54 protein-coding genes and 1 pseudogene (2 of these 55 cut by a window edge) are annotated in these 56,441 nt (G+C 66.5%); 14 read left to right on the top strand and 41 right to left on the bottom strand.

Annotation, left to right across the window (positions count from 1 at the left end):
- From CYU59_RS14910 to CYU59_RS14895, 4 genes are all read right to left on the bottom strand, one after another.
- Positions 1-81, bottom strand: partial view of a crosslink repair DNA glycosylase YcaQ family protein gene (locus tag CYU59_RS14910; RefSeq protein ID WP_292990903.1) — the 5' end (the start) only. It extends 1,149 nt beyond the left edge of the window; 81 of the gene's 1,230 nt are visible here — the first part of the coding sequence; its start codon is at positions 79-81; the stop codon falls past the left edge of the window.
- Complete coding sequence (locus CYU59_RS14905) at positions 62-754, bottom strand: cell division protein DivIVA (protein WP_292990901.1); 693 nt, start codon at positions 752-754, stop codon at positions 62-64. The genes CYU59_RS14910 and CYU59_RS14905 overlap by 20 nt, the downstream gene beginning before the upstream one ends.
- Positions 755-837: 83 nt before the next feature.
- Positions 838-1,323: a dihydrofolate reductase gene (locus tag CYU59_RS14900; protein ID WP_292990899.1), complete on the bottom strand. Its 486-nt coding sequence runs from the start codon at positions 1,321-1,323 to the stop codon at positions 838-840.
- A complete protein-coding gene (locus CYU59_RS14895) occupies positions 1,320-2,120 on the bottom strand; it encodes a thymidylate synthase (protein WP_292990897.1) in 801 nt (266 codons plus the stop codon). Before CYU59_RS14895 ends, CYU59_RS14900 begins: the two co-directional genes overlap by 4 nt.
- Positions 2,121-2,273: 153 nt before the next feature.
- Here CYU59_RS14895 and CYU59_RS14890 point away from each other — a divergent pair, with 153 nt between their 5' ends.
- Positions 2,274-3,011 carry a dienelactone hydrolase family protein gene (locus CYU59_RS14890; protein WP_292990895.1) on the top strand — a complete coding sequence of 246 codons (738 nt, stop codon included), beginning with the start codon at positions 2,274-2,276 and terminating at the stop codon, positions 3,009-3,011.
- A 17-nt stretch (positions 3,012-3,028) separates the two neighbouring features.
- On the opposite strand, the gene CYU59_RS14885 is transcribed toward CYU59_RS14890, so the two are convergent.
- Entirely contained in the window at positions 3,029-3,679 is a 651-nt protein-coding gene (locus tag CYU59_RS14885) for an HD domain-containing protein (protein WP_292990893.1), read from the bottom strand.
- A gap of 102 nt (positions 3,680-3,781) precedes the next feature.
- Between CYU59_RS14885 and CYU59_RS14880 the strand changes: the two genes are divergently transcribed.
- Positions 3,782-4,756: a GlxA family transcriptional regulator gene (locus CYU59_RS14880; RefSeq protein ID WP_292990891.1), complete on the top strand. Its 975-nt coding sequence runs from the start codon at positions 3,782-3,784 to the stop codon at positions 4,754-4,756.
- 25 nt (positions 4,757-4,781) lie between these two features.
- Positions 4,782-5,810: a TIGR03617 family F420-dependent LLM class oxidoreductase gene (locus CYU59_RS14875; protein WP_292990889.1), complete on the top strand. Its 1,029-nt coding sequence runs from the start codon at positions 4,782-4,784 to the stop codon at positions 5,808-5,810.
- On the opposite strand, the gene CYU59_RS14870 is transcribed toward CYU59_RS14875, so the two are convergent.
- From CYU59_RS14870 to CYU59_RS14845, 6 genes are read right to left on the bottom strand one after another with little or no spacing between them, the layout of a single operon-like run.
- On the bottom strand, positions 5,785-6,774 hold the full coding sequence (locus tag CYU59_RS14870) for an aldo/keto reductase (RefSeq protein ID WP_292990887.1): 990 nt from the start codon (positions 6,772-6,774) through the stop codon (positions 5,785-5,787). The genes CYU59_RS14875 and CYU59_RS14870 overlap by 26 nt on opposite strands.
- Positions 6,775-6,784: 10 nt before the next feature.
- Positions 6,785-7,873 carry an acyl-CoA dehydrogenase family protein gene (locus CYU59_RS14865; RefSeq protein WP_292990884.1) on the bottom strand — a complete coding sequence of 363 codons (1,089 nt, stop codon included), beginning with the start codon at positions 7,871-7,873 and terminating at the stop codon, positions 6,785-6,787.
- Positions 7,870-9,054, bottom strand: a complete 1,185-nt coding sequence (locus CYU59_RS14860) for an acyl-CoA dehydrogenase family protein (RefSeq protein WP_292990881.1) — start codon at positions 9,052-9,054, stop codon at positions 7,870-7,872. The genes CYU59_RS14865 and CYU59_RS14860 overlap by 4 nt, the downstream gene beginning before the upstream one ends.
- Positions 9,051-9,812, bottom strand: coding sequence for an SDR family oxidoreductase (locus CYU59_RS14855; RefSeq protein ID WP_292990878.1), 762 nt, complete (start codon positions 9,810-9,812; stop codon positions 9,051-9,053). Before CYU59_RS14855 ends, CYU59_RS14860 begins: the two co-directional genes overlap by 4 nt.
- Complete coding sequence (locus tag CYU59_RS14850; RefSeq protein WP_292990876.1) at positions 9,809-10,627, bottom strand: SDR family NAD(P)-dependent oxidoreductase; 819 nt, start codon at positions 10,625-10,627, stop codon at positions 9,809-9,811. Before CYU59_RS14850 ends, CYU59_RS14855 begins: the two co-directional genes overlap by 4 nt.
- A complete protein-coding gene (locus tag CYU59_RS14845) occupies positions 10,624-13,827 on the bottom strand; it encodes a carboxyl transferase domain-containing protein (protein ID WP_292991033.1) in 3,204 nt (1,067 codons plus the stop codon). The genes CYU59_RS14850 and CYU59_RS14845 overlap by 4 nt, the downstream gene beginning before the upstream one ends.
- A gap of 237 nt (positions 13,828-14,064) precedes the next feature.
- Here CYU59_RS14845 and CYU59_RS14840 point away from each other — a divergent pair, with 237 nt between their 5' ends.
- The gene (locus CYU59_RS14840; protein ID WP_292990874.1) at positions 14,065-14,742 is read left to right on the top strand and encodes a cupin domain-containing protein; all 678 of its coding nucleotides are present in this window, start codon (positions 14,065-14,067) and stop codon (positions 14,740-14,742) included.
- A 6-nt stretch (positions 14,743-14,748) separates the two neighbouring features.
- A pseudogene (locus CYU59_RS14835) lies at positions 14,749-15,312 on the top strand (cupin domain-containing protein); the annotation flags it as partial.
- A gap of 6 nt (positions 15,313-15,318) precedes the next feature.
- Here CYU59_RS14835 and CYU59_RS14830 read toward each other — a convergent pair.
- The 3 genes from CYU59_RS14830 to dapB are packed head-to-tail and all read right to left on the bottom strand — an operon-like array spanning position 15,319 to position 16,969.
- The gene (locus tag CYU59_RS14830) at positions 15,319-15,774 is read right to left on the bottom strand and encodes an NAD(P)H-dependent oxidoreductase (RefSeq protein WP_292990869.1); all 456 of its coding nucleotides are present in this window, start codon (positions 15,772-15,774) and stop codon (positions 15,319-15,321) included.
- Positions 15,771-16,235: a hypothetical protein gene (locus tag CYU59_RS14825; protein WP_292990867.1), complete on the bottom strand. Its 465-nt coding sequence runs from the start codon at positions 16,233-16,235 to the stop codon at positions 15,771-15,773. The genes CYU59_RS14830 and CYU59_RS14825 overlap by 4 nt, the downstream gene beginning before the upstream one ends.
- Positions 16,232-16,969, bottom strand: a complete 738-nt coding sequence (gene dapB / locus CYU59_RS14820; RefSeq protein WP_292990865.1) for a 4-hydroxy-tetrahydrodipicolinate reductase — start codon at positions 16,967-16,969, stop codon at positions 16,232-16,234. The genes CYU59_RS14825 and dapB overlap by 4 nt, the downstream gene beginning before the upstream one ends.
- A 200-nt stretch (positions 16,970-17,169) precedes the next feature.
- Between dapB and CYU59_RS14815 the strand changes: the two genes are divergently transcribed.
- Positions 17,170-17,586: a hypothetical protein gene (locus CYU59_RS14815; protein ID WP_292990862.1), complete on the top strand. Its 417-nt coding sequence runs from the start codon at positions 17,170-17,172 to the stop codon at positions 17,584-17,586.
- On the opposite strand, the gene CYU59_RS14810 is transcribed toward CYU59_RS14815, so the two are convergent.
- Genes CYU59_RS14810 through CYU59_RS14795 form a run of 4 tightly spaced genes read right to left on the bottom strand, consistent with a single transcriptional unit; the run spans position 17,583 to position 21,957 of the window.
- Positions 17,583-18,659 (bottom strand): PDR/VanB family oxidoreductase, encoded by a 1,077-nt coding sequence (locus CYU59_RS14810; RefSeq protein WP_292990860.1) that lies wholly within the window; start codon positions 18,657-18,659, stop codon positions 17,583-17,585. The two genes, CYU59_RS14815 and CYU59_RS14810, sit on opposite strands and share 4 nt — an antisense overlap.
- 7 nt (positions 18,660-18,666) lie before the next feature.
- Positions 18,667-20,460 carry an SDR family oxidoreductase gene (locus tag CYU59_RS14805; protein WP_292990857.1) on the bottom strand — a complete coding sequence of 598 codons (1,794 nt, stop codon included), beginning with the start codon at positions 20,458-20,460 and terminating at the stop codon, positions 18,667-18,669.
- A 14-nt stretch (positions 20,461-20,474) separates the two neighbouring features.
- Positions 20,475-21,395 carry a metal-dependent hydrolase gene (locus CYU59_RS14800; protein ID WP_292990854.1) on the bottom strand — a complete coding sequence of 307 codons (921 nt, stop codon included), beginning with the start codon at positions 21,393-21,395 and terminating at the stop codon, positions 20,475-20,477.
- Positions 21,396-21,441: 46 nt separating this feature from the next.
- The gene (locus CYU59_RS14795; protein WP_292990851.1) at positions 21,442-21,957 is read right to left on the bottom strand and encodes an Lrp/AsnC family transcriptional regulator; all 516 of its coding nucleotides are present in this window, start codon (positions 21,955-21,957) and stop codon (positions 21,442-21,444) included.
- A 68-nt stretch (positions 21,958-22,025) separates the two neighbouring features.
- Here CYU59_RS14795 and ald point away from each other — a divergent pair, with 68 nt between their 5' ends.
- Positions 22,026-23,141: an alanine dehydrogenase gene (ald, locus tag CYU59_RS14790; RefSeq protein ID WP_292990848.1), complete on the top strand. Its 1,116-nt coding sequence runs from the start codon at positions 22,026-22,028 to the stop codon at positions 23,139-23,141.
- Between the two features lie 8 nt (positions 23,142-23,149).
- On the opposite strand, the gene CYU59_RS14785 is transcribed toward ald, so the two are convergent.
- From CYU59_RS14785 to CYU59_RS14765, 5 genes are all read right to left on the bottom strand, one after another.
- The gene (locus CYU59_RS14785) at positions 23,150-24,172 is read right to left on the bottom strand and encodes a nitronate monooxygenase (protein WP_292990845.1); all 1,023 of its coding nucleotides are present in this window, start codon (positions 24,170-24,172) and stop codon (positions 23,150-23,152) included.
- A gap of 4 nt (positions 24,173-24,176) precedes the next feature.
- Positions 24,177-25,529, bottom strand: coding sequence for a pitrilysin family protein (locus tag CYU59_RS14780; RefSeq protein ID WP_292990843.1), 1,353 nt, complete (start codon positions 25,527-25,529; stop codon positions 24,177-24,179).
- A complete protein-coding gene (locus tag CYU59_RS14775) occupies positions 25,507-27,792 on the bottom strand; it encodes a polyribonucleotide nucleotidyltransferase (RefSeq protein ID WP_292990841.1) in 2,286 nt (761 codons plus the stop codon). The genes CYU59_RS14780 and CYU59_RS14775 overlap by 23 nt, the downstream gene beginning before the upstream one ends.
- Before the next feature lie 397 nt (positions 27,793-28,189).
- Positions 28,190-28,459, bottom strand: a complete 270-nt coding sequence (gene rpsO, locus CYU59_RS14770) for a 30S ribosomal protein S15 (protein WP_292990839.1) — start codon at positions 28,457-28,459, stop codon at positions 28,190-28,192.
- Between the two features lie 122 nt (positions 28,460-28,581).
- Complete coding sequence (locus CYU59_RS14765; protein ID WP_292990836.1) at positions 28,582-29,556, bottom strand: bifunctional riboflavin kinase/FAD synthetase; 975 nt, start codon at positions 29,554-29,556, stop codon at positions 28,582-28,584.
- A 79-nt stretch (positions 29,557-29,635) separates the two neighbouring features.
- Between CYU59_RS14765 and mntR the strand changes: the two genes are divergently transcribed.
- The gene (mntR, locus tag CYU59_RS14760; RefSeq protein ID WP_292990833.1) at positions 29,636-30,331 is read left to right on the top strand and encodes a manganese-binding transcriptional regulator MntR; all 696 of its coding nucleotides are present in this window, start codon (positions 29,636-29,638) and stop codon (positions 30,329-30,331) included.
- On the opposite strand, the gene hrpA is transcribed toward mntR, so the two are convergent.
- The gene (gene hrpA / locus CYU59_RS14755) at positions 30,328-34,227 is read right to left on the bottom strand and encodes an ATP-dependent RNA helicase HrpA (RefSeq protein ID WP_292990830.1); all 3,900 of its coding nucleotides are present in this window, start codon (positions 34,225-34,227) and stop codon (positions 30,328-30,330) included. The genes mntR and hrpA overlap by 4 nt on opposite strands.
- 48 nt (positions 34,228-34,275) lie before the next feature.
- The gene (locus CYU59_RS14750; protein WP_292990827.1) at positions 34,276-35,316 is read right to left on the bottom strand and encodes an AraC family transcriptional regulator; all 1,041 of its coding nucleotides are present in this window, start codon (positions 35,314-35,316) and stop codon (positions 34,276-34,278) included.
- A 72-nt stretch (positions 35,317-35,388) separates the two neighbouring features.
- Between CYU59_RS14750 and CYU59_RS14745 the strand changes: the two genes are divergently transcribed.
- On the top strand, positions 35,389-36,777 hold the full coding sequence (locus CYU59_RS14745; RefSeq protein WP_292990825.1) for a cytochrome P450: 1,389 nt from the start codon (positions 35,389-35,391) through the stop codon (positions 36,775-36,777).
- Positions 36,777-37,646, top strand: a complete 870-nt coding sequence (locus CYU59_RS14740) for an SDR family NAD(P)-dependent oxidoreductase (protein ID WP_292990823.1) — start codon at positions 36,777-36,779, stop codon at positions 37,644-37,646. The genes CYU59_RS14745 and CYU59_RS14740 overlap by 1 nt, the downstream gene beginning before the upstream one ends.
- On the opposite strand, the gene CYU59_RS14735 is transcribed toward CYU59_RS14740, so the two are convergent.
- The 14 genes from CYU59_RS14735 to CYU59_RS14670 all read right to left on the bottom strand — a co-directional run bounded on the left by CYU59_RS14735 (position 37,570) and on the right by CYU59_RS14670 (position 51,376).
- The gene (locus CYU59_RS14735; RefSeq protein WP_292990820.1) at positions 37,570-38,442 is read right to left on the bottom strand and encodes an SDR family oxidoreductase; all 873 of its coding nucleotides are present in this window, start codon (positions 38,440-38,442) and stop codon (positions 37,570-37,572) included. The genes CYU59_RS14740 and CYU59_RS14735 overlap by 77 nt on opposite strands.
- A complete protein-coding gene (locus CYU59_RS14730) occupies positions 38,439-39,905 on the bottom strand; it encodes an NAD(P)/FAD-dependent oxidoreductase (RefSeq protein ID WP_292990817.1) in 1,467 nt (488 codons plus the stop codon). The genes CYU59_RS14735 and CYU59_RS14730 overlap by 4 nt, the downstream gene beginning before the upstream one ends.
- Entirely contained in the window at positions 39,905-40,729 is an 825-nt protein-coding gene (locus CYU59_RS14725) for a short-chain dehydrogenase/reductase (protein ID WP_292990814.1), read from the bottom strand. Before CYU59_RS14725 ends, CYU59_RS14730 begins: the two co-directional genes overlap by 1 nt.
- 77 nt (positions 40,730-40,806) lie before the next feature.
- Entirely contained in the window at positions 40,807-42,387 is a 1,581-nt protein-coding gene (locus tag CYU59_RS14720) for an acyl-CoA synthetase (protein WP_292990811.1), read from the bottom strand.
- Positions 42,384-43,349: an alpha/beta hydrolase gene (locus CYU59_RS14715; protein WP_292990808.1), complete on the bottom strand. Its 966-nt coding sequence runs from the start codon at positions 43,347-43,349 to the stop codon at positions 42,384-42,386. Before CYU59_RS14715 ends, CYU59_RS14720 begins: the two co-directional genes overlap by 4 nt.
- Positions 43,349-44,599, bottom strand: a complete 1,251-nt coding sequence (locus CYU59_RS14710) for an acyl-CoA dehydrogenase family protein (RefSeq protein ID WP_292990805.1) — start codon at positions 44,597-44,599, stop codon at positions 43,349-43,351. The genes CYU59_RS14715 and CYU59_RS14710 overlap by 1 nt, the downstream gene beginning before the upstream one ends.
- A 14-nt stretch (positions 44,600-44,613) precedes the next feature.
- Entirely contained in the window at positions 44,614-45,483 is an 870-nt protein-coding gene (locus CYU59_RS14705; RefSeq protein ID WP_292990802.1) for an SDR family oxidoreductase, read from the bottom strand.
- Between the two features lie 20 nt (positions 45,484-45,503).
- Positions 45,504-46,364 carry a MaoC/PaaZ C-terminal domain-containing protein gene (locus CYU59_RS14700; RefSeq protein WP_292990800.1) on the bottom strand — a complete coding sequence of 287 codons (861 nt, stop codon included), beginning with the start codon at positions 46,362-46,364 and terminating at the stop codon, positions 45,504-45,506.
- Between the two features lie 3 nt (positions 46,365-46,367).
- The gene (locus tag CYU59_RS14695) at positions 46,368-46,808 is read right to left on the bottom strand and encodes an SRPBCC family protein (protein WP_292990797.1); all 441 of its coding nucleotides are present in this window, start codon (positions 46,806-46,808) and stop codon (positions 46,368-46,370) included.
- Positions 46,809-46,840: 32 nt separating this feature from the next.
- On the bottom strand, positions 46,841-48,052 hold the full coding sequence (locus tag CYU59_RS14690; protein WP_292991031.1) for a lipid-transfer protein: 1,212 nt from the start codon (positions 48,050-48,052) through the stop codon (positions 46,841-46,843).
- 88 nt (positions 48,053-48,140) lie between these two features.
- Positions 48,141-48,722: a TetR/AcrR family transcriptional regulator gene (locus CYU59_RS14685; protein WP_292991029.1), complete on the bottom strand. Its 582-nt coding sequence runs from the start codon at positions 48,720-48,722 to the stop codon at positions 48,141-48,143.
- A 130-nt stretch (positions 48,723-48,852) separates the two neighbouring features.
- On the bottom strand, positions 48,853-49,731 hold the full coding sequence (gene truB, locus CYU59_RS14680) for a tRNA pseudouridine(55) synthase TruB (protein ID WP_292990794.1): 879 nt from the start codon (positions 49,729-49,731) through the stop codon (positions 48,853-48,855).
- On the bottom strand, positions 49,728-50,402 hold the full coding sequence (locus CYU59_RS14675) for a 4'-phosphopantetheinyl transferase (RefSeq protein ID WP_292990791.1): 675 nt from the start codon (positions 50,400-50,402) through the stop codon (positions 49,728-49,730). Before CYU59_RS14675 ends, truB begins: the two co-directional genes overlap by 4 nt.
- A gap of 5 nt (positions 50,403-50,407) precedes the next feature.
- Entirely contained in the window at positions 50,408-51,376 is a 969-nt protein-coding gene (locus tag CYU59_RS14670; protein WP_292990788.1) for a metallophosphoesterase, read from the bottom strand.
- A gap of 199 nt (positions 51,377-51,575) precedes the next feature.
- On the opposite strand from CYU59_RS14670, the gene CYU59_RS14665 reads away from it, so the two are divergent.
- Genes CYU59_RS14665 through CYU59_RS14655 form a run of 3 tightly spaced genes read left to right on the top strand, consistent with a single transcriptional unit; the run spans position 51,576 to position 54,828 of the window.
- Positions 51,576-52,157 carry a DUF3558 domain-containing protein gene (locus CYU59_RS14665; RefSeq protein WP_292990786.1) on the top strand — a complete coding sequence of 194 codons (582 nt, stop codon included), beginning with the start codon at positions 51,576-51,578 and terminating at the stop codon, positions 52,155-52,157.
- A 35-nt stretch (positions 52,158-52,192) separates the two neighbouring features.
- A complete protein-coding gene (locus CYU59_RS14660; protein ID WP_292990784.1) occupies positions 52,193-53,842 on the top strand; it encodes a CocE/NonD family hydrolase in 1,650 nt (549 codons plus the stop codon).
- Entirely contained in the window at positions 53,842-54,828 is a 987-nt protein-coding gene (locus CYU59_RS14655; protein WP_292990782.1) for an alpha/beta hydrolase, read from the top strand. The genes CYU59_RS14660 and CYU59_RS14655 overlap by 1 nt, the downstream gene beginning before the upstream one ends.
- A 19-nt stretch (positions 54,829-54,847) precedes the next feature.
- On the opposite strand, the gene CYU59_RS14650 is transcribed toward CYU59_RS14655, so the two are convergent.
- The gene (locus CYU59_RS14650) at positions 54,848-55,405 is read right to left on the bottom strand and encodes a DUF1802 family protein (protein ID WP_292990779.1); all 558 of its coding nucleotides are present in this window, start codon (positions 55,403-55,405) and stop codon (positions 54,848-54,850) included.
- Positions 55,402-55,650, bottom strand: coding sequence for a DUF2277 family protein (locus CYU59_RS14645; protein WP_292990777.1), 249 nt, complete (start codon positions 55,648-55,650; stop codon positions 55,402-55,404). Before CYU59_RS14645 ends, CYU59_RS14650 begins: the two co-directional genes overlap by 4 nt.
- 95 nt (positions 55,651-55,745) lie before the next feature.
- Between CYU59_RS14645 and CYU59_RS14640 the strand changes: the two genes are divergently transcribed.
- A protein-coding gene (locus CYU59_RS14640; protein ID WP_292990775.1) for an enoyl-CoA hydratase crosses the window boundary here: on the top strand, positions 55,746-56,441 show its 5' portion. 54 nt of this gene lie beyond the right edge of the window; the window shows 696 of its 750 coding nt (coding positions 1-696); the start codon lies at positions 55,746-55,748; its stop codon lies off the right edge, out of view.

Raw genomic sequence — 56,441 nt, 5'->3', positions numbered from 1 at the left:
TTTGGGTTCGTGAAATCCTTGAGCCGCAACAGCTATCCGTCGAGCTTGTGCAGCGGATAACTCAACGGACCGAGTTGCCACTAGCCACGGCGCCTGACTCCGATGGATTCTTGATTTCCTGATACGCGGATTGCAATGCCGCTGGGACGGCTTCCAGGTCGCGGTAGACGCCCATCAATTGCTCCAAGACCTTCAGCCGTTGCCGACTGGCCTCGTCAACCTCCGCCTTCGCCTGCTCGCGGTAGTGGTCGGCTTCCAGCTTGGCGTCGGCCAGCAATTGCTCGCGTTCTTCTTCGGCATCGGCGCGCATGCTCGCCACTTCGGCCTCGAGCAATTCCTTGGCCTCGACGTACTCGGCTTCCAGCGCTTTCTTCTGCACGGCGAGTTCCGCCAACTCGTCCTTGTGCCTTTGCTGCGTGGCCTGGATCTCAGCTTCGGCGGCCGCGACCAGCGACGCGGCCTCGGATTCCGCCTCGGCCCTCATCTCGGAGACGTCGTCGACCGCCTGACGCAGCATCTTCGCCATCCGCTCCTGCAACGCATGCGGCGAGGATGAGGTGTCCGTCAAGACATCCACTTCCTTGCGCAACGCGTCCGCCTCGTCGCCGGAGTCCTTGAGCCTGGCTCGCAAGCTCTCGACGTCGTTGAGCAGGAACTGTTGTTTGGTGGTCAGCACCTCGATGTGAGCATCGACGGCGGACGGGTTGTAACCCCGGAATGTGCGGGTGAACATCTGCGTGGATTCGGTTGTCAATGCCAATACCCCCTTGTCGAGACGCCACGAAGACCGTTTGTGACTAACCCGACGAGTATGTCAGGCGGACCTTCCGGTGCAGGTCAGGAGCGGTGGTAGGTGTGAAACCGGTAACGCACGCCGGCGCGGCTGGTGTGCCACTCTCCGGCCGTTCCGATCCAGCGCTCGTCGAGCACCGGCGCGACGGCATCCCCGTCGTCCCGGGGCAGGTCGAGATCGATTTCGGTGACCTCGCACCGGGCGGCCTGCGGCAGCGCCAAAGTGTAGATCTGCGCCCCACCGATCACCCAGGTGTCCGGGTCGGCCAGCGCGTCGTCCAGGCGGTGCACAACCGTCGCGCCTTCGGCCACGAAGTCCTGCTGGCGGGTCAGAACGACGTTCTTGCGGCCCGGTAGCGGCCGAAATCTCGGCGGGAGCGAATCCCAGGTCAGGCGGCCCATCACCACGGTGTGGCCGAGGGTGACCTCTTTGAAGCGGATCAGGTCCTCCGGCACCTGCCACGGGATGTCGCCGTCCCGCCCGATGACCCCCGACGTCGACTGCGCCCAGATCAGACCCAGGTCACTCATACAGCGACCGGCGCTTTGATCGCCGGATGCGGGTTGTAGCCCTCGACCACGACGTCGTCGTAGCGGTAGTCGAAGATCGAGTCGCGTTGCGCGAGAAGCAGCTTCGGATAGGGCCGGGCCTCGCGACTGAGCTGCTCGGTGACCTGCTCGACGTGGTTGTCGTAGATGTGGCAGTCGCCGCCGGTCCAGACGAAGTCACCGACATCCAGACCGGCCTGTGCGGCCATCATGTGTGTCAGCAGCGCGTAGCTGGCGATGTTGAAGGGCACGCCGAGAAACAGGTCGGCGCTGCGCTGGTAGAGCTGGCAGCTGAGCCGACCGTCGGCGACGTAGAACTGGAACAGCGCGTGGCATGGGGCCAGCGCCATCTGAGGAATTTCACCGACGTTCCAGGCCGAGACGATGATGCGTCGGGAGTCCGGGTCGTTCTTGAGCAGATCCACAGCCGCGGTGATCTGGTCGACGTGCTCTCCGGACGGTGTCGGCCACGATCTCCACTGCACCCCGTACACCGGGCCGAGATCGCCTGTGTCGCTGGCCCATTCATCCCAGATGGAAACCCCGTGCTCGTGCAACCAGCTCACGTTGGATTCGCCGCGCAAGAACCACAGCAACTCGTAGACCACCGACTTGAGGTGCACCTTCTTGGTGGTGATCAGCGGGAAGCCCTCGGACAGGTCGAACCGCATCTGATGCCCGAACAGGCTGCGGGTGCCGGTGCCGGTGCGGTCGGATTTGGGTGTGCCCTGCTGGAGCACCAGCCGCAGGAGGTCTTCGTACGGGGTGGGAATCGGCACGCCGCTTAGCGTAGCGGCGATCGCAAGCGCTGCGAAGCAGGGCGCGGCGGGTCGACGCCATCAGACCCGCGGCGATCGCAAGCGCTGCGAAGCAGGGCGCGGCGGGTCGACGCCATGGGATGACCTCGAGACGCGGGGAGTAGAACGGAGGGCATGCCGAACACCACCGACACCGTCACCACCGCCGACGGCTCCGTGCCCGTGCGCCTGTTCACCCCCGAAGGCGAGTGCCCCTGGCCCGGCGTCGTCATGATCCCCGACGCCGGCGGCGTCCGGCAGACCTTCGTCGACATGGCCGCAACCCTGGCCGATTCCGGTTATGCGGTGCTGCTGCCCGACGTGTACTACCGGCAGGGCGACTGGGCCCCGTTCGACCTGAAGACCGCGTTCTCCGACGAGAACGAACGCAAGCGATTGTTTTCTTTCATCGGCAGCATCACCGCCGAGAAGTGGGCGTCCGACGCGACCGCCTACTTCGACTACCTCGCGGCCCGGCCCGAAGTCAGCGGCACGAAGTTCGGCATCACCGGCTACTGCATGGGCGGTCGCGCGGCATTGACCGTCGCCGGGCTGGTGCCGGACCGCGTCGCAGCCGCCGCGTCGTATCACGGCGGCGGACTGGTCACCGACGGCGCCGACAGCCCACACCTGCGGGCCGACAAGATCCAGGCGGCCATTTACGTCGGCGGAGCCGAGAACGACGCCTCGTTCACCGACGAGCAGGCCGAGCAGCTGGACAAAGCGCTGACCGCCGCGGGGGTCCAGCACACCATCGAGACCTATGCCGCGGGGCACGGTTACGCGGTACCCGACAACGCCGCTTACGACGCCGACGCCGCCGAGCGGCACTGGACGACGACCCGCGACTTCTTCGGGGCGAATCTCGGTTAGCACCCCGGCGGCTGCTGTTACTCCGGCCAGCTGTTGTGCAGAATCCGGTCGACGAAGTCGACCCGGTCGAACGCGGGATCGAAACGTGCCAGCACGTCGGCGTTCATGGTGCCGAAGGTGGTCAGCGGCCGGTGCTTCATACCGTCGTTGAACGCCGCCAGGATGCGCTGCTTGAACTGCGGGCGCGGGTGGGCGGCCGTCACCGCGGCCAGCGCTTCCGGATCCAACTGCTCGCGCCCCACCCCGATCACGTCGACCTCCACACCGGCCTGCAGTAAGGCGACTTCCGGCGCCAGGAATTCGGGCACGCCAGGAGTGGTGTGCAGCGCGATGCCGAGCCACACCGTCGCGGCGCCGGCTTCGTCAAAGCCGTGCGAGGTCAAGAAGTCTCGGGCCGCGTTCGCGCCGTCGACCTCGAAGCGGACACTGGACGAGCGATAGCGTTCGGTCAGGCCCAGGTCGTGGAACATCGCTGCGGTGTACAGCAATTCGAGATCGGGCCGCAGCCCGCGTCGCAGTCCTTGCAGAGCACCGAAGAAGTACACCCGCCGGGAATGGTTGAACAGCAACTCATCTTCGACGTCGCGAACGAGCTCGGTGACTTCGCGCGCCAACGCGCTGTCGGGCACGCGGATACCCGCGACGGTGTCGATGGACTCAACGGCCATGATCGTTCCTTTCGTCTGGTGGACTCATTGTGGGACGGCCTGTGGTCAGCGCGCCCTAGTCCTGACAGCCGTCTTTCCCACGAATTGCGACACAATGAGTCGGTGGCTGAATCCGAAGCGCAGTCGCGCGTGGTGGTCATCGTCGTGTTCGACGACGTGACGATGCTCGATGTGGCTGGAGCGGGTGAGGTCTTCGCCGAAGCCAATCGATTCGGCGCTGACTATCGGCTGGTGTTCGCATCGGTCGGTGGTCGTGACGTCACCACATCGATTGGGACGCGATTGGGCGTCACATCAGCAATCGGGTCGATCGAGGCGGCCGACACCGTGATGGTGACCGGCAGCGACAACCTGCCGCGACGGCCCATCGATCCGGAGCTCGTCGAGGCGGTCACAGCCATCGCCGGAAGAACTCGACGGCTTGCCTCGATCTGCACCGGATCGTTCATCCTGGCCCAGGCCGGGCTTCTCGATGGCCGGCGCGCCACCACCCACTGGCATGACGTCCCCTTGTTCGCGCGGGCGTTCCCCGACGTGACGGTCGAACCGGACGCGATCTTTGTCCGCGACGGTGACGTCTACACCTCGGCCGGGATCTCAGCGGGCATCGACCTGGCCCTGGCGATGGTCGAGATGGACTACGGCGTCGAACTGGTCCGCTCCGTCGCCCGGTGGTTGGTCGTCTATCTCAAGCGAGCGGGTGGCCAGTCGCAATTCTCGGTACTGGTCGAGTCCGCCGTCCCGCCGCAGTCCCCGCTGCGCAAAGTGACCGATGCCATCTCAGCCTCTCCCGCGGCCGACCACAGCGTGAACAGTCTTGCCGCACTGGCGTCACTGAGTACGCGGCAACTGACTCGGTTGTTTCAGTCCGAGCTCGGGACGACACCGGCCCGCTACGTCGAAACCGTGCGCATCGACGCCGCGCGTGCCGCGCTCGATGCCGGCCACAGCGTCGCCGACACCGCGCGGGTGGCGGGATTCGGCAGCACCGAGAGTCTTCGGCGGGTGTTCGTCGACCAACTCGGCGTCTCGCCAAAGGCTTATCGCGAAAGATTCCGCACCGCGGCACGCGGCTGAGCGAGAGCGCGCATACTGATCCGCCATGCACGTCGATGCGATGACGGTCCCGCAGCCGCTCGGTGAGATCGGTGACCTGGCCAGGCGAACCCAGGCCGTCGGCTTCTCCGGATTGCTGTTCACCGAGACGGGCCGCACCGCCTACCTGAATGCCGCGGTCGCCTCCCAGGCCGCACCGGGTCTCGAACTGTCGACCGGGGTCGCGGTGGCGTTTCCCCGAAGCCCCTTCGTCACCGCGGCCGCTGCGTGGGAAATCCAGGAGGCGACGGGCGGCAACTTCCGGCTCGGCCTGGGCACGCAGGTGCGCACCCACGTCGTTCGGCGCTACGGCGCGGAATTCGAGCGGCCGGGTCCGCGGCTACGTGACTACCTGCTGTCGGTCAAGGCGTGCTTCGCGGCATTTCGGTCCGGCAATCTCGACCACCACGGCGAGTTCTACGACCTGGACTTCATCACCCCGCAGTGGAGTGCGGGCCCGATCGATGCGCCCGACCCCAAAGTCGACATCGCCGCGGTGAACCCGTGGATGCTGCGGATGGCCGGCGAGGTAGCCGACGGGGTGCACGTCCATCCGATCGGAGAGCCCGGCTACATCGCCCGTCACGTGATGCCGAAAGTCGCGGAGGGAGCGCATAATCAGGGCCGGTCACCGTCGGACATCGCCGTCATCGTCCCGGTCATGACGATTGTCGGAGACACCGACGAGGAGCGCGACACGCAACGCGAATCGGTTCGCGCCAGCATGGCCTTCTACGGCAGCACCCCCAACTACGCATTCATCTGGGACGAAGCCGGGTTCGATGGCACCACCGCCCGGATCCGGGAAAAACAGAAAGCCGGCGATTTCGCCGGGATGGCCGCCCAGGTCAGCGATGATCACATCGCCGTATTCGCCACTGAGTCGACGTGGGATACATTGGCCGACAAGCTGATCGAGAAATACGCCGGGACGGCAACCCGGCTGGTGCTCTACAACGCCGTCGGCGATCCCGACCGCTTCGAGCGTTACGGCGAGATCGCCCGTCAGGTCAGCGCCCGATCAGTTTCTGCATGAACTCCGGATAGCGCGCACCCTGTACCTCGATGCCTGCCGAGGCAGCGTCGATCTCGCGGAGATCGTCGTCGCTCAGCTCGATATCGGCCGATCCGAGGTTCTCCTCCAGACGCTCCAGGCGCCGCGTGCCGGGGATCGGCGCGATCCAGGGTTGCTGAGCAAGCAGCCAGGCCAGCGCGATCTGCCCGGGCGTCGCGCCCTTGCGGTCGGCGATCGTCTGCAGCAGATCGACGACGGCGCGATTGGCTTCGCGGGCGTCACTGGCGAAACGCGGAATGCTGTTTCGGATGTCGGCGCTGTCGAATTGTGTGCTCTCGCTGATGCTTCCGGTGAGAAAGCCCCTGCCGAGCGGGCTGTAGGGAACGAAGCCGATGCCCAGTTCGGACAGCGTCGACAGCACGCCGGTCTCCGGGCTCTCCGGCTCACGCCACCACAACGAATACTCGCTCTGCAACGCCGTCACGGGCTGCACGGCGTGGGCCCGACGAATGTTCTGCGCGGACGCCTCCGACAACCCGAAGTGCTTCACCTTTCCGCTGTCGATCAACTCCCTGACCGTCCCGGCGACTTCCTCAATCGGGACATCGGGGTCGACTCGGTGCTGGTAGAGCAGGTCGATCGTCTCCACTCCCAGTCGACGCAAGGAGTTTTCGGTCACCTCTCTGATGTGCTCGGGCCGGCTGTTCAGCCCGGCGATATTGCCGTCGGCTCCGAAGGCGAAACCGAACTTGGTCGCGATCACCACCTGACCGACAAACGGAGCCAGCGCCTCGCCGACCAGTTCTTCGTTGTCTCCGTAGGCTTCTGCGGTGTCGAAGAACGTGACACCACGCTCCACCGCGCCGCGCAGCACCGCGATCATGTCGGCCCTGGATCCTGATGGGCCGAAGCCGCGACTCATTCCCATGCAGCCCAAGCCAATGGCCGAAACCTCGAGATTGCCGCCCAAAATACGCGTGTCCATGCCTTATCCCCTACGACGCCGGAAGATCCACCAACCCGGCCAACCGGGCGCGGTGGCGATACGCGGTGCCGAACGCCAACTGATCGCTCTTGGCCCGCTTCAGATACAGATGCGCGGGATACTCCCACGTCATGCCCAGGCCACCGTGCAATTGGACGCACTCCTCGGCGGCGTGCACGGCGGTGCCGCTGCAATAGGCCTGCGCGACCGCCGCAGCGATCGCCGCGTCGCCATCCTCACGAGCGCAGGTGTCGGCGGCGTAGCGGGCCGCCGCTGTGGCCGAGTTGACCTCGATCCACAGATCCGCGAGCCGATGCTTGATGGCCTGATACGAGCCGATCGCCCGGCCGAATTGCTTGCGCTGCTTGGCATAGGCCAACGTGGTCTCGAAGCACCACGTCGCGATGCCCAGTTGCTCCGAAGCAAGCAGCGCCGCACCAGTTTCCAACGCGGCGGAAATCGCCGCCTCAGCCGATCCCGCGCCGACACGTGTCGAGGCGGCGTCGGTGAACTCGACATCGGCGAGTGGTCTCGTCATGTCCAGGCTCAGGACCGGTGTCACCCTCACCCCTGCCGCATCGCGGGCGACGGTGTGCAACTCCACGCCGTCGGGTCCGGCGACCGGAACCAGCAGCAAGTCGGCCTCGAGGGCGCCGGCGACGCTGGCGACTCGGCCGGTGATGCCCGGGCTCACCCCGGTGATCGCGTCACCTGGCGTGGCGGACAGCGGCACCGCCAACGCGGCGGTGAGCGCGCCTGCTGCAAGGTCTTTGACCGTCGCGGTGTCCCCCGACTGAAGCAGCGCCACCGTGGCCACCACCGCGCTGGTCAGGTACGGCACCGGCGCGACGGCGCGGCCGATCTCCTCCATCACCACGGCGGCTTCGCGGGCCGTAGCGCCCGCTCCGCCCAGGTCCTCGGGAACCAGGAGCCCGGCCAGGCCGAGGTCGGCTGTCAGTGTCCGCCAGACGCCGGAAAAGTCCTGTGGTGCAGCGTCGTACAACGATGTGATGGCCTCGGATGGACACCGGTCGGCGAATAGCCGCCGAACGCTGTCCCGTAACGCCTCTTCGGTGTCGGAGTACAGCAGATCGCTCATCGTTCCAAATCCTTGTAAGCCACGTCCTTGTCGACCCGGTGTTCCGGCGGAAGACCGAGAATGCGCTCGGCGATCGTGTTGCGCAGGATCTCCGAGGTACCACCTTCGATCGAGTTGCCTTTAGCGCGTAGGTAGCGGTATCCGGGTTCGCGCCCGATGAAGTCGACCGCGTCGGGTTGCCGCATCGTCCAATCGTCGTACCGCAACCCCTCCTCCGGGTGCAGTTCGATCTCGAACCCCGAAACCGCCTGCGCCAGCCGGGCAAACGTCACCTTCATCCCGGCGCCCTCGGGACCGGGCTGTCCGACTGCCAGTCGCTGACGCAGCCGCAGCCCGGTCAGGCGAGTGACTTCGGCGTCCACCCACAGCCGCATCAGCTCGTCGTGCATCGCGGCGTTACGCAATTCCGGTTCAGCGCGCCAGGATTCGGTGACCTTGCCGATGATCCCGCTTTCCCGAGTTCCGCCGGCCATCGAGCCGATCGCCACCCGCTCGTTGTTCAGCGTCGTGGTGGCGACCTTCCAGCCGCCGCCCTCGGCACCCAGGCGATTGGCGTCAGGCACGCGCACATCGGTGAGGAACACCTCGTTGAACTCGGCCTCGCCGGTGATCTGTCGCAGCGGCCGCACATCCACACCCGGATCGGTCATGTCCAGCACGAAGTACGTCAGGCCTTGGTGTTTCGGAACGGTCGGATCGGTCCGCGCCACCAGGATCGCCCGCTGCGCGTTCTGCGCGCTCGACGTCCAGACCTTCTGCCCGTTGACAATCCAGCCGTCACCGTCGCGCACCGCACGAGTCGCCACCCCGGCCAGATCGGACCCGGCACCCGGCTCGCTGAACAGTTGACAGTAGATGTGTTCGCCGGTGAACAACGGCCGCAAGAAGTTTCGGCGCTGCTCTTCGGTGCCGAACGCGGCGATGGTCGGCGCGGCCATCCCCATCCCGATGCCGTTGCGCGCCCCGCCGCCACCAGGTGGCGCACCCGCGGTGGCCAGTTCTTCTTCGACCTCTGGCTGAAAATTGCGCGACAGGTCCAGGCCACCCGAGCCGACGGGAAAATGCACCCAGGCCAGTCCGGCGTCGAAGCGCGCGCCGAGGAATTCGTGCGGGTCGGTGCCTTGGGGGTCATGTTGCTCGAGCAGCGCCCGCACCCGGGCCCGCACATCCGCGGCGCTCATCGGAAGCCCGCCGGATCGCCGAGTAACCGGCCGCCGTCCAGCACCAGGGTCTCGCCGGTGATCCAGCTCGACTCATCGGAGACCAGGAATGCCACCGCCGCCGCCACGTCGGGTGGTTCACCGATGCGTCCCAGCGCCGTACCTTCCGACACCAGATCCTCGTGGTCTTTCCACAGCGCCTCGGCCAGCTTGGTCCGAACCACACCCGGGGCGATCGCGTTCACTCTCACCTTTGGTGAAAGTTCCAGTGCCAGTTGCTTTGTCACGTGGATCAATGCGGCCTTGGTCGCGTTGTACATGCCCATGTTCGGCGCCTGGTGCAGGCCTCCGATCGAGGCGGTGTTGACGATCGCGCCGCCGTGTTCACGCATCCAGGCCTTGGCGGCCAGCGAGGTCCACAGCAGCGGAGCCCACAGGTTCACGTCGAAGGTCTTCGAGAAGCGGGCATGGTCCTGGTCGATCAGTGGACCGTAAGCCGGGTTGGTGCCGGCGTTGTTGACCAGAATGTCGATGCTGCCGAACCGGTCGAGCGTCAGGTCGACGCAGTGCCGGGCGGCGTCCTCGTCGACCGCGTGAGCGGCCACGCCGATCGTGTTGCCACCGACCTGCTCGGCCGCGGCGTCGGCACTCTCCTGTTTGCGGGACGTCAGCACGACGTTCGCGCCGCTGAGCGCCAGCCGTTGCGCGACGGCCAGCCCTATCCCGCGCGAGCCGCCGGTGATGATCGCGGTGCGGCCGTTGAAGTTTGGTGTGGTCATGGCGCCTCCATCAGGCTGTGTTGGTAACGACGCATGCCGCGCAGCCAGCGGTCGTAGTCGGCTCCCTTGTGCCGGTACATCTCCAGCACGGCGGGGTGCGGCAGAATCAGGAAGTGCTCGTCGTCGACCGCGGCGAGCACGATCTCGGCGACGTCCGCCGGCTCGATCACCTCACCCGCGGAGGTGACGGCGCGAGTCGCGAGCCGGCCCAGTGGGTCGTCGGACTCCTCCGGTGAGTAGAGCAATTTGGTGTTGACGCCCATCGGGCACAGACAGCTGACCCGCACGCCCTGGTCGCCGAACGTGATGTTCAGCCACTCGGCGAAACCGACCGCAGCATGCTTGGTCACCGAGTAGGTGGCCGAGCCGAGTTGGGTGAGCAGCCCGGCGGCCGAGGCGGTGCTGATGAAATAGCCCCCACCGCGTTCGATCCACTCCGGTACCAACAGTTGAGCAGCGCGGATATGGGCGCGTAGGTTCACGTCCAGAGACTGATCCCACTGCGCCTCGGTCACCTCGAGGCCGGACACCCCGGTGATGCCGGCGTTCGCGAAATACAGATCGACGGGTCCGAAGGCTTTGTCCGCCAATGCGATCAGCTGCTGGATGTGTGCGCTGTCGGAGACGTCGCCACCGGAGGCGACGGCCACGCCGGGCCGCTCGGCGTTGATGCCGTCGACCACCGCCTGCGCCGCGGCGCCATCCAGGTCGGCGACAACCACCCGGGCATCCTGCTGCGCCAGCTTTGCCGCCAGCGCCGCACCGATACCGTTGCCGCCGCCGGTGACGATGGCGACCTTGTCGGCAACTTTCACGAGCGACTCCCTTCTTCTCTACACAGCAGTCTGACAATCCATCCCCGGGTATCGGCCGGGTCGATCACGTCGTCGAGTTCGAACGTCGTCGCCGAGGTCAGCGCCTTCCCATGTTGGTACGCGGCCTCGACCAGCTTGTCGAACAGTTCTTGTCGTTCGGTCGGATCCTCGACGGCGGCCAGTTCCTTGCTGAACCCCAGCCGGACCGCACCCTCGAGACCCATGCCGCCGATCTCGCCGGTCGGCCAGGCGACGGTAAACAGCGGGGCGTGAAAAGACCCCCCCGCCATCGCCATTGCGCCCAGCCCATAGCCTTTGCGCAGGATCACCATGCCGAACGGCACGGTCAATCGGGCGCCGACGACGAACAGCTTGCTGAAGCGCCGCACCGTGGCGTCGGCCTCGGCGTCCGGGCCGACCATGAAGCCGGGCGTGTCGCACAGCGAGATGACCGGCAGCCCAGCCGATTCGCACAGCGTCAGGAAATCGGCCAACTTGTCGGCGGCCTCGGCATCGATGGCACCACCGAGGTGGTGGCTGCTGTTGGCGACCAAACCGAACGGCACGCCTTCGACCCGTACCAGCGCGGTGACCATGCCGACGCCGTAGTCGGCGCTTAACTCCAGAATTGACCCGATGTCGGCCACCGCCTCGACGGCGTGGTGGACGTCGTAGGCCCGTAACCGGTTCTCCGGCACTACATGTCGGGCCCGCAACGGATCAGGCGCCTCCCAATCACCCTGTCGGCCTTGAAAATACGACAGGTACTGCTTGGCCAGCGCAACGGCATGTGCCTCGTCACTGGCGGCCAGCCCGACGACACCGTTGCGCCGCTGCACATCGATCGGCCCGATGTCTTCCGGCCGGTACCGTCCGAGCCCCCCACCTTCGATCATCGCGGGGCCGCCCATACCGATGTTCGCGTCCGGCGTTGCGATGATCACGTCGCACGTGCCGGCGAGCGCGGCGTTGCCCGCGAAGCAGCGACCGGAGACGATCGAGATTAGCGGCACCTGGCCGCTCAACCCGCCGAGCGCACGAAAGGTCGGCACGTCGAGGCCCGCGATGGTCGCGACGTCGGTGTCCCCGGGGCGCCCTCCGCCGCCCTCGGCGAACAGCACAACGGGCAGCCTCTTGCGCGCGGCCAGCTCGAAGACCCGATCGGTCTTGGCGTGATTGCGCATCCCCTGCGTACCGGCGAGGACGGTGTAGTCGTACGACAGCACGGCCACCTCAGCACCGCTGATCGTCGCGACCCCGGCGACCAGGCCGTCGGCCGGGGTGTTGGTGATCAGGTCTTCCTCCGAGCGTCGGCTGCGCTGTGCGGCTACTGCCAGCGCGCCGTATTCGACGAAGCTTCCCGGGTCGACGAGGTCGGCGATGTTCTCCCGGGCGCTGCGCCGATTCTGGTTGTGCCGCTTGGTGATCGCGGCCGACCGACCCTCGTCGAGGGTGAGCAGGTGGCGGCGACGCACCTCGTCGAGATCGGCACGCTCTCGGACCAGGTCCAACGCGGCGACGTGGTCGGCCCCGCCGCCGTCCCCGGTCCGGGTGAATACCACCAGCGGGTCACCGGTACCGACCACCTGACCGGGCGTAGCCAGAATCCGACCCGCCCGCAACGCGTCCGGAGCGACCAGCACATGGTGCATCTTCATGGCTTCCACAACCGCCAGCTGTCCACCCGCGGCCAGTTCGGTCCCTTCGGCCACGATTTCGATCACCGTGCCGGCCAGCTGCGCGCGCAGCACTTCCTCACCGGGATACAGCTCCGGTGTCGTAGGCCGGAGCTCGTGGTTCCAGGTCTGCACGCCACCCACGAGGGCGGAAAGGTTGTCGTCGACGAAGCCAGTGGTGACCGCGCCAGCGTGGATTTCACTGTGCGACAGAATCTCTCGGAGAAAGCTGATGTTGGTTCGGATGCCTTCGACACCGAATTCATCGAGGGCGGTCTGCGCCTTGCGCAGCGCGGCGGAGAACGAGGATCCGCGCACTCGGGTGATCACCTTGGCCAGCAACGAGTCATATCGCGGGCTGGGAGTCAGCCCGGTACGACCGAAAGTGTCCACCCGCACGCCGGGTCCGCTCGGCGGCGAGAACGCCCCGAGGGTGCCCGCCGCCGGCGTCACCGTCCCGTCGGCGTCCATCGTCTCCATGTTGACCCGGGTCTGAATCGCGATACCGCGCACCGCGGCCAGCGCGCCGACCACGTCGTCGCCGTCGGCCGTCACCCCGGCCGGCAACCTCAGCTGATGAAAAGGCGCACCCTGGGCGATCCGAAGCTGTGCGGCCACCAGGTCGACGCCGGTGACCTCTTCGGTCACCGTGTGCTCCACCTGGATCCTCGGGTTGACTTCGAGGAAGACGAAATGTTCACCGGTGACCAGGAATTCGACCGTGGCGATGCCGCGGTAGTGGGCCCGCGCGCACAGCCGGACCGCGGCTCGGTGCAGATCGCGCCGCAGAGTCGGTGAAAGGCCCTGTGCCGGTGCGATTTCGATCAGCTTCTGATGACGTCGCTGAATGCTGCAATCGCGGTCGCCCAGTGCCAGGGCGCGGCCAGGGGTGGCGACGACCTGGACCTCGACGTGACGGGCGTCGGCGAGATGCGCTTCGGCGAACAACCCCGGGTCGCCGAAACCGAGTTCGGCCTCTGCCGCGCACTGGCGGTAGGCGTCGTCGATCTGCTCGATGTTGTGGACGATCCGCATGCCGCGACCGCCGCCACCGGACAGCGCCTTGATCACGATCGGGCCGCCCTGTGTGGCCGCGAACGCATGGACATCGCCGACGCTGCTCGGCCCGTCGGTGGCGGCCAGCACCGGTACCCCGGCCGCGGCCGCCGCCTGCCGGGCCGAAGACTTGTTGCCGAACAACTCCAGCGCGGCGGCGTCCGGTCCGACGAAGGTCAACCCCGCGCTCTGGCAGGCCCGGGCAAACTCGGACTGCTCGCTGAGGAACCCGTAGCCGGGATGCACCAGTTCCGCGCCGGACGTCTTGGCGGCTGCCAGGATCGCAGCGTGGTCCAGGTAGGCGGCCGGTCCCGCGCCCGGCAGCGCGATGGCCTGGTCGGCCGCATGCACATGCGGACTGTCGGCGTCGTCCTCGGCGTAGACGGCAACCGTGCCGATTTCCATTTCGGTTGCGGTGCGGATGATTCGGAGCGCGATCTCACCGCGGTTGGCGATCAGCAGACGCATCGACTGCGGTCCCTGTTCGGATCGGCTCTGATCAAATTCGGCATCCATCCCGATCACATCATGCCGCTGCCGCTATTGCACCGGGATTGGCCCCCATGTACGGCAGGAACGAGCACTTCGTGGCCGGGTGCCGACCCCCGTCTTCGCGACACCGCCGTCCCACCTCGACCCGGAGTGGCGCAACCTGAACGAGGCTGACCGGTGGCCCGGGTCTGTTCGCTGGGGTAATTTCAGCGGATGTCGATCAACCGTCGCAAAGTCCTTGGCGGAGCCGGCCTGGCCGGCGCGGCCGCCGCGGCCGGCGTGGGTGTCGATCACCTGGTCGCCGGTCACCACACCGACAGTGACGTGTCGCTGGCCGACGATGCGGCACGCTTCGGCGACCCACGCTTGCCTGCCGAGACCATCACCTCGCATTCGCACCTGTTCCACCTCGGCGCCTCACCGGTCAGCAGCTTCGACGGCGGGCACTTCCAGCAGGCGGATGAAGAGAGCTTCCCGATCCTCAAAGGTCAAGCGGCCAGTATCGTCTCGCTGACCTTGCAGCCCGGCGGAATTCGTGAGCCGCACTGGCATCCCAGCGCCTGGGAGATCAACATCGTCACCAAAGGTGTTGCCAGCTGGTCCCTCGTCGACGGCAACGGCAATCACGAGCACTTCGACCAGCAGGTCGGCGACGTGGTCTTCGCGCCCCAGGGCTCCTTCCACTACTTCGAGAACCGCGGTTCGGACGACATGAAGATCGTGATCGTGCAGAACACCAGCGCGCCGGAGGCCAAAGACAACATCGGCCTCGGCGAGTCGATCAGCAAACTGCCGCCCCGGGTGCTGTCGGCGCTCTTCGGCGTTCCCGAGAAGACTTTCGAGTCCTTCAAGAAGTTCGACAAAGCGATCCTGATCCTGAAACGGCAGTAGGGAAAATCGATGACTGATGACGCCGAACGCTTCGGCAACCCCCGCATACCCGCCGAGACGGTCACCTCACGATCACACCTGTTCGAGCTGAGCGCCCTGAACCCGGCGACCTACGACGGTGGCTCGCAGAAGCAGGCGCACGAACAGAACTTCCCGATACTCACCGGCCAGGAGGCCAGCATCCAGCTGATCACGTTGCAGCCCGGCGGTATTCGTGAACCGCACTGGCATCCCAGCGCCTGGGAGATCAACCTGGTCACCAAGGGAGTCGCGAACTGGGTCCTGATCGACGGCAACGGCAATTACGAGAGCTTCGAGGCCCGCGTCGACGACCTGGTGTTCGCCCCGCAGGGTTCGCTGCACTACTTCGAGAACCTCGGCACCGAGGATCTGGACGTGCTGATCATCCAGAACTCCAGCGCCGCCGAGGACAAGGACAACATCGGCATCGGTGAGTCCCTGAGTCAGATTCCGCCCCAGGTGTTGTCGGCCATCTTCGGTGTTCCGGCGGATACCTTCAACTCGTTCAAGAAGTTCGACAACGCGGTCACGATCCTGCGCTCGCACTGACAGCGATCACTCCATCAGCGTCGCCGCGAGGGTCCCACCCAACTCATAGGCTCGCTCGCGCACACCGGCGTCTATCGCACCGGTGATCTCCAGCGCGTCAGCGGCTTTGGCCAGCGACAGCCCCGTCACGACCTTCTCGATCGACGACACGGCGCCGACGGTGTCGTTGTTGCCGTGTACCCAGAGGCCGTACGGTCGGCCCGCCACGTGATCCAGCCCCGGGTAGTAGACGGTGTCGAAAAAGTGCTTGAGCGCCCCGGACATGTATCCGAGGTTCGCCGGGGTGCCGAACAGATAGCCATCCGCATCGAGCAGATCGGATACCGTCGCCGCCAGCGCCGGGCGCGCTGTCACGTCCACGCCGTCGATACCGGGGTCCTTGGCCCCCGACAACACCGCCTCGAGAATCTCGCGGGTGGCCGGAGACGGGGTGTGGTGAACGATCAACAGCGTTCTGGTCATTCACGCTCCTGCAGCTCGACAGCTTTCTTCATGGCCTCCCGCGCGCGGCTGCGGTCTCCCGCGTAGTCGTAAGCCCGGGCCAGCCGGTACCAGCGCCGCCAGTCACCCGGATGGGTTTCGACTTCGGCACGCACGTCAGCGAATAACGCGTCGGCGGCGTCGCGCTCGATGCGACCCGACGGTCGACGCGGCAGCGCGCTCACGTCGAGCTCCATCCCGTCCTCAGCGGCGAGGCGGGCCAGTTTCTGATGGGCGAATCCGGCACGCAACGTGGCGACCATCGCCCACAACCCGATTGCGGGCAGGATCAGCAATGCAGCGCCCAGGGCAACCGCGACGCCACGACCGGAGCCGATCATCAGGATCGCGGTCCTGCCCAGCAGCACGATGTAGGCCAGCAGTGCCGCGCACATCAGCGCGATCATCAACTGGACGGGCACACCGCGCCGCGTTGGGGTCATTGCAGATCGAGCAGCGTTTCGATACCTATTGTCAGGCCTGGATGTTCGGCGACCCGACGAACCGCCAGCAGGACGCCGGGCACGAACGATGTGCGGTCGATGCTGTCGTGCCGGATCGTCAGGGTCTCCCCCAATGTGCCGAACAACACTTCCTGGTGCGCGACGAGTCCGGCCAGCCGCACCGAATGCACCGGCACTCCGTCGACGTCGGCGCCGCGGGCTCCTGGCAGGCTGGTGCTGGTGGCATCCGGGTTGGGCGGCAGGTCTTTTCGCGCCTCGGCGATCAACGCGGCGGTTCGAGCCGCCGTGCCGGACGGGGCATCGGCCTTCTGCGGATGGTGCAATTCGATCACTTCAACCGACTCGAAGAACGGCGCGGCCTGCTTGGCGAAGTGCATGGACAGCACCGCCCCGATGGCGAAGTTGGGTGCGATCAGCACCGAGACGTTGGGCTTGGCCGCCAGCCACGACCGCACCTGCTGTAGCCGCTCTTCGGTGAACCCGGTGGTGCCCACCACCGCGTGAATGCCGTTGTCGATCAGGAACTCGAGATTGGGCATGACGACGTCGGGGTGGGTGAAGTCGATGACGACCTCAGTCTTGTTGTCGGTCAACAGGCTCAGCGCATCACCGGCGTCGACCTCGGCGGACAACGTGAGATCCTCGGCGGCCTGCACCGCCTGCACCATCGTCGCACCGACCTTGCCTCTGGAGCCCAGCACCGCTACCCGCATGGCAACACCCTAGACGGGCCCAGCTCCACGACCTGCAGCGAGCGGCATTTCGCGCACGCTCGCGCAGGCAAAGCAGTCGGTTGCGCACGCGTCCGTCACCGTGCGTTCATCGGGCGGTTCACGAAACGCACGCGCACGGCGAAGCTGCTGTGATACCCACCAACGGACGCACCGACCAGCTCGACGAAAGGAACCGGATCATGACGATCACACGCGGGTTCGCCGCCGGCGCGATGTTGGCCGGCCTCGCCCTGGCACTCACGGCTCCAGTGGCTGCAGCCGATCCGCTCGACGGCCACTACATCGAGACCGAGACCTTCCCCGACGGGCACCAAAACCCTCCCGCCGACTGGTACATCACCCCCTGCGGCGACGGATGCGCGACGGTCAAACACATCGGAACCGCGCATCTGGTCGACGGCCGGTGGACGCTGGACGGCAAGGGCGGTGCCACCTGCGAGGACGGCGGCGACGTGCGTGACGCGATCGCGTTCCACTACACCTGGGACCCCGCAACGCTCGACGGCGACGTGCGGATCAGCAACAAAGTCGCGGCCTGTGGCAACCCCGAGGGCTACCAGGAGACCAACAAACTGCACCTGGCGCCGGCCACCTAGGCGTCGATCACCACGCGTCCACCCGTCGCTCGCGAGACGCACACCAGCATCTCGCCGACGGATTCGGCGGTACGACCCCGGTAGTCGACCTGCCCGCCGAGCACCTTGACCTTGCAGGTCCCGCAGAAGCCCTGCCGGCAGGAGTAGGCGGTCGTCGGGTTGTCGTCGAGCATGACGTCGAGCGCCGAGCGATTGGCCGGGATTTCGAGCAGCCGCTGTGAACGCGCGAGCTCGAGCTCGAAGGGCTTGCCGTCGACAACCGGCGGCGGGCTGAATCGCTCGTAATGCAGTGGTGCGTCGGCATGTTCATTGCGGGCGATGCGCACCGACTCCAGCATCCCGGTCGGGCCGCACACGTAGACCGCGGTGGTCGGTGTCGCGTCGATCAGCAGATCGTCGGCGGTAGCAAGTCGTCCGCGCTCGTCGTCGGCCCAGACTGTGACCCGCTCGGCGTCCAGCGACAGCACCTCGTCCAGCAGCGGCATATATTTCCGGCTGCGTCCGGCATAGACTGCGCGCCAGTTCATTCCGCGTTGCTGCGCGGCCCGCATCATGGACAGGATCGGCGTCACACCGATACCCCCGATGACGAACAGCACGTCGCGTTCGTCGCCGCCGAGGTAGAACGCGTTACGTGGTCCCTCGAACACCAGCGGGTCGCCCACGGCGAATGCGTCGTGCATTTCGATCGAGCCACCACCGCCATCAGCGATGCGGCGCACCGCAATTCGATAGTCCGCGCGCCGGCCCGGCGGTCCGCAGAGCGAGTATTGGCGACGACGGCCCGACGGCAGCTGCACGTCGACATGGCTCCCGGGTGTCCACGACGGAAGCAGACCGCCGTCCGGGTCGGCGAAGGTCAGCGCGACCACGTCCGGGCTGATCAGTTCGCGTTTGGTGATCACCGCGGTGTAGGTACGTTCCACCGCTGCCACCCGCGAGGGTTTCCAGCGACTCGCCACGGAAAAGCCGCTGAGCAGCACGACCAGGCCCCACACCGCGGTCGAGAACCGGTCGCGCTTCCGGCGGCCGTAGAGGTCTGCGGGCCTGCTGGCCCAAATACTCTGCGACACAATGACCTCAGGGCCGAAGGTCGTAGCGGGCCAGCAGCCGGATCAGCGACGGGCTGATGCGTCGCATCGCGTACCCGACCCGCGATTCAGCCGCGATCGGAACCACCGGTGAACCGCTCTTGACCGCTTTGACGATCGCCTTGGCAGTGGCCTCCGGGGTGAAGTTGCGACGCCGGTAGATGATGTCGGCCTTGTGCCGAGCGCTGTCCTGCTCCTCGGCGCTCATTCCGGCATAGACGGTGTTCTTGGCGATGTTCGTGTTCACGAATCCCGGGCACACCGCCGTGACGGTGATGCCGTCGTCGGCGAGGTCGGCGCGCAGCGATTCGCTGAAAGCCAGCACGGCGGCTTTAGTGGTGCCGTAGGCGATCATCGACTTCGACGGAAGAAACGCCGCGGCCGACGACACGTTGATGATGGTGCCGCCCTGTCCACGGTCGACCATCTGCGCGGCGAACGCCCGGCTTCCATTGAGCACGCCACGCAGGTTGACCCCGAGAATGTTGTCCCAGTTCTCCGACGTGGTCTCCAGGAAACGTCCAGCCATCCCGATCCCGGCGTTGTTGACCAGGATGTCGACCACGCCGTGGTCGTTGTGCACCTGTGCGGCAAGCGTATTGATCGCATGCTCGTCGCTGACATCGGCCTGGTAGGCCTCGGCGTCCACACCCGTCGCACGGACCGCGGCGGCGGTGTCCTGCGCCGCGGCCAGGTCGCGGTCGACGATCACGACGGTGTCGGCGCCGTGCTGGGCCAACTCCAGGGCGGTGGCGCGACCGATACCGGCGCCCGCACCGGTGACCAGCGCGAGTTTGCCCCGCACATCGCGCGGGCCCGATTGCACGGCACCCGCGGTTGCCGGGGTGGTGCCGTCGACGTGGCGATCGATCCATTCGGTTGCCAGCCGGGCGATGACGTCTGGACGCGCGGTGACTACCCAGTGGCCGCCCTCGATGGGAACGACCTTGCTGCCCAACGGGATTGAGCCGGTATAGCGCTGCAACGCCGGCGTGACGAATAGATCCATCCGCGGTGCCAGTACTTGTGTCGGAACAGTGGTGTGCGGCAGTTGCGAGGCCGGCGACATGAGGGGCCCGGGCATGTTGGCGCGGTAGAGGTTGAGCCCGTTGACGTAGTCGCCGACCGAACGCACCGGATCACCGGGCCGGCTCTGGGTGCTGGAGTTGCCGATACGGCCAAAGGTCTCAACGAGTTTCACCCCGACGCCTGCCCGGATCAGAAGTTCAGGCAAACCCCGAGCCAGGAAAAACCAGATATAACCCGATGCGAAGATTTGTCGGGTCACGTCGATCAGACCGCGCGGTGTGCGAGCCGACCGCAGGAATTTGCCCGCGTAGGTCAAATGCGGCCCGGATATCGAGGTGAACGAGGCGACTTTGCCCATCACCGTCTCGTCGGTGACCGCGGCCCACGATTGGATTGAGCCCCAGTCGTGCGCCAGCAGGTGGACCCGGCCGACATCCAGGCTGTCGATGACCGTGCCGATGTCGGAAACCAGTTGCGCGAAGCGGTAATCGGACCGCGCGGCCGGGCGATCGGAGTCGCCCGCTCCCCGCACGTCGTAGGCGACCACGTTGTATTTGCCGCGGTGGTGCTCGAGTAGCTGTTCGGCGACGCCGTCCCACAGATGATGGTTGTCGGGGTAGCCATGAATGGCGAGCACGGTCGGCCGATGCGGATCGATATCCGTGTAGGCGTACACCGCAAGTGCGATGCCGTCGGAGGCGGTCACGGTACTGCGGGTCGGCGCGTGAACACCCGTTGCCGAAGCGATGGTCATGAAATCCTCTCGGCTCAGTGCGAGGCGCGGGCGGCCGGCGAGATGGCCAGATAGTCGACCGCCTTCTCCACCCCGCCGAGTTGTGAGGGATGGAAGCGAGGCAGATAGTAGGCGGCGATGACTCGAATGAATCGCATCGGTCCCGGCATCAGGCCGCGCCGCGCCGCGGTGAAGTAGTCACGCCAGCGCGGTTTGGCTCCCGGAGGCACATGCGGGTCCACCGAGTACATGAACCGCACCCCGCGCACCCACACCAGGAAGATCATCGGGGTCACGACCAGTTGAGTGCGGATCTGTCGCAAGTAGCCGGCCCGCAGATGCTTCATCAGGTCGAAGGCGACCGCCTTGTGCTCGACTTCCTCGGCGCCGTGCCAGCGGAGCATGTCCAGCATCACCGGGTTGGCGCCGATCGCGTCGAGCTCTGGAGTGTCGAGGATCCATTCGCCGAGAATCGCGGTGTAGTGCTCGATCGCCGAGACGAGGGCGACGCGCTCGAGCAGCCAACTGCGCTGGCGCCGGACGCTCCACTGCGGGCGGTCACCGAGGAGTTTGGCGAACAGCCAGCCGATCTGGTCGGTGAACGGTGTCACGTCGACTCGGTTGGCGGCGAAATACTCCTGCACACCGGTGTGAGCCTGGGCGTGCATCGCCTCCTGGCCGATGAAGCCCTGCACATCGAGGCGCAGCTCGTCGTCCTTGATCAGTGGCAGCGCCTGCTTGAACAGCTCGACGAAGAACTCCTCACCCGCCGGCAACAGCAGGTGCAACACGTTGAGCATGTGCGTGGTGAACGGCTCTCCCGGCACGTAGTGGAACGGGAGCTTCGCCCAGTCGAAGGCGACGTCGCGCGCCTCGAGTACCAATCGCTCGTGATCGGCCAACGCGCCCCCACCAGCTGAGTGCGGACCGACAGCCTCGTCGTTGACCGTGAACATTCGCAGCAGCATACTCGGTACCGCCGGTATCGGGAATACGGCGAGGTCAGACCGGGGCCGCCCCGCGCAGGTGCTCGAAGATCAGCGACGTCTGGGTGCCGGCGACGTCGCTGTCGGCATTGAGGTTGTCGACCACGAACGAGCGCAGGTCGGCGATGTCGCGCGCGGCGACGTGCAGGATGAAATCATCGGTACCGGCCAGGAAGTACACGTCCATCACCTGCGGCCGGCGGCGGATCTGCTGGATGAAGTCGCGGATCTTTCCCCGGGCATGCGACTGCAGGCTGACCGAAATCATGGCCTGCAGGGGCAATCCCACGGCCGCCGGGTCGATATCGGCGTAGAAGCCGCGGATGACGCCAAGCTCCAGGAGTCGGCGGACGCGACCATGGCAGGTCGACGCCGCGATGTGCAACTCCTCGGCGAGCGCGCTGTTGGTCATCCGTGCGTCGGCATGCAGTAGACCGAGGATTCTGCGGTCCAGTTCGTCGAGAACCGCAGGTCGAAGATCGTTCGGCGGCGCCTTGCTTGCACTCGGAATTGTCGATCTTTCTTCGATCATTTGTGAATTGTATTAGTAAGTCTTCATCAGCTTTGCGCTTACGTCGAAGTTTCTTCACAATTGACGGTATGCGTGTTGGCATCCCAACCGAAGTCAAGAACAACGAGTTCCGAGTCGCGATCACCGCTTCCGGTGTCGCCGAACTGACCCGCCGCGGTCACGAGGTCCTGGTCCAGGCGGGCGCGGGCGAAGGCTCGGCGATCACCGACAGCGACTTCAAAGCGGCGGGCGCGCAACTGGTTTCCAGCGTCGACAGTCTGTGGGCCGACGCCGACCTGGTGCTCAAGGTGAAAGAGCCCATCCCGCAGGAATATTCGCGGATGCGGCGAAACCAGACGTTGTTCACCTATTTGCATCTGGCCGCGTCGCGGCCGTGCACCGAAGCACTGCTGGCTTCGGGCACCACGTCGATCGCCTACGAGACCGTGCAGACCGCCGACGGCGCTCTGCCGCTGCTGGCCCCGATGAGCGAGGTGGCCGGGCGGCTGTCGGCACAGGTCGGCGCCTATCACCTGATGGGCACCCACGGTGGTCGCGGTGTCCTGATGGGCGGCGTGCCGGGCGTCGAGCCGGCCTCGGTGGTGGTCATCGGCGCGGGGACCGCCGGCTATAACGCCGCGCGGGTCGCGCACGGAATGGGCGCCGCGGTCACGATGTTCGACATCAACCTCGACAAGCTGCGCGAGATCGACCACGCGTTCGGCGGCCAGGTGCAGACCCGCTACTCGACGGCCATGGAATTGGAGACGTCGGTCAAGCGTGCCGATCTGGTCATCGGCGCTGTGCTGTTGCCGGGCGGCAAGGCCCCGACCTTGGTTCCGAACTCCCTTGTGGATCGCATGAAGCCGGGCGCGGTCCTGGTCGACATCGCCATCGATCAGGGCGGGTGCTTCGAAGCTTCGCGGCCGACCACCCACGACGACCCGACATTCGTCGTGCACGACACGGTGTTCTACTGCGTGGCGAACATGCCTGCCGCCGTCCCCGCCACGTCGACGGTCGCGCTGATCAACGCCACCGTGCCCTACGTGATCGAACTCGCCGACCATGGTTGGCGAGCCGCGTGCCAGTCGAATCCCGCTCTCGCCGCAGGCCTTTCAACACACGACGGCGCGCTGCTCAGCGAGCAGGTGGCCACTGACCTCGCGTTGCCGTTCACCGATCCGGCGACAGTGCTGGCCTGACGAGTGGGTCAGACGTGGCCGAGCGCGTCGACGATGTCCTTCGCCGGCCCGGTCTGCGCCTGCCGATAGCCGGTGCCCGCCCAGAGATTGGTGCCGTGCGGGTCTTCCATCTCGACGGCTGCCCTGCGGATCGGCGAGGTCATCTGGTTGACCTCGGGATAGCCCAGCGGCGCGATCTGATCCATCATCCGGGTGAAGTCATTGGCCAGACCTCGCGCATATCGTCCCGAAAACGCCCGCGTGACAACGGTGCTGTCGAACTGCGGATGTCCGAGCGCGGCGCGGTGCGCGGCGTTGGTCCCGGCTTCGTCGGACAACAGCAACGCGGTACCGATCTGTGCCGCAGCAGCGCCCCTGCGTAGCACCCCGGCGACGTCGCCGGCACTGGCCAACCCGCCGGCCGCGATCAGCGGGACGTCGTGGGCGCTGCCGATGCGATCCAGCAGATCGATCAGGGGTTCGGTGCCGGGGCTCATGTCGGGCGCGAACGTGCCGCGGTGTCCGCCGGCATCCGGGCCCTGAACCACCAGGCCATCCGCGCCGGCGGCGACAGCCACTCCGGCCTCGTACGCCGACGTCACGGTGATGTAGAGCAGCATGCCCAGAGCGCCGAACCAGCGCAGCACATCGGGCGACGGCGCGCCGAACGTGAACGACACCAACTCGGGGCGAAGGTCGGCGATCACCTCGAGCTTCTGTTGGTAGCCATCGTCATCCCCGAATTGGGGAAAGCCGACTTCGACGTCGTAGTGCTCGGCCAACTGATCGAGAGCCTCGGCGTAATGGTCGAGCGCGATGACGTCGGCGACGCTGGGCTGAGGCACGAAGAGGTTGACACCGATCGGACCGCTGCTCGCCGCCCGCGCACTCTCGATGTCGCCGGCCAGCCGCTCAGCACTGATGTAGCCGCCGGCCAGAAAGCCCAGACCACCGGCGTTGGACACCGCGGCCGCCAACGCCGGGGTACCGGGGCCGCCCGCCATCGGCGCGCCCACGATCGGCACGTCGAGATCCCAGAAGCCCAGTACCATCGTGCTACCCCGTCATAGTCCGAAGTTGTTGCGGCAGAGTCTTCTTCGACTGATGCGGCCCGAGAACGGCTGCGCCGTAGGGCTTGCGTAGGAGTTGGCGCGCAATCGCGTTGACCTCGTCCAGGGTGACCTCATCGAGCTCCTGCAGCGTCCGATCGATGCTTCGGTGCTCAGCGTAGTTGAGTTCGCCACGACCGATGCGGTGCATTCGTGAACTGGAGTCCTCCAGTCCGAGCACCAGTCCGCCGCGCAACGAGCCTTTGGCAATCCGGCATTCGGTCTCGGTGATACCGTCGCGCCCGACTTCTTCGAGTACGTCGGCGGTCACCCGGGTCACTTCGGCGAACCGCTCCGGTAGGCACGCGGCGTACACCGACAGAGCTCCGGCGTCGGAGAACGTGTCCAAGGACGAATAGACCGAATACGCCAGTCCGCGCGACTCCCGAACTTGTTGGAACAGGCGGGAACTCAGGCCGCCACCCAGCGCCGTATTGAGCACCGACAGTGCCCAGCGATGCTTCCAGTGCCGACCCGGGGTCCGCACACCGAGGAATACGTGGGTCTGCTCGGCCTCCCGGTTGGCCACCGACAGGCGCGGGCGACCGGTGACGCGGCCGGCGCCCTTGCGGGGTTCGATCGCTTGACGGCCCCGCACCAACCGTGGCCCGAAGTGTTCCCGCACCAGGGCGACGACGTCGTCGTGGTCGATGTTGCCGGCCACCGCGACGACCATCCGCTCGGGCGTGTAGCGCCGCTGGTGAAACGAATGCAGCTGAGCCCGTGTCATCGACGACACCGACTGGACGCTGCCGATCACCGGGCGGCCGACCGGATGATCGCCGAACAGCGCCGCCAGGAACTGGTCGGCCAACGCGTCCTCGGGATCGTCGTCGCGCATCGCGATCTCTTCCAGGACGACGGCGCGTTCCAGCTCGACATCGCTTGCGGCGCAACGCCCGTTGAGCACCACATCACTGACCAAGTCCACGGCCAGCGCCAGGTCACTGTCGAGGACGTGGGCGTAGTAGCAGGTGTGCTCCTTGGAGGTGAAGGCGTTGAGCTCCCCGCCGACCGCGTCCATCGCCTGCGCGATGTCGACGGCCGTGCGCGTCGGGGTCGACTTGAACAGCAGGTGCTCCAGGAAGTGCGCGGCACCAGCCACCGTGGCACCCTCGTCGCGCGACCCGACACCGACCCACACCCCGACCGATGCCGACCGGACCCCGGGGAGGAATTCGGTGACAACCCGCAGCCCGCCGGGTAGTGAAGTACGCCGAAACGCCGCGGCTGGCTCAGAACTGCGCCGGCCGCGGCGTAACGAAGGCGTCGCCGGGCTAACTGCTGGCCGTCGCGGCATCGGCTTCCGTCGGCGCGTGCGCGGTCTCCGCGGTGGGAGCAGCGTCACCGTTGCCGGCGTCCCCGGCAGCGTCGTCGTCGACGAGCACCAGCGAGATCTTGCCCCGCTTGTCGATGTCGGCGATCTCGACGCGCAGCTTGTCGCCGACGCTCACCACGTCTTCGACCTTCGCGATGCGCTTACCCCGACCGAGCTTGGATATGTGCACCAGCCCGTCGCGGCCCGGCAGCAACGATACGAACGCACCGAAATCGGTTGTCTTGACCACGGTTCCGAGGAACCGCTCACCGGTCTTGGGCAGCTGCGGGTTCGCGATCGCGTTGATCTTGTCGATCGCGGCCTGCGCGGCCTCGCCGTTGCTGGCGCCGACGAACACCGTGCCGTCGTCCTCGATCGAGATCTGCGCGCCGGTCTCCTCGGTGATCGAGTTGATCATCTTGCCCTTGGGCCCGATCACTTCGCCGATCTTGTCGATCGGCACCTTGATCGTGGTGATCCGCGGCGCGAACGGGCTCATCTCGTCGGGCTCGTCGATGGCCTCGGCCATCACCTCGAGGATGGTCAGCCGGGCATCCTTGGCCTGGGCGAGCGCACCCGCCAGCACCTGTGACGGGATGCCGTCGAGCTTGGTGTCCAACTGCAGCGCGGTGACGAAGTCCTTGGTGCCCGCGCACTTGAAGTCCATGTCACCGAAGGCATCCTCGGCACCGAGGATGTCGGTGAGGGTGACGAAGCGACGCTCGGTCTTTCCGTCCACCTCGACATCGTCGGAGACCAGGCCCATCGCGATGCCGGCCACCGGCGCCTTGAGCGGCACACCGGCGTTCAGCAGCGACAGGGTCGAGGCGCACACCGAGCCCATCGACGTAGAACCGTTGGAGCTCAACGCTTCCGACACCTGACGGATGGCATAGGGAAATTCCTCGATGCTGGGCAGCACCGGCACCAGGGCCCGCTCCGCCAGCGCACCGTGGCCGATCTCACGCCGCTTGGGCGAGCCGACCCGGCCGGTCTCGCCGGTGGAGAACGGCGGGAAGTTGTAGTGGTGCATGTAGCGCTTGGACGTCTCCGGCCCCAGCGAATCGATCTGCTGAGCCATCTTGACCATGTCGAGGGTGGTGACGCCCATGATCTGGGTCTCGCCACGCTCGAAGAGGGCGCTGCCGTGGGTCCGCGGGATGACCGCGACCTCGGCGGACAACGCGCGGATGTCGGTGATGCCGCGGCCGTCGATGCGGAAGTGGTCGGTCAGGATGCGCTGGCGCACAAGCTTTTTGGTCAACGACCGGAATGCGGCGCTGACTTCCTTCTCACGACCCTCGTAGGTCTCGGCGAGCCGCGCGAGCACCTCGGACTTGAGCTCGTCGGTGCGCTGATCGCGCTCGGCCTTGCCGCCGATGGTGAGCGCCTTGGCCAGCTCGTCGGTGGCCACCGAGGACACCGCGTAGAAGACGTCGTCCTGGTACTCCGGGAACAACGGGTACTCGGCGGTCTCCTTGCCGGCGGCGTCGTGCAGCTCCTGCTGAGCGGTACACAACGCGGCGATGAACGGCTTGGCGGCCTCCAGGCCCTCTGCCACAACACTTTCGGTGGGCGCACCCGCGCCGCCGGCGACGAGGTCGATCACGTTGTCGGTGGCCTCGGCCTCGACCATCATGATCGCGACATCATCGGCCGTCTTGCGGCCCGCGACGACCATGTCGAACACGGCGTTCTCGAGCTGCTCGACGGTCGGGAACGCGACCCACTGGCCGTCGATGAGCGCGACGCGCACACCACCGACCGGGCCGGCGAAGGGCAGGCCCGAGATCTGGGTCGACGCCGACGCGGCGTTGATGGCCAGCACGTCGTACAGGTCCTTGGGGTCCAGGCTCAAAATGGTCACGACGACCTGGATTTCGTTGCGCAACCCGGACACGAACGTCGGCCGCAGCGGACGGTCGATCAGGCGGCAGGTCAGGATCGCGTCGGTCGACGGACGGCCTTCGCGGCGGAAGAACGAACCGGGGATGCGGCCCGCGGCGTACATGCGCTCTTCGACGTCGATCGTCAGCGGGAAGAAATCGAAGTGGTCCTTCGGCGACTTGCTGGCGGTGGTGGCCGACAGCAGCATGGTTTCGTCGTCGAGGTAGGCGACGACGGCGCCGGCGGCCTGCTTGGCCAGCCGGCCGGTCTCGAAACGGATGGTGCGGGTGCCGAAGCTCCCGTTGTCAATGGTGGCGGTCGACTCGAACACGCCTTCGTCAATTTCAGCTACAGACATATGCGTCCGCGCAGCCTCTCTGGATCTGTTCAGCTATTTCGCGCAGGCACGCACAACCCTGCGGGTTGCGGGACAGCCCTGGAGGACGCGGAGTCTGATGCGGCGACGGCCGTCGATCGAAGCGGCCGACCTACCCCGGAACCGGGGAGCTCGGCTGCCACTACCGAAGACCGCGCGATACAGACTTGTCTTCCTTCGAAGTCCTGTTGTGCCTCGCTGGAACGGTGCGCGCGGATTGCGCACGCCGCACCTCGCTCGGGCCGATGGGCCCAAAACGCCTCTAACTCTACACGCCGACCTGGCGGTTCTTTAAGTCGCGACGACCTCGCGACGCTCAACCCGTTGTGAAGGCTCGCCGGTCGGATGCGCGACTGTTCACGTCCGGCGAAGGACGGGGTCAGCGGCGCAGACCCAGCCGCTCGATCAGCGAGCGGTAGCGCTCGACGTCGACCTGGGCGACGTACTTCAGCAGACGACGGCGCCGGCCCACCAGCAGCAGCAGTCCGCGACGCGAGTGGTGGTCGTGCTTGTGCAGCTTGAGGTGCTCGGTGAGGTCGGCGATCCGCTTGGTCAGCAGCGCGACCTGAGCCTCGGGGGAACCGGTGTCGGTTGCATGCAGGCCGTAGGAGCCCAGGATTTCTTTTTTCTGCTCGGCGGTAAGCGCCACGAATGTATCTCCATCAAAAGGTCCGCGAACTTCTCTGTTGAGGCGCGGCCGCCGCGAACTGCAGCACGCGCTGTGTCGCCGGAAGTTTAGCAGTGGGGCCCGCTAGAGCCTCAATTCGCTGGTCAGCCTGCGGAAAGCAGCGTGCGGGCCCGGTCGGTGTCCGCGCCCATCGCGACCACCAGGTCGTCCACCGAATTGAACTTCTCCTGCCCGCGGATGCGCGCGACGAAGTCCAGCGCCACATGCTGTCCGTACAGGTCTGCGGCGGTGTCCAGGACGAACGCCTCGACCGTGCGGGTGCGACCGGAGAACGTCGGGTTGGTGCCCACCGACACCGCGGCCTGATAACGCTCGCCCGGGACCACGCTCCCGGTGACCGGGCCGTGGCCCAGCACGGTGAACCAGGCCGCATACACGCCGTCGGCGGGGATGGCCGAGTGCATCGGCGGAGCCACGTTCGCCGTGGGAAAGCCCAGTTCGGTCCCGCGGCCGTCACCGCGGACCACCACACCTTCGACCCGGTGTGGACGGCCCAGCGCATCGGCAGCCGCGACCACGTCGCCGGCGTCGACGCAGGACCGGATGTAGGTCGACGAGAACGTCACCGTCTCGGTGCTGTGGTGCTCGGCCACCAACGACATCGCCTCCACCGCGAACCCGAATCGCGCACCCGCGCTGCGCAGGGTCTCGACGGTGCCCGCGGCCTTCTTGCCGAAGGTGAAGTTCTCCCCCACCAGAACTTCCACCACGTGCAGATCCTCGACGAGTAGCTCGCGGACGTAACGCTCCGGAGTGAGCTTCATGAAGGTCGACGTGAAGGGCATGACGAGGAAGACATCGATGCCGAATTCCTCAGCGAGTTCGGCCCGCCGGGTCAGCGTCGTCAGCTGAGCGGGGTGGCTGCCGGGGTGCACGACCTCCATCGGGTGCGGATCGAAGGTCATCAGCACGGTGGGAACGCCGCGCTCCCGACCCGACTTGACCGCATGCTCGATCAGCTCGGCGTGCCCACGGTGTAGGCCATCGAACACGCCGATGGTGAGCACGCATCGACCCCAATCCGTCGGGATCTCGTCCTGGCCACGCCACCGTTGCACGACCACAAGCCTACGGGGCAAGGTAGCGCGCGGTCGTGGGAGAGCCGCAGATCAGGTGAGGATTGCTTAAACTTTCGTTGTGCGCCCTGCCGACGAGTCCAATGAGCTCACCGCGGTTGCCCAGGACTACCTCAAAGTCATCTGGAACGCCCAGGAATGGTCGCTGGACAAAGTCAGCACCAAGATGCTGGCCGACAAGCTCGGCGTGTCCGCCAGCACCGCCTCGGAATCGATCCGCAAGCTCGCCGAGCAGGGCCTGGTCGACCACGAGAAATACGGCGCGGTGACGTTGACCGATTCCGGCCGCCGAGCGGCGCTGGCGATGGTCCGTCGTCACCGGCTGCTGGAGACGTTCCTGGTCAAGGAACTCGGCTACGGGTGGGACGAGGTTCACGACGAGGCCGAGGTGCTCGAGCACGCGGTGTCGGATCGGCTCATCGCGCGCATCGACGCCAAGCTGGGGTTCCCACAGCGCGACCCGCACGGCGACCCCATCCCGGGCTCGGACGGCCAGGTGCCGACCCCGCCCGCACGCCAGCTGTGGTCGTGCGCCGACGGCGACGCGGGCACGGTCGCGCGGATATCGGACAAAGACCCCGAGATGCTGCGCTACTTCGACACCATCGGCATCAGCCTCGACTCCCGGTTGCGGGTGCTCACCCGCCGCGAATTCGCCGGGATGATCTCGGTTGTGGTGGAGTCGGCTGACGGCCTGCCTGTCACGGTGGACCTGGGAAGTCCCGCTGCCCAGGCGATTTGGATGGTCGCCCGCTAGGATTCACCGCCGGCCTGGTCGATCGCACGGTAGATCCGCTGCTCGCTGACCGGACGCGGGGTGCCGAGCTGCTGCGCCCACAGGCTCACCCGCAATTCCTCGATCTGCCAGGCGATGTCGATGACGTCGGCGGCCGCGGCGCGCAGCGGGGGTAACGCCCGGACCAGTTCGCCGTGGGCGTCCTGGATCGCGTGCACGCGCGCCATCCGGTCGCCGTCGGCTTTGATCGCCTGGGGCAATTGTTCGAGGCGCCGGCGAATCGCGGTCAGGTAGCGGGTCAGGTCGCTCAGGCGCGCACCCGTGACGGTGACGAATCGAGGCGGCAGCAGACGCTCCAGCTGGGCACGGATATCGGCGATCGCGTCCGCTTGTGCCGGCGGTGGTTGAGCGGGTAGTCGCAACTGCACTTCCTGCGCGGCAGCCAGCACCATTTCGACGCGGCGCACGATGTCGAGAGTTGTGGTCTCGAGCGACTTCCCGACCCTGCCACGCAGCTCGACGAACCCCTGGCGCGTCCATACCGGTTCGGCAAGGAGCCCGTCGACTGCGGCGTCGGCACAGTCATCGAGCAGCGCGGCGAGCGAACCGTCGGGATTGATTCGCAGGGCCAGGCGGGTACGTGGATCAAGTTGTCGTTCAATGGCTTTGGACGGAGCCGGCAAGCTCAGCCGCAACAGTCGGCGTAGGCCGGGGCCCGAGGCCTCGTGCTGTTGGCCGGACGTCGCGAATACCCGCAGGCCCACGCTGCCACCTTCGTCGACGAAGGCGGGATACCCACGCACGGCGCGTCCCTCGACGACGCGCTCGACGCTCACCGGCAGCTCCTCGACATCGTCGGGCCAGTTCCGCAAACCGGTGCGTTCCAATTCACCGGCGACCGTGTCGGCGACCGCACGCCGGGCCGACGCCGCCAGTCGCTGCTGTAGCGCCGGCAGATCTTTGCCGCGCGCGAGTTCGCCGCCTCCGGGTGACTCGACGGCAAACGTCACCTGCAAGTGTGGGGGCAACTTGTCCAGGTCGAAAGCATCCATCGGTACCAAAATGCCGGTGCGGCGTCGTAATTCGCGCTGCAGCGAGGTGAGCAGCGGTTCACGGTCGCCGTCGATGTGCGCCAGTACCGCACGGGCGGTGTCCGGAGCGGGAACAAAGTTGCGGCGCAGGTCTTTCGGCAACGAGCGGATGAGCGCGGTGACCAGCTCCTCACGCAGCGCCGGCACTTGCCAGGCGAACTCGTCACCGCCCAGCCGCGCCAGCACGTCGAGCGGTACGTGGACGGTGACGCCGTCGTCTGAGGCGCCGGGCTCGAAACGGTACGTCAACGGCAACGCGACATCGCCGGCCTGCCACACGTCCGGCCGCCCGACGTCGTCGGCGGCATTCACGGGGCGGAGCAGGTCTTCGCGGGCGAAGGTCAGCAACTCCGGTGTCTTGTGCCGCTGCTTGCGCCACCACGCGTCGAAGTGCCGGGCTGAAACCACGTCGGCCGGGATCCGCTTGTCGTAGAACTCATATATTTCGTCGTCGCCGACGAGCAGATCCCTACGGCGGGCGCGTTCCTCCAAGTCTTCGAGCTCGCCTCGCAACTGCGCGTTGTCGCGCACGAAATGATGTCGGGTCTGCCAATCACCCTCGACCAGCGCATGTCTGAGGAACAATTCCCGCGCGATGACCGGCTCGACACGCGCGTAGCCAACGCGGCGGCGCGCCACGAGCGGCAGACCGTAGAGCGTCACTCTCTCGTAGGACATCACCTCACCGCGGTCGGCGTCCCAGTGCGGTTCGCTGTAGGCGCGTTGCACGCGTTCGCCCGCCACCCGCTCGACAACCTCCGGCTGAATGCGCGCGGCGGTGCGCCCGTACAGGCGACTGGTCTCCACCAATTCCGCCACCACCACCCATCGCGGCGGTCGCTTGGCCAGCGCTGAGCCGGGCGCCAAGAGGAACCGCGCGTTGCGGGCGCCCTGGAATTCCCTGGCGTCCTCTCGGCGCATGCCAACATGTGACAGCAACCCGGCCAGCAGTGCCGCATGCACGGAGGCGGCGTCGGCCGGCTCGTCGGACTCGACGATCTGGAGGTCGCGGGCAACGCCACGCAGCTGCCCGACGAGGTCCTGCCACTCCCGAATTCGCAGGTAGTGCAGAAATTCTTTGCGGCACATCCGCCGAAACGCGCTGCTCGATAATGTTTTTCGTTGCTCCCGGAGGTAGTTCCACAGGTTGAGGTAGGACATGAAATCGGAGTGTTCGTCGGTGAACCGGGCGTGGCTTTGCCGGGCGGCGTCCTCGCGCTCGGAGGGCCGCTCGCGCGGATCAGGGATGGTCAACGCGGCGGTCAACACCAGCACCTCGCGCACGCAAGCTTCGGCGTCGGCGGCCAGGATCATCCGGCCCAGCCTCGGATCGACCGGCAACCGCGCGAGTCGGCGACCGACGTCGGTGATCTTTCCGTCCTGGTCGAAGGCCCCGAGTTCCTGTAGCAGCTGGACACCGTCGCGGATACTGCGACTGTCCGGCGGATCAAGGAACGGAAACTCCTCCACCGCACCCAGTTCCAGCGCCGCCATCTGTAACAGCACTGCGGCCAGGTTCGTCCGCAGGATCTCCGGATCGGTGTAGGGCGGGCGCGCCGCGTGATCTTCTTCGGAGTACAGGCGGATGCACACACCCGGCGCTACCCGCCCACAACGGCCGGCTCGTTGGGCGGCCGAGGCCGCGGAGATCGGCTCGATGGGTAGCCGCTGGACTTTCAAGCGGCGGCTGTAGCGCGAAATGCGGGCGTTGCCGGGGTCGACGACGTAACGGATGCCCGGCACGGTCAGGGATGTTTCGGCGACGTTGGTCGCCAGCACCACACGTCGCGCGGTGTGCGGGGCGAAGACTTTCATCTGCTCCGCCGTCGGCAGCCGGGCGTACAGCGGCAGGACCTCGGCGGACGTGACGCCGCTCAATGCCTCTGCGGTGTCACGGATTTCGCGTTCGCCGGACAGGAACACCAGGACGTCGCCCGGTGGTTCCGTCTCCAGTTCCCGGATCGCGTCGACGATCGCGTCGACCTCGTCGCGAATCTCGGTGCGTACGAGTTCGTCGTCCGGGTCGTCCGGAGCATCATGCGCCCCAGCGGGAATCGGCAATTCCAGTGGTCTGTATCTGATCTCGACCGGATATGCCCGCCCGGACACCTCGATGATCGGTGCGCCGCCGAAGTGCGCTGCGAAGCGCTGCGGATCGATTGTCGCCGATGTGACGACCACTTTCAGGTCGGGCCGGCGGGGCAACAATTCGTGAAGGTAACCGAGCAGGAAGTCGACGTTGAGGCTGTGTTCGTGAGCTTCGTCGATGATCAGGGTGTCGTAGCGCAGCAACCGGCGATCGCGCTGGATCTCGGCGAGCAGGATTCCGTCGGTCATCAGCTTGACCAGTGTGCGGTCGCTGACCTGGTCGTTGAATCGCACGGAATAGCCGACGGCTTCGCCGAGCGGCGTGCCCAGCTCGTCGGCGACCCGTTGTGCGACTGTGCGGGCGGCAAGCCGTCGGGGCTGCGTATGGCCGATCATGGCGCGGACACCGCGGCCCATCTCGAGGCATATTTTGGGTAGCTGGGTGGTCTTGCCCGACCCGGTCTCGCCGGCCACCACGACGACCTGGTGCGAACGGATCGCCTCGGCGATCTCCTGACGTCGCTCGCTGATCGGCAGGTGCGGGTAGGTGACCTCTGGGACGGCAGCCTGCCGAGCGGCCAGGAGGATTTCAGCCGCGGCGATCTGATCGGCGAGTTGTTGCAGCTTCTCCGGCTTTGCGCCGCGAACGCTTCTCAGGCGTCGGCGGAAGCGTTCGGCGTCGCGGAGCGTCACACCGTCAAGCCGCTGACGCAATTGCGCGAAAGACGTTTCGACCATCCGGGCCAGGATAGGCGCGCCGGACTCGGCCGGGCAGACAGTCGCACGTCAGCCGTGGCGGCGGCGATACCTGCTGGGTGACTCGCCGCTGATGCGGGTGAATGCCCGGGTGAATGCGGCGGTCTCGGAGTAGCCGAGCTGGCGGGCCGTCTCCTCGACGGTGAGACCCGACTCCAGAAGTGCCGATGCAAGGTTCACTCGAACCTCGTCGACCAGTGCGCGATAGCTGGTGTGTTCGGCTGCCAGACGACGGTGCATGGTTCGTTCGGTCATACAGAATTCCCTGGCTACCACAGCCATCGACGGCAGCTCACCCGGATCTGAGATCAACCGGTTGCGTACCAGCGCGGCCATCCCCCGACGTTGGCGACGGGCCTGCAGCAGCTCTTCGCACTGTTGCACGCACGCCTGTGCCGCCGCGGCGTCGGCAGCGGGCATCGGCAGCCGCAGCACCGCGGTGGGGATCGCGATGGCGCTCCGATTCGAGGTTGTGTCGATTTCGACTGTCAGCCGGGCGAATTCGAGGCGTTCGATCGGCAGGTCGAAGCCGGGCACCTCGATGGTGAGCACGACGTCGGTCTCGAGCTGGCCGACGAGCAGCGGCGCCAGGTTGGTGATCGCGTACATGTCGCGTTCGAGCATGAACTCCCGCACGTCGGCGGGGACGTGACCGTTGTCGAACTCGATGACCGTGCAGTGGTCGCTGTCGTGTCGGGTCAGCCGCAGGAAGGACGACGACAGGGCGGCGTAGCGGCATGCCACGTTGATCGCGTCGCCGATGGTCGGGCTGGCCAGCAGCGCGTACCCGAGAATCCCGGTGTTGGCGAAGTTGTAACGAAGCCCGACGTCGCGGGCGAACTCTCGCGGATCGGCAACGCAGGCAAGAATATTGCGGACCATACGCAGTTCCTGCCCCGCCTGGACCTCGGTCGCGTTGTCTGCGATGCCGGCCACCGTCAGATCGGTGCCGGCGAGGCAGACCTCCGCGGTGACGTCGTGCACCCGCGCGGCCTCCAGCAGGTGGCGGCAGGTCGCCGCCGGCCGGGGCACGTCCCAGTCGGCGGCTAGACGGTCTTCGCTGACCACCATGTGTCCGAACGTATCAAATCGGCGTCCGTCCGGGTCATTACCGCGCGGGCCGACGGTTCGTAGCGTCGCAGTATGTCGCTGCCTACGACGCTTACCCGGCCTCGGCCGCTGCCGCTCAAAGCTGTTCCGCGCCTGCTTCGTTCTACCCGGCACGACATGGTGCCGGCACTCAACGTGCTGTTCGACGCCACCGGCTCCCCGGCCCGGATGCACGTGCCGGGTGTGGTCGACCTGGTGCTCGTCGATCGCCCGCAAGACGTCGAGCAGATCTTTCTGCGCAAACAGGACATTTACGTCAAGGGCGAGGAATACGACGTGCCGGCGTTGGGTCTGCGCCGGGGATTGGTGACGAGTCGGGGGGAACGCTGGAAACGCGACCGCGCCATGCTCAACCCGATGTTCGCCCGACGACACCTCGAGGTCTTCACCGACAGCATGGTCAACCAGGCGGGCATGATGCTGGATGGCTGGACGGCTCACCCGGACGGCGCGCGCATCGACGTGGCGCGCGAAATGATGGTCGTCGCACTGCAGATCGCCGCCGAGACGATGTTCGGAACGCATCTGTCGGACGACGAGGTGGCCACCATCGGCAAGGGCTTGAGCCAGGCGCTCGAAGACATGCTGCGGGTGGGTAACTCGCCCGTGACCTGGCTGATGCAGGCACTTCCGGGGGTCGACATGGCGTCCGCGGCCTCGGCGCACTGGCGGGCGCGGCGCATCGCCCGTCGACTACGCGAACTGGATGCGGTGATCACCAAACGGATAGAGCAACGGACCCCCGAGGAGCAGCCCACCGACTTTCTCGGCCTGGTTCTCGCCGCGCGGGATCAGGCCACCGGTCAACCCCTTTCGCGCGCCGAGGTCCTCGAGCAGTCGGCAACCTTCCTGGCCGCCGGGCACGAGACCACGGCGACGGCGATGGCGTGGTTCTGGCATCTGCTGTCGCACAATCTCGGTGCGCGCGACCGCATGCTCGACGAGGTGGACACCGTCCTGCAGGGTCGCACTCCGAACTGCGAGGATTTCGATCGCCTGTCGTGGACCAAAGCCTGCTTCTCCGAGGCCATGCGCATTCATCCACCGGTGTACCTGTCGATGCGAAGGGCGACCGCCGACGACGATCTGAACGGCTATCAGATCAGGAAGGGGACGATTGTCGTCGTGCTGACGCATCGGCTGCACCGCAACCCCGATGTCTGGCCGGAGCCAGAACGATTCGACCCCAACCGGTTTCTCGGTGCCGCCATCGAACGGCCCAAGGCCGCATATGTGCCGTTCGGCGGCGGCCGGCGCATTTGCATCGGCACCCAGTTCGCGCTCCTGGAGGCGACCATGGTCGCCGCGGCGACCAGCCAGCGCTTCGTCTTGGACGCGGTACCCGGCCATGTCGTCACCGAAGAAGGCTTCACCACGCTGCGGCCCAAGGGTGGCCTGCCGATGCTGATTCGGCGCCGGTGATGAGGGCACCCGTACCGGTCGACGGTCGCACCGCCGTCATCAGCGGCGCCGGATCCGGGATCGGGCGCGCACTGGCTGCGCGTCTCGCCGGCCACGGCTGCGCACTGGCGCTGACCGACTGGGACGAGACGGGACTGAAAGAGACTGCGGCATCGGTGAATACACCGGTGCTGTCGCGCGTCCTCGACGTCCGCGACCGCGACGCGCAGCTCTCCTGGGCAGACGACGTTGCCGGATGGGCGCCGTCACCGATCGGCATGGTGGTCAACAACGCCGGGGTGGTGCTCACCCAGTGGGCAGCGCAGGCCGACTACGACGACGACAAATGGTTGATGGACATCAACTTCTGGGGTGTCGCACACGGGACCCGGGCCTTCCTGCCGCACCTGATCGATCAGCGTTCGGGCGTCGTCGTCAACATATCCAGCATCTTCGGGCTGTGTGCCTTTCCCAGCCAGAGCGCCTACTGCGCAGCGAAATTCGCCGTACGCGGTTACACCGAAGCGGTGCGGCAGGAACTGCACGGGACCGGAGTACGGGCCGTCACTGTGCACCCCGGCGGGGTGCGGACGCCGATCACCCGCAACGGACGGGTCCGCGTCGATCCGCTGGGCGATCCGGACCTGGAGAAGTTCCATCAGAACTTCTCCGCGATCGCCCTCACCTCGCCGGAGCAAGCCGCCGAGACCATCCACCGCGGTGTCGCCCGCGGACAGTCTCGGATCATGGTCGGACGCGATGCGCAGTTGACCTACCTCGCCGCGAGGATGCTGCCGACCCGCTACGCCGACGTCATGCGCCTGACCGCTCCCCTGGCTCGCGCCGCGCTGCAACGGCAGTGGCCCGGGCGTGATAGGCATCGCGGGTAGCCTGGTCGACCGCCAGGTAGACCTGCTCGGTCCTGGTCACTCGGCCCAGGAAGCGCCGTTGCCGCTCAGGCATGAAAAGGACGGAGCGCAAGAGTATTTGCAACCGACGGGGTGCAAACGACTGGGCGCGGTGGTTATGCGCGGCTGCGACCACCGTCGCGGCGATGTCCGCGGGTTCGACCGACACGAAGTTCTCGATCATCGTGGGCAGTTGAATTCCGGCAGAGAGTTCGGTGTGCACCACGCCCGGCAGGACCGCGCTGACGGTGATGTTGTGCGGGCGCAGTTCTTCACGCAGTGCAGACGTGAAACCGACGACGCCGAATTTGGTCGCGCAGTAGGTGGCCACGCCCGGGAAACCAGCCACACCGGCCATCGAGGCCACGTTGATGATGGTTCCGCCGCCGCGACAGATGAACCGTTCGGCCGCCAGTTTGCAGCCGAGCATCACACCGCGCAGGTTGATGTCGATCATCGTGTCCTGAGCGTCCATAGACTCGTCGAGAAACTCGCCGGTGAACATGACACCCGCGTTGTTCACCACGACGTCGAGCGGTCCGAGGACGTCGGCCGCGTCGTCGAGAAACGCCGAAAATGATTCCGGCACGGTCACATCGAGCGGCAGCGCGACCACATTGCCGTGGATGCCGGCGGCTGCCCGCTTGGCTGTATCGGCGTCGAGGTCTCCGATCGCCACCTTGGCGCCGGCGGCCGCGAAGGCTTTCGCGGTGGCCAGCCCGATGCCGCGGGCTCCACCGGTGATGGCTACGACGCGTCCGTCCAGTGTTCCCGTCATGCCGTCCTCACCAGGGTCTTGATGTCGTAGTCGTTGATGTCGGGTGGCGCAGCCAATCGGCGCCGGTACTCGTGTGGGGTCCACGGCCACAGTTCGGGAAGCCCGTCGGCGCCCAGATACCAACTGGTGCAGCCGGTGGCCCACACGGTGCCCGGCATGGCGCGGCGCATGCTCGCGTTGAAGTCGTCCGTCGCCCGGCTGGAGGGCGCGACAGTGTCGAATTCGCAGGTCCGCCAGCGGTTGATCCAGCCGACGATGTGATTGGCCTGCGCCTCGGCTATCGCGGTGAGCGAGTAGTTGCCGACCGGGCTGTGCGGGCCCATCAGCATGAACAGGTTCGGAAAGCCCGGCAGCGCCACACCCAGATGCGCTTTGGGGCCGTCCTCCCACAGCTGCTGGAGGGTCAGGCCGTTTTGGCCGGTGATGGATAGCGGTCGCATGAAGGCGTGCGCGTCGAAGCCGGTGGCCAGCACGATGGCGTCCAGCTCACGCAAATCACCGGTGGCCGTGACGATTCCGCGTCGCTCGACGTGGTCGATCCCGGAGTCCACCAGGCACACATTGTCGCGCTGCATGGCCGGATAGAAGCCTGCGGACATGATCAGCCGACGGCACATCGGCTGATAGTCCGGGGTGAGGCGGCGACGCAGTTCGGGGTCGCGCACCGTCCGCAGGTTGGCCCGGCACGCGCCGCTCATGAACCGGCGGCGCCAGCCCGGCCGCACCAGCGCACCGGCCAACCACTCGAATACCAGGTGGTAGGTGTAGTACCCCATCGCGCTCAGCCTCGGCACCCGGCGGCGGATCGGATTCATCCAGCGGTAGTACCGAGGATTGGGCAGCGGCAGAATCCATTGCGCGCTGCGCTGGAACAGGTCGACGCGGCCGGCGGAATCGGCCAGACCGCAGACGATCTGCACGCCGGTCGATCCGGTTCCGACGACAGCGACCCGCTTGCCGGTCATGTCGACGTCATGGTTCCAGCGCGCGGAATGCATGACGGGACCGTCGAATTCGGCCAGGCCGGTGATCGACGGGGTGCGCGGCTCACGCAGGACGCCGGTGGCCGCGATCAGGAAGTCGTGCGCCACCTCCTCGCCCGCATCGGTGGTGAGATGCCAGCGGCCGTCGGCGAATCGTGCGTCGACGATCTCGATGCCGAAGCGAATGATCTCGCGCAGTCGGTAGCGGTCGGCGAGCGTCTGGAAGTAGTCGTGGATTTCGGGTCCGGGCGAGAACAACCTCGTCCAGCTCGGGTTCATCGCGAAGGTGAACTGGTAGAACCGCGACGGCACGTCGCACGACAAGCCGGGATAGGTGTTGTCGCGCCAGGTTCCGCCGACGTCGGCGGCCTTCTCGTAGATGGTGACGTCGGTGATGCCCGCTCGCCGCATCAGGATGGCCTGGCACAGCCCGGACATTCCGGCGCCGATGATGCCCACGGACGGTTGTCGTTGCGGCATCAGTTCACCCCCGATCGGTTGCCGGCGCTGATCGCGCGCCGGGTGCTCGGCAGGACCGCCAGCAGGCGGTCCGCAAGGAACAGCAGTGGCCGCAGGTCGAGCATCGGCGCGACCCACCAGGGTGCGTAGACCCGCCGAGAGCGCCGCGCGATGCCGGTGGTGATGGCCGCAGCCGCCACGCCGACCGGCGCCAATGTGCCCAGCGGCCCGGGCAATACGACGCCCAGGCCCGACCGGGCCAGCATGTCGTTGGCCAGCCCGGTGTCGATCAGTCCGAAGTACGCGATGCCCACCCCGATTCCGTCGGCGGCCACCTCGATGCGCACCGCCCGGACCATCGACTCGACGCCGGCCTTCGACGCCACGTACGCGCTCACCAACGGCCCCGGTATGACCGCGGCGATCGAGGCGACCACCATCAGGTATCCACCGCTTCTTTTCAGGTGCGGCAACGCGGCCCGCACGGTATGGAAGGCGCCCACCAGGTTGACGTCGATGACCTGTCGCCAGTCGGCGGGATCGACGGCCGCGACCGTCACCCCCGGGCCGGCGATACCGGCATTGGCCACTACCACATCGATCCCGCCGAAATGCGCTGCCGCCGCGGCGCATGCGCTGTGCACCGACTCGGCGGAGGTGACATCGACCTCGAATGCCGCTGCCGCGGAGCCGAGTTCGGCCACCAGCCGCTGGGCACCCGGCAGGTCCCGATCGAGTGCCGCGACTCGTGCGCCGGCGCCGACGAGATCGCGGGCCACCTGCGCGCCGATCCCACGGGCCGCGCCGGTGACCACCACGACGCGGTGGCTCAGACTCCGGCTCATCCTCACGACGCTACGACCGCCGCGGCGCATCCGGAATGCGAAAAGCAGACATCGATTTGACACCTTCAGACACGGCGCTAACTCTCGGTGAGCTGCTTGCGCAGAACTTTGCCGGTCTCGTTGCGCGGCAATTGCTCGACGAAGATGACGTCGCGGGGAATCTTGTGCCGGGCCAGATGCGCGCGCACGTGCGACTTGACCGCGTCGGCGTCCAGCGCGGATTCGGGACGGCCGACCACGTAGGCCGCCAGGCGCTTGCCGAATTCCGCATCGTCGACGCCGATGACCGACGCCTCGACGATGTCCGGGTGGTCGGCGAGAAGATTCTCGACCTCCAGTGGAAAGACGTTCTCGCCGCCGGAGACGATCATGTCGTCGTCGCGGCCATCGACGAACCACAGGCCGGTTTCGTCGAAGTGCCCGGTGTCACCGGTGGACAGCAGACCGTCGACGATCTCTTTGTTGCCACCGTCGGTGTAACCGGTGAAGCTGAGATCGCTTGACACGAACAAGGTTCCGACGTGACCGGGTTCGGTGACCCTGCGGCGGTTCTCGTCGTAGATGACCACCGTGCAACCGACGGGTGGCCGGCCCACGGTGCCTGGCGCGCGGTGCAGCTCATCGGGCGTGGCGACGGCGGCGACAGCGACCTCGGTGGAGCCGTACAGGTTGTAGAGCACGGCGCCGAAAGCGTCGTGGGTACGACGGCACAGGTCGGGTGACAACGACGAGCCCGCGGCGAAAAGCACCGTCAAAGAGGAGGTTTCGTACTTGGCCAGCACGTCGGAACCCAGGTCGAGGATGCGCTGCAGCATGGTCGGCACCAGAACCACCGCGCCGACCCGATAGTGCGTGATCGCCTTCAGAGCCGCCTCCGGGTCGAAGCGCCGCGCCATCACGACACGGTTACCCGTGATCAAGCCCGTCGCGCAGGTCGCCAGGCCCGTCGCGTGAAATAAGGGGGCGGCGATGTAGTAGGCACCGTCGCGGGGCCACGGAATCCGGTCGAGCAGCTGCGCCGACTGCAGCGGGTCGATTCGGTTGCGCGGCACGCCTTTCGGGGTGCCGGTGGTCCCGCTGGTCAGCAGCGCCATACCGCCCGGCTGCCGTGGCGCGGGCAACGGCGACACCGACTGATTGTCGGTCAACTCGTGTTGCCGACTGGTGGTGAACCGCAGGATCTGCGATGGCAGCGTCGTGAGGATGTTCTCGAACTCGTCGTCGACCAGAATGGCGCTGACGTTTTCGCGCGCGGACACATCAGCCAGTTGCGGGCCGGCGAAGCCGGTGTTCATCAGCACCGTCCGGACACCGATTTTGTTGGCCGCCGCCACGGTCACCATGACGTCGCGGCTGTTGCGCTGCAGCGTCGCGATCACCGCCCCGGCCCGGATTCCCTTGACCACCAGTCCACGTGCCAGCGCGTTGGACGTCTCGTCGAGCTGACGGAAGCTGACCGTGCCGCGGTCGTCGGTGATCGCCGGTGCGTCGCCGTAGCGGACCGCGGCGTTGCTGAGGAGTCCACCGAAAGCGCCGTAGCGGCGGATGGCCAGTAAGGACCGCACCGCCTCGTCCGGTCGGCGTAGGTCGACCATCCCACGGCGGGCCAGCACTCGGGCCGCAGCCAAACGGCTGCGGATTTCGTTGAGCGCGTTCATGACACCGGGTCGACCAGACCGACCGCCGAGCGAAGGAACTGGCCCGCGACCTGCAGGCTGGTGAACCCTCCGTCGCGCGGCCACAGCCAGTAGCCGTGCATGAGACCGGGCCACAACTGCTCGTCGCAGCGACCACCCAATTCCACCACCTGCTTGGCGAAAGCCTCCGCGTCGGCCCGCATGACTTCCCGCGATCCGAAGTGGATCTGGATCGGCGGTAGATCGGAGAGGTCGGCGTTCAACAGATTCAACCGGGGATCCTGGTCATCGTGATCACCGACGTACAGCGCGACGGCGCGGCGCGCGGTGCGCGGATCGAGCGGTTGACTCCGGACTCGCGGGTCGGCGATACACGCCCGGTACGACGGATCGATCAACGGGCCGAACAGTGCAAGCGCTGCCGGCAGCGGGAGTCCTTCGTTGCGCAGCCGCACGGCAAGCGCGACTGCGAGATGCCCCCCGGCCGAGTCCCCGGCGACGACGATCTTCGCCGGATCGTGCCCCTGTTCCAGCAGCCAGCGGTACGCCGCGAAGGCATCGTCTTCGGCCGCGGGAAACGGGTGCTCCGGCGCGAGGCGGTAGTCGACGGTGAACGCCGGCATTCCCGAGTACTCGGACAGATGTGAGGCGAAACCGCGGTGGGTGCGCGACGAGCAGATCAGGTAACCGCTGCCGTGCAGGACCAGGATCACCCCGGCCGCGTCGTCGTTGTCCGGCGCCCGCACCCACTCCCCACGAACCGGGTCCGAGACCGGCACGACCAGGACTCCTGGCACCACCGGGGAGGTGCGGGCGATCAGGTTGTCCGCTGCCGGCCGTAGCCCGGTGAACAACCACTGCTGCGACACCAGGACATTGAGCAAGGTGTTCAGGGTCAGCCGCGAGACCGGAACATAGGTCAGTCGATCGACGATGGTCAGCGTTCTGCGGCGCAGCACCTTGGCCGTCGTCCGGATGCTCATCAGGCGAGCAGGCCCTTGGCGATGTGTGTCACCTGGACCTCGTTGCTCCCGGCGTAGATCATCAGCGACTTGGCGTCACGGGCCAGTTGTTCCACCCGGTACTCGGCCATGTAGCCGTTGCCCCCGAACAGCTGAACCGCGTCCATTGCGACGTCGGTGGCAGCCTCCGACGAGTACAGCTTGATGGCCGAAGCCTCCGCCAGCGACGGCATCTTGCCGGCCTGGGCTTTCTCCAGGGTCTGGAACACCATGTTCTGCACGTTAATCCGCGCGACTTCCATCTTGGCCAGCTTGAGCTGAATCAGCTGGAATTGGCCGATGTTCTTCCCCCACAGCGTGCGGGTCTTGGCGTAGTCGACGCAGAGCCGATGGCACTCGTTGATGATGCCCAACGACATCAACGCCACCCCGATCCGCTCGGCCGAGAAGTTCGCCCGTGCGCTCTCCCGGCCGTCGCCCCCGGTGTGGTTCTCGGTCTCGCCCAGCAGGCGGTCCGGTGACAGCCGGACATTGTCGAAGAACAACTCGCCGGTCGGCGACGACATGATGCCCATCTTCTTGAACGGCTTGCCCTGGGCGAGCCCCGCCATCCCGGCGTCCAAGACGAACGTCAGCACCGACCGGTTGCGCTTGTCGGTGGTGCCGTCGTCGAGCTTGGCGTAGACCACCATCACGTCGGCGTAGGGACCGTTGGTGATGAACGTCTTCTGCCCGTTGAGGAGATAGTCGGCTCCGTCGCGCTTGACCGTGGTCTTCATCCCGCCGAAAGCATCGGAGCCGGAATCGGGCTCGGTGATGGCCCAAGCCGCGATCTTCTCCAGTGTCATGAGTTCGGGTAGCCAGCGCTCCTTCTGCGCGAGCGTGCCACGGCTCATGATCGTCGCGGCGCCCAGGCCGAGGCTGACGCCGACGGCGCTGAGCAGGCCGAGGCTCACCCCGGCGAGCTCGGAGACCAGCACCGCCGCCATCGATCCCTGCGCACCCAGGCCGGCGAAACCACGGGAAGACTTCTCCCCTGTTGCTCCGTCGGCATGTCGGGCTTCCTGTTTGGCGCGCTCCTTGTCCAGCATCGTCTTGACCGCTTCCGCGGCCATCACGTCGAGACCGAATTCGCTGAACAACTTGCGCGCAATCGGATAGGGCGAGATCTCACCGGTCTCCAGCGCGTCGAGGTGCGGCCGGATCTCTTTGTCGATGAATCCGCGGATGGTGTCCCGCATGATCAGGTCGGTGTCGGACCATTCGAACATGTTGTGCTCCTTGATTACTGCGGCAGGCGTGCGGCGATGTCGTCGATCAGCCAGGGGCCGTCGGTCTCGATCGTGTCGACGTCGTGCCAACCCGACAGCGACGAAATCGCTCCGCCTTGAACCGCATACACCCGGCCGGTGATCGGGCACTTCTCTGTCGCCAGGTAAGCGACCAGCGGTGCGATGTTGGATGGACTGAAAAGGTCGAGCTCGCCGTCTTCGGGCTCGGACATCAGCGAACCCATGCCGGGCGTCGCCAGCGTGAGCCGGGTCCGCGCGATCGGCGCGATCGCATTCACCCGCACGCCGTAGCGTTCGAGCTCCTCCGCGGCGATCAGCGTCAGTGCCGCGATGCCCGCCTTCGCCGAGCCGTAGTTCGCCTGGCCCGCATTCGGCAGTGTCACACCGGAACCCGAGGCGGTGTTGATCACCGCGGCGTTGGGCTGGTCACCCGCTTTCGACTGTGCTTTCCAGTACGCGGCCGCGTGATGCAACATCGCGAAATGACCTTTCAGATGGACCGCGATCACCGCGTCCCACTGTGCTTCCTCCATGCCCGCGATGAATGCGTCGCGCAGGATCCCGGCGTTGTTGACCAGGATGTCGAGACCACCGAACTCGTCGATCGCCTGCTGCACAGCACTTTCGGCGCCGGTCCAGGTCGAGATGTTCTCGGTGTTGACGACCGCGACACCGCCGGCCGCTTTGATCTCTTCGACCACCTCGTGTGCGGGACCGGTGTCGGCACCCTCACCGTCGTTGCTGCCGCCGAGATCGTTGACGACGACCCTGGCACCCTCTCTGGCGAACAGCAACGCATGTTCGCGACCGATGCCGCGGCCCGCCCCGGTGATGACCGCGACGCGGCCCTCCAATGCACCCATGTTTGTGCGACTCCCTTGTGTCAGTCGGTCAGGACGGCCAGGCCGTCGGTGATGACGAGATCGTCGCCCCTGGCCGTTTCGAATGCGTAGCTCGTCGTTCCGCCGCTGCTGCCGATTTTCCAGATCCTGGTTTCCAGCTCGTCCCCGGGGATCACCGGCTTGGAGAAACGGACCGCAAATCGTTTGAGTCGGTTGACATCCGAGTCCGCCAACTCCGTCAGCACCGCCCACGAGGTGAACGCCATGGTGCACAGGCCGTGGGCGATGATCCCGGGCAGACCGGCGTCGCGAGCCACCTCCTCGTCGAGGTGAATCGGCATCGGATCACCGGCCGCCGGTGCGTAACGGAAGGTCTGGTCGCTGTCGACGTGCTGGACGACCTTGGCGACCGGAGCCTGCTCCCGGAGCCTGTCGTCGAACTTGTGCTCTGGGCTCAGGTCGCCGACCGTCTTGCCCACCGACATGCCTCGCACGAACGTGGTGACGTACTGCTCGTTGACGAGTTCACCGTCCTCCGTGCGACATTCGAGCAGGATCGCTGCCCGAGTGCCTTTCTCCAAGCCCTGGTACCCGATCATCTTACCGCGCGAGACCAGCTTGTCGCCTGGATGAATCGGGCGATGGAAGTGAAAGTCTTGCTCGCCGTGCACGATTCGTGGGATGGCCTCGACGGGCATCACATCCACCGCCGGGGTGAGCAGCGCCTCGAAGACGGGCACTATCGCGAAAACCGGTGGCGCAACGTCCCCTCTGCGGTGCGCCGCGATCGGGTCATTGGTGGCCGCGGCGTACTCGGCCAGCCGCTCCTGGGTGACGTCGAACCGCTCCTCGTCGGTCCACCGCCCCAGACCGGCATCGTCGAATTCCAGCGTCTCCACCATGGGTCAGGCCGATGCCGACGCCAGCGCGTCGAGCTGGTCGAGCGTCGTGGCGAGCTGCTTGACGCCGTCCTTCTCCACGGCCTTGCCGAGCGCACCCTTGATCATCGCGCCTTCGAAGTCTCCGGAGACGCTGAAGTCGGAACCCTCGCCGGCCGGGTCGATGGTGAAGGTGAATTTGGCTTTGACACCTGCCATTCCGGTGCCCGACAGGATCAGCGAGCGCGGTGCGTCGACCTGTTCGATGGTCCACTGGATCTTGTTCGCCATTCCCAGCATCACGATCTTGGCCGTCAGCGTCGCGCCTTCGGTCACGGTGTCGGGCGGGCCTTCGAGCCACTTCTCGTGCACGGTGAACCACTTGTCCCAGTTGGCCAAGTCGGTGACGGTCCCCCACAAAGCCTCCGGGTCCGCCGACAGGTGGCGGGTCGCCTCGATGTGTCCCATGGTCGTTCTCCTTCGTCAGTTGTTGTCGTGGTTCAGCGTTCGGCGCGCTGGTAGGCGGTGACGACGGCCGCACCGCCGAGTCCGATGTTGTGTTGCAGCGCGGCGGTGACGTTGTCGACCTGCCGCTTGTCTGCCTGGCCACGCAGTTGCCAGGTCAGCTCGGCGCACTGCGCCAATCCGGTGGCCCCGAGCGGGTGCCCTTTGGAGATCAGGCCGCCGGACGGGTTGACCACCCAACGTCCCCCGTAGGTGACATCGCCGTTGTCGATCAGCTTCGGCGCCTCGCCCTCGGCGCACAGTCCGAGCGCTTCGTAGAGCAGCAGCTCGTTGGCCGAGAAGCAGTCATGCAATTCGATGACCTGGAACTCCTCGGGCCCCAGACCGGATTGGTCGTAGACGCGTTGGGCGGCTTGCACATTCATGTGATAGCCGATCAACCCCTTGCAGGTGCCGTCGAAACTGTTCGCGAAGTCCGTCGTCATGGCCTGCCCGACGATCTCCACCGCTTGCCCCGCCAGGTTGTGCTTGTCGACGAACGCCTCCGAGGCCAAGATCGCTGCGCCCGAGCCGTCCGAGGTGGGCGAGCATTGCAACTTGGTCAGTGGGTCGTAGATCATCCGCGCACCGAGGATGTCCTCCAGCGAGTAGGACTCCTGGAACTGGGCGTACGGGTTGTTGACCGAGTGCTTGTGATTCTTGTACCCGATCTTGGCGAAATGCTCAGCGGTGCTGCCGTATTGCTGCATGTGCTCACGACCGGCCGCACCGAACATCCACGGCGCCGGCGGGAAAAGCACTTCCGAGATCTCGGCCATCGCGATGATGTGCTTTTCCATCGGGTTGGTGCGGTCGTCATAGGTCGATTCCAGTGAGCCCGGTTTCATCTTCTCGAAGCCGAGCGCGATCGTGCAGTCGGCCAGTCCGCCGCGAATCGCTTGCGCGGCAAGGTACAAGGCGGTCGAACCGGTCGAACAGTTGTTGTTGACATTGACGATCGGAATGCCGCTCAGGCCCAGCTCGTAGAGTGCGCGCTGACCGGAGGTCGACTCGCCGTAGACGTAGCCGACGTAGCCCTGTTCGATTGCGGCGTAGTCGATGCCGGCGTCCTCGAGCGCCTTGGTGCCGGACTCGCGAGCCATGTCCGGGTAGTCCCAATTCTCCCGGCGGCCCGGCTTTTCGAACTTCGTCATCCCGACTCCGATGACGTAGACCTTCTTGGACATCGCGCTCCCCTCGGACTGGATTCGTGCCTTGCGCCAAAACATACACACCTGATTGTATCTTTGCAAAGGCGCAGGGTGCAGTGGGTCGAGGCAGACGCCGTGGCGCGGTTCAGTCCAGGGAATCGGCGGTCAGCAGACCGTCGACGACGATGCGCAGCTGTTCGCAGGCGCGGTTCCAACGCCGGCGCGCGCGGGCGGTGTCCCGATCGACGAAGCTCGCCAGCAGGATCCCCCGCAGTGCGTCCATTGCGGTGTAGACGAAGTTGCGCAGATCTTTACGAACGGCGTGATCGGGCACCAGCTGGGCGACCGCCGAAATCAGAGTGCTGTTGACCAGCGGCTCGACCCGTTCGACGTGGCGGGCCAGCACCGGATCGGTGCGCGCCGCCACCCAAAGTTCTACCGTCGCAACGAACATCGGCCCCTGGTGGGATTCCCAGAGGAATTCCAGCACCGTCGACACCGGATCGCTGCTGGTCTCCACCAGGCCGAACTCACGCATGGAAGCCTGCACCCGTTGCTGCGCCAGATGCTCGATCGCCGCGACCACCAGATCCTCTTTCGAGCGGAAGTGATGGATCTGAGCGCCCCTGGTGACGCCGGCACGCTCGGCGACGCGCGGAGTGGTCGTCCCGGCGTAGCCGTAGGTGACCAGGCATTCGATCGTGGCGTCGAGCAGACGGGTGCGCATGGCGGCGCTGCGCTCGGCCTGGGTGCGCCTCACCCGTCGTTCGCCAACTGCTGCCACGTCACCGCCTCGCATTCCCGAGCTACTTACATTCTGTCCAGAATGTTAGCTGATCACATCGGCGAACGTGCCGTTACAGGTTTGCCGGCCGAATGACGACGACGGACTTGGTCCTCTCGCCCTCTTCGCGCAGCAGCGCAATGACCCGGCCGTCGTCGGTGTGCGCGGCGTAGATCCCGTCGATGCCGGCCGGTTTCAGCGCGCGACCGTTGGCGGCCGAGTCGGCTTCGTCATCGGTGAGGTGTCGGTGTGCGAACAGTTGCAGGCACGCCTCGTCCAACGTCAGGCTCAGCCCGGGCTGGTCGGTCAGCTCGTCGAGCGTGCGGGCCTGGTCGAGGCCGAACCGGCCAACCCTGGTGCGCCGTAACGCAGTCAGGTGACCGCCGACTCCCAGCGTCATGCCGACGTCGCGGGCCAGCGCGCGGATGTAGGTACCTGATGAGCAGTCCACCACGACATCGACGTCGACGAGATCGTCGTGGCGACGCACCGCCAGCATCTCGAACCGGTCGATGCGGACCGGCCGGGCGGCGAGTTCCACGGTCTGGCCTTCACGGGCCAGCCGGTAGGCCCGCTGCCCGTCGACTTTGATCGCACTGACCGCGGACGGCACCTGTGCGATGTCGCCACGCAACCCGGCAATCGCCGCCTCGATCGCTTCGTCGCTGACACCGCAGGCCGAAACATGTTGCGTGAGATCACCTTCGGCGTCCTCGGTGGAGGTGGTCTGGCCGAGCCGAAGCGTTGCCGCGTAGGACTTCGAGGTTTCGGTGACCAGGCCCAGAATCTTGGTGGCCCGCTCGACGCCGATCACCAGCACCCCGGTGGCCATCGGATCCAGTGTTCCGGCATGACCGACCCGACGGGTCCCGAAGATGCGCCGGCAACGTCCGACCACGTCGTGACTCGTCATACCGGCCGGCTTGTCGACGACGACAAGGCCGGGGTTCATAACGTGATCGCCGTCAGCACCAAGTCGCGATCCACCGACCACCGCCCGGCCAGCGATCTCAGCGGCGGACCGGTCAGCGTTGCTCCGTCCACCAAGATCGTCGATTCGAACGCACCGGCCGAGCCGGTTCCATCGACGGTGAAAGTGATGTGTGCGTCTTCGAAGCCCAGCCATCGCTTGGTCAGCGGGAACCATGCCTTGTAGGTGGCTTCCTTGGCGCAGAACAAGATCCGGTCCCAATGGATATGGGAGGGCAGGACTTTCATTTCGGCGCGCTCGGCCGGCAGACTGATCGCGTCGAGCACGCCGTCCGGCAGCACGTCGTGCGGTTCGGCATCCACTCCCACCGAGCGCACCGCACCGGCCCGACCGACCACCGCACCGCGGTAGCCGGCCGTGTGGGTGATACTTCCGACCACTCCGTCAGGCCAGCAGGGTTCGCCCTTCTCCCCTTTGAGGATCGGCACGGGTGGAAAACCCAGTTCGCCCAGCGCGATACGCGCGCAGTACCGGACGGTGATGAACTCGTTGCGCCGCTTGGCCACCGACCGCTCGATCAGCGGCTCCTCTTCCGCCAACGGCGCCAACCCCGGTGGATCGGAATACAATTCGGCGCACGCCAAGTCGTCGACGGTCGGCAGCACAGCAGACATCAAGGTGTTCAACGTCATCGCGACTACCGCTGACGCAGTCGGTCGCGAAACTGCTGAGCCTGTGCCTTCATCTCCGCGGTGATCACGAAGTGGCCGCCGAAGTCGTTGAGGTATCCGGGCGCGTACTGCGGGTCGGGCAGGATCTGACGCAGCCAGCTGTACGGCTTACGGCGTCGCCACTCTCGCGGATAGCCCACCGACACCTCTTCGAAGCGGACGTCGTCATACCAGGTTGTCCGCGGAATGTGCAGGTGCCCGTAGACCGAGCAGACCGCGTTGTAGCGGGTGTGCCAGTCGGCGGTTTCGGTGGTTCCGCACCACAGCGAGAACTCCGGCAGGAACAGCGCATCACACGGCTGGCGCACCATCGGGAAATGGTTGACCAGCACGGTCGGATTCATCCAGTCCAGGTCGTCGAGGCGCTTGCGGGTAGCCGCCACCCGCTCGTGGCACCACGCGTCTCGGGAGGGGTACGGATCCGCTGAGAGCAGGAACTCGTCGGTGCACACCACATTGCGCTCGCGGGCGATCGCCAACCCCTCGGCTTTGCTCGTCGCGCCTCTCGGCAGGAACGAATAGTCGTACAGCAGGAACAGCGGCACGATGGTCGCCGGCCCGCCCCGCTCGGTCCAGACCGGGAACGGGTGCTCCGGGCTCACCACCCCGAGCTCGTCGCACATGTTGACCAGGTAGTCGTAGCGGTCGCGCCCGAAGACCTGCATCGGGTCCTTGTTGGTGGTCCACAGCTCGTGGTTGCCGGGCACCCAGATCACTTTGGCGAAGCGCCGTCGCAGCAGGTCCAGGGCCCAGCGGATCTCGTCGGTGCGCTCGGCGACGTCGCCACACACGATCAGCCAGTCGTCCGGCGTAGACGGATACAGGGATTCGGTGACGGGCTTGTTGCCCACATGGCCGGTGTGCAGATCCGAGACCGCCCACAGCGTCGGCTGCCGTGCGGTCGGGGGCTGTTGCCCGTCTTCTTGCCAAGCCACGATTTCCCAGCCTAACGGCTGGTCGCTGCGCCGCTGTTCGCGCGCTGCCGACGGTCGACTAGAACAGGTTCTCGTTTACCCTGTGGCGGCGCGGGTGCGGCTTGTAAACTCCCCGCAGTAGTCCAGCGGCATCCGCGCAGGAGACGAGGCCCTCGCGCCCGGAGCGGAGTCGATCACGATCAGGCACGACAGGGGGGTCATGCTCAGCAAGCTACGACTGCTTGCCGCATTCGGCGCCCTGATCACGGCATGTGTCGTAGTGCTGCAGAGCACGCCACCGACCGTCGTCGGTGTGCCCACAGTCCAGTTGCGGTCCACCGGATTTCCGATGGACACGCCGACCACGATGAAGAGCCCGATCGTGGCGACCACCGATCCGAGCCCGTTCGACCCCTGCCGGGACATCCCGTTCGATACGGTCCAGCGGCTCGGGCTGGGGTTCACCCCGCCGATACCCGAGGAGGGGCTGCGCTGCCACTTCGATGCGGGGAACTATCAGTTGGCGGTCGAGCCGATTGTGTGGCGCACCTACGAGCAGTCGCTGCCCGCCGACGCGGTCGAGACCACCATCGCCGGTCACCGCGCCGCGCAATGGTGGAACCTCAAGCCCACCTACCACAACAGCTACTTCTATTTCTCGTGCATGGTGGCGTTCAAAACCAGCTACGGGGTGATCCAGCAGTCGCTGTTCTATTCGACGATCTATTCCAGCCCGGACGTCGACTGCCCGGCCGTCAACCTGCAGCGCGCCAATGACCTTGCGCCGTACTACAAGTTCTAGGCCCACACCCGTCGCCGCGCACATAATCTGATGCGGTGACGACCACCTCCGAACAGGCCGCCGGATCGACCCTGCGCACCCTCCCCCGACGGCTCGCCGGCCGCGCTGTCGCCCGGACCTTGGGCCTGGCCGCCCCGACGACGAGTTACACGGTCAGCCCCGTCAAGATCCCGATGCGCGACGGGGTCGAGCTGGTCGCCGACGTGTATCAGCCGACCGGCAAGACCGTCGGGACCCTACTGGCCCGGGGCCCCTACGGCCGGCGGTTTCCGTTCTCGCTGGTGTTCGCCGACCTGCACGCCGCCCACGGCTACCGAGTCATATTGCAAAGTGTCCGAGGAACATTCGGCTCAGGCGGTGACTTCTCGCCGATGGTCCACGAAGCGGCCGACGGCGCCGACACCGTGGAGTGGATGCGACGTCAGCCGTGGTTCACCGGCCGCTTCGCCACGATCGGGATTTCGTATCTGGGTTTCACGCAGTTCGCGCTGCTGCAGGATCCGCCGCCGGAGCTGGTCACAAGCGTGATCGTGGCGGGTCCCCACGATCTAGGCCTGTCGAGCTGGGGAACCGGGGCGTTCTCCGTCAACGATTTTCTCGGCTGGAGCAATCTGGTCGCCCGCCAGGAAGACGGCGGCCTGTTCCGGGCCGGCATGCGCCAGCTGCGGGCCCAGAAAAGAGTCGTCCGGGCCGCTGGTGTGGCGCCACTCGGCGCCTCCGGCCGGGGGCTGCTCGGCGACGGGGCGCCGTGGTGGGAGTCATGGCTGACACCCCCGGCGGACGACAACCCGTTCTGGGGTCCGCTGAGGGTCGACTCGGCACTCGACCGGATCGAAGTACCGTTGCTGCTGCTCAGCGGCTGGCAAGATCTGTTCTTACCCCAGACGTTGTATCAATTCCGGCACCTTCGCGGTCGGGGCGTCGACGTCGCGCTGACCATGGGGCCCTGGACACACACTGAGCTGCTCTTCGCCGGGCTGTCCACGGTCTCCCGGGAAACCCAGCAGTGGCTGGACACCCACCTGGCCGACCGCCCGGTGACTCCGCGTAGCGATCGAGTTCGCTTCTTCGTCCGGCACGAGGGCTGGCGCGGGCTGCCCGACTGGCCGCCGGCGACCGCGGACCGGGCGTGGTACCTGCAACCGGGTGGCGGACTGTCCGACGCCAAACCGGCGGCGGGGTCGTCGGCCAGCTTCCGCTACAACCCGGCCGACCCGACGCCCACCCTCGGCGGTCGGCTGCTTTCGCCGGACGGCGGCTACCGTGACGACACCGCGCTGGCCGCTCGCCGCGACGTCCTCAGCTTCACCAGCGAGGCGCTGCCCGCCGATCTGGTCGTGCACGGCAGCCCGGTCGCCGAGCTGGCGCACAGCTCGGACATCCCATTCGTCGATGTGTTCGTCCGAATCAGCGAGGTCGACGCCGACGGACGCTCGCGCAACGTCAGCGACGGCTTCGTGCGGCTGACCGAGGCGAGCGACGACGTCAGGGTCGAGCTGGACGCGATCTCGCATCGGTTCCGCGCGGGGACCCGCATCCGGGTGTTGATCGCCGGCGGCAGCCATCCGCGTTTCGACCGCAATCTCGGCAACGGCGAGGCGACGTCCACCGCGAGTCGCATCACACCGTCGACCCATAAGGTTGCGCTCGGCTCGTCCCGGATCGTGTTCCCGGTCGGCTCTTGATGGCCGGGCTCGACGCATGGCGAAGCGGCGGCGAAGAATTTCACTGGAAGTCGACGACGGGCGCCAACTCCGGCGCGGACGTCTCCGTCTTCGTCCGCCGATGCGGCACACCCGGCGCGCCGGCGTTGGTCTGCGTGCACGGATTTCCGACGGCCAGTATCGACTTCGATGCGCTGACCCGGGAACTGGATGCCGATTTCGACATTTGTCTACTCGACTTCCCCGGCTACGGCCTGTCCGGAAAGCCGGCGGCGCCGTATGTGTATTCGCTGTACGACGACGCGCGTCTACTGGTCCACGCCATCACGCAGCTGTGGCAGCTGACCGACTACACGATGCTGACCCACGACCTCGGCACCAGTGTCGGGATGATCGCACTGTCGATGTTCGCCGATCTCGAGGACGCGAATCCGCCGTCCGAGGCCATCTTCACGAACGCGAACATCTATCTGCCGCTGGCCAATCTGACCGGGTTTCAGAAGGCGCTGCTGGATCCGACCGTGGCCCGCAGCACCGCACGGGCAACGACGCCGCAGGTATTGGCCGCCGGGATGGGAGCCACGACGTTCATGCCGCGGCGGGGGCTGGACGACCCCGAGATCGCCGCGCTGGTCGACTGTTTCGCCTACCACGACCAGATCGCGGTGCTACCGGACACGATTCAGTACCTCAACGAACGCGCCGCCGACGAAACCACCTGGCTCCAATCGCTTTCGCTCAGCGACGTCAACACCACCCTGGTGTGGGGCCTGCACGACACGGTCGCCCCGGTCCGGGTGGCGAACTACGTCTGGCAGGAATTCCTCAGGGACAAGCCTGGATTGAACCGCTACTGGATCCTGCCGGGTGCCGACCACTACCTCCAGTGCGACGCTCCGGCCCAGCTGGCGGACATCGTGCGGCTCACCGCGGCCGGTGAGCAGACATCGTTGGGCACCGTCGGCGACTGGCCGGCCGGTGCCGTGCTGGTCGACCAGACTCTGTGAAAGACGTTCGGAAGTAACATCATTCGACGGCATCCCGGACACGCGCGACGACCTCACTCAGCGTCGCGTCATCATGTACCGCGGTACCCAGAGTTAGGTCCATCGCCGGCAGCGGCACCCAGCTGGTGCAGCCGGCGTACTCCGGTGTGCGAGGCAACTCGATCGGCTCCAGCAGCGGGACGGCCTGCACGACCAAGACTGCGAGCCGATGTCTGGGGCGAAAATCCAGCCGGTCCCGGCGCACCGACTCGGCTGTCCAGATGTGCAGGTCCTCGATCGCCTCGATGTTGTCGGGCCGGTTGACTGGCACGGCTGCAACAACTTTCGCGGCAGCGCGTACGACGACCCGATAGTCGTTGCTGTCGTGCGCCGCGGCGGTGAGCAGATCGTGGAACTGCGGCCGCACCCGTTCCGCGTGGCTGTGCGCGACCGTCGGGAACAGAACGAATTCGCGGGCCGCGACGTCGAAACGCTTCTCCCCGATTCCACCTTTGCGCAACAGCACCTGTTGCCGGCCGGCCAGCAGCGCGTGCACAACCCCGGCCCACTCCTTGAGCGCGGTCGAGCTCGCGATCACCGTGCCGCGAGGCGGCGCAACGGCGGATCGGTTTTGGGAGGTTGACGGCGCTCCGGTAGTGCGCGAAGCAGCCGCGCCGTCGTTGCTGCGACCTCAGCCACTGCCGCCTCGAAAACCTCGGCGTTGGCCGAGGAGGGACGGGTGAAGCCACTGACCTTGCGCACATATTGCCTGGCCGCCGCCTCGACCTCGGCGGTGGTGGCCGGCGGCTCGAGGCCGCGCAGTTCGGTGATGTTCCGGCACATGTCTCAACGATAGATCGCACGGTGACTACGGTTGGCGTGAAGACCGATCCGCGCCGCCGACGATGCAGCGCGAGCAATGAGGAGGAGCGGCGCCAGTGACCGAAGACATCCTGTTGATCCACACCGACGAGCGGGTGCGAACCCTGACCCTGAATCGACCGCAGTCACGCAACGCGTTGTCGGCAGCGCTACGGGACCAGTTCTTCGGGGCCCTGGCCGAGGCCGAGACCGACGACGGCGTCGACGTCGTCATCGTCACCGGCACCGACCCGGTGTTCTGCGCCGGTCTGGACCTCAAAGAGCTCGGTGGGCAGACCGCGCTTCCGGACATCTCGCCGCGTTGGCCGGCGTTGAGCAAGCCCGTCATCGGCGCGATCAACGGCGCCGCCGTCACCGGCGGGCTCGAGATCGTGCTGGACTGCGACATCCTGATCGCGTCCGAGCAGGCTCGCTTCGCCGACACTCACGCCCGGGTCGGGCTGCTGCCGACGTGGGGGCTCAGCGTGCGCCTGCCGCAGAAGGTCGGCATCGGACTGGCCCGCCGGATGAGCCTGACCGGTGACTACCTGTCGGCGCAGGACGCGCTGAGGGCCGGCCTGGTCACCGAGGTGGTGCCGCACGAAGAACTGCTGCCCGCCGCCCGAAAGGTCGCCGACAGCATCGTCGGCAACAACCAGGACGCGGTCCGCGCGCTGTTGTCGTCGTATCACCGCATCGACGATTCGAACACTAGCGAGGGTCTGTGGCTGGAAGCGACTGCGGCGCGGGCATTTCGGACCTCCGGTGACGAC

Source organism: Mycobacterium sp. (assembly GCF_002863225.1).
GTDB lineage: Bacteria > Actinomycetota > Actinomycetes > Mycobacteriales > Mycobacteriaceae > Mycobacterium.
Note: the sequence above shows the minus strand (reverse complement) of the source record. Positions and strands in the feature narration are given on the sequence as shown.

Bases quoted from the DNA above. Each gene is read 5' to 3' on its own strand.
- CYU59_RS14900 (WP_292990899.1), bottom strand. From the start codon at position 1,323: ATGAGTGACCTGGGTCTGATCTGGGCGCAGTCGACGTCGGGGGTCATC.
- CYU59_RS14890 (WP_292990895.1), top strand. From the start codon at position 2,274: ATGCCGAACACCACCGACACCGTCACCACCGCCGACGGCTCCGTGCCC.
- CYU59_RS14885 (WP_292990893.1), bottom strand. From the start codon at position 3,679: ATGGCCGTTGAGTCCATCGACACCGTCGCGGGTATCCGCGTGCCCGAC.
- CYU59_RS14875 (WP_292990889.1), top strand. From the start codon at position 4,782: ATGCACGTCGATGCGATGACGGTCCCGCAGCCGCTCGGTGAGATCGGT.
- CYU59_RS14870 (WP_292990887.1), bottom strand. From the start codon at position 6,774: ATGGACACGCGTATTTTGGGCGGCAATCTCGAGGTTTCGGCCATTGGC.
- CYU59_RS14865 (WP_292990884.1), bottom strand. From the start codon at position 7,873: ATGAGCGATCTGCTGTACTCCGACACCGAAGAGGCGTTACGGGACAGC.
- CYU59_RS14860 (WP_292990881.1), bottom strand. From the start codon at position 9,054: ATGAGCGCCGCGGATGTGCGGGCCCGGGTGCGGGCGCTGCTCGAGCAA.
- CYU59_RS14855 (WP_292990878.1), bottom strand. From the start codon at position 9,812: ATGACCACACCAAACTTCAACGGCCGCACCGCGATCATCACCGGCGGC.
- CYU59_RS14845 (WP_292991033.1), bottom strand. From the start codon at position 13,827: ATGCGTCTGCTGATCGCCAACCGCGGTGAGATCGCGCTCCGAATCATC.
- CYU59_RS14840 (WP_292990874.1), top strand. From the start codon at position 14,065: ATGTCGATCAACCGTCGCAAAGTCCTTGGCGGAGCCGGCCTGGCCGGC.
- CYU59_RS14830 (WP_292990869.1), bottom strand. From the start codon at position 15,774: ATGACCAGAACGCTGTTGATCGTTCACCACACCCCGTCTCCGGCCACC.
- CYU59_RS14825 (WP_292990867.1), bottom strand. From the start codon at position 16,235: ATGACCCCAACGCGGCGCGGTGTGCCCGTCCAGTTGATGATCGCGCTG.
- dapB (WP_292990865.1), bottom strand. From the start codon at position 16,969: ATGCGGGTAGCGGTGCTGGGCTCCAGAGGCAAGGTCGGTGCGACGATG.
- CYU59_RS14815 (WP_292990862.1), top strand. From the start codon at position 17,170: ATGACGATCACACGCGGGTTCGCCGCCGGCGCGATGTTGGCCGGCCTC.
- CYU59_RS14805 (WP_292990857.1), bottom strand. From the start codon at position 20,460: ATGACCATCGCTTCGGCAACGGGTGTTCACGCGCCGACCCGCAGTACC.
- CYU59_RS14800 (WP_292990854.1), bottom strand. From the start codon at position 21,395: ATGTTCACGGTCAACGACGAGGCTGTCGGTCCGCACTCAGCTGGTGGG.
- CYU59_RS14795 (WP_292990851.1), bottom strand. From the start codon at position 21,957: ATGATCGAAGAAAGATCGACAATTCCGAGTGCAAGCAAGGCGCCGCCG.
- ald (WP_292990848.1), top strand. From the start codon at position 22,026: ATGCGTGTTGGCATCCCAACCGAAGTCAAGAACAACGAGTTCCGAGTC.
- CYU59_RS14785 (WP_292990845.1), bottom strand. From the start codon at position 24,172: ATGGTACTGGGCTTCTGGGATCTCGACGTGCCGATCGTGGGCGCGCCG.
- CYU59_RS14780 (WP_292990843.1), bottom strand. From the start codon at position 25,529: ATGCCGCGACGGCCAGCAGTTAGCCCGGCGACGCCTTCGTTACGCCGC.
- CYU59_RS14775 (WP_292990841.1), bottom strand. From the start codon at position 27,792: ATGTCTGTAGCTGAAATTGACGAAGGCGTGTTCGAGTCGACCGCCACC.
- hrpA (WP_292990830.1), bottom strand. From the start codon at position 34,227: ATGGTCGAAACGTCTTTCGCGCAATTGCGTCAGCGGCTTGACGGTGTG.
- CYU59_RS14750 (WP_292990827.1), bottom strand. From the start codon at position 35,316: ATGGTGGTCAGCGAAGACCGTCTAGCCGCCGACTGGGACGTGCCCCGG.
- CYU59_RS14745 (WP_292990825.1), top strand. From the start codon at position 35,389: ATGTCGCTGCCTACGACGCTTACCCGGCCTCGGCCGCTGCCGCTCAAA.
- CYU59_RS14740 (WP_292990823.1), top strand. From the start codon at position 36,777: ATGAGGGCACCCGTACCGGTCGACGGTCGCACCGCCGTCATCAGCGGC.
- CYU59_RS14735 (WP_292990820.1), bottom strand. From the start codon at position 38,442: ATGACGGGAACACTGGACGGACGCGTCGTAGCCATCACCGGTGGAGCC.
- CYU59_RS14730 (WP_292990817.1), bottom strand. From the start codon at position 39,905: ATGCCGCAACGACAACCGTCCGTGGGCATCATCGGCGCCGGAATGTCC.
- CYU59_RS14725 (WP_292990814.1), bottom strand. From the start codon at position 40,729: ATGAGCCGGAGTCTGAGCCACCGCGTCGTGGTGGTCACCGGCGCGGCC.
- CYU59_RS14720 (WP_292990811.1), bottom strand. From the start codon at position 42,387: ATGAACGCGCTCAACGAAATCCGCAGCCGTTTGGCTGCGGCCCGAGTG.
- CYU59_RS14715 (WP_292990808.1), bottom strand. From the start codon at position 43,349: ATGAGCATCCGGACGACGGCCAAGGTGCTGCGCCGCAGAACGCTGACC.
- CYU59_RS14710 (WP_292990805.1), bottom strand. From the start codon at position 44,599: ATGTTCGAATGGTCCGACACCGACCTGATCATGCGGGACACCATCCGC.
- CYU59_RS14705 (WP_292990802.1), bottom strand. From the start codon at position 45,483: ATGGGTGCATTGGAGGGCCGCGTCGCGGTCATCACCGGGGCGGGCCGC.
- CYU59_RS14700 (WP_292990800.1), bottom strand. From the start codon at position 46,364: ATGGTGGAGACGCTGGAATTCGACGATGCCGGTCTGGGGCGGTGGACC.
- CYU59_RS14695 (WP_292990797.1), bottom strand. From the start codon at position 46,808: ATGGGACACATCGAGGCGACCCGCCACCTGTCGGCGGACCCGGAGGCT.
- CYU59_RS14685 (WP_292991029.1), bottom strand. From the start codon at position 48,722: ATGCGCACCCGTCTGCTCGACGCCACGATCGAATGCCTGGTCACCTAC.
- truB (WP_292990794.1), bottom strand. From the start codon at position 49,731: ATGAACCCCGGCCTTGTCGTCGTCGACAAGCCGGCCGGTATGACGAGT.
- CYU59_RS14675 (WP_292990791.1), bottom strand. From the start codon at position 50,402: ATGACGTTGAACACCTTGATGTCTGCTGTGCTGCCGACCGTCGACGAC.
- CYU59_RS14665 (WP_292990786.1), top strand. From the start codon at position 51,576: ATGCTCAGCAAGCTACGACTGCTTGCCGCATTCGGCGCCCTGATCACG.
- CYU59_RS14655 (WP_292990782.1), top strand. From the start codon at position 53,842: ATGGCCGGGCTCGACGCATGGCGAAGCGGCGGCGAAGAATTTCACTGG.
- CYU59_RS14645 (WP_292990777.1), bottom strand. From the start codon at position 55,650: ATGTGCCGGAACATCACCGAACTGCGCGGCCTCGAGCCGCCGGCCACC.